This is a genomic window from Gillisia sp. CAL575 (assembly GCF_000403785.1).
Taxonomy (GTDB): Bacteria; Bacteroidota; Bacteroidia; order Flavobacteriales; family Flavobacteriaceae; genus Gillisia.
Genome location: NZ_APHJ01000054.1, coordinates 1 through 57671 on the forward strand (window position 1 = coordinate 1; position 57671 = coordinate 57671).

The window sequence follows — 57671 nt, forward strand, 5'->3', positions numbered from 1 at the left end:
AGAATTTCATTTGGAGAAGCAAAGCAAGATGTGTCATTGTCATGACAATCTTGCTTTGCGCCCGGAGGTTGCAAAGATTCTAAAAGACCGTTTACTTGAACTTTTTATTTTAAATTAGAATATTTATCTGTTTAAATATCCAAACAATTCATAGTATTAGTTCGGTAGATATGGGGCTTGATTTCGTAATTGATCAAAATTAAAATCACGATCCTAGTTTTTCTTTCAATAGCATCATATCTTCACTCAACTTATTTTCTAAAACCCTTGCATAAATCTGGGTGGTAGATAATTTGGTATGTCCTAAAAGCTTAGAGACCGTTTCTATAGGTACCCCGTTGGATAAGGTAACTGTGGTCGCAAAAGTGTGCCTGGCAGAATGAAAGGTAATTGTTTTTTTTATTTTCAATTGCAGCATCACCTCTTTTAGATATTTGTTGACCTTTTGATTGGAAAATACCGGGAATAAAAATTCGTCTTTAATACTATCGGCATATTGATCTATAATATTTTGGGCCTGAGGCAAAAGTGGCACTTTTACCGTTTCGTCTGTTTTCTCCCGTTTGGTATAGATCCAATTGCTCCCATCGATTCCTTTAATAATCTGATGAATGGTCAATTCTTTTAGATCTATATAAGAAAGCCCTGTATAACAGGAGAAGATGAAAACATCTTTTACTTTTTGTAAGCTGCTACTGGTAAATGCAGTGCTCTCTACTATTTGAAGTTCCCGTTTGCTTAGATATTGCCGCTCGTTTTTCTCGAACCTGAATTTAAAATTATCAAAAGGGTTTTTTGCCAGCCATTCCAGCTTAATTGAAAGGTTCAACATCTTTTTAAAACGTTCCAAATGTTTCATCGTGCCATTGTTGCCACAAGTCTTGCGAGAAACCTTAGCAGAATATAGGCGTAGGAATTGTTCAAAGTCGGTTACAAACCGATAGTTGATCTGTTTAAGGCTAATATCATTGCAGCTCATTTTCTGCTTTAAAAACTCATTTAAATAGGTTTCGGTGGTACGATAATTTTTCATAGTGCCGGGTTTCAACACGTTTTTCATGTGGGAATTGTGATAGCTCATTAATTCCAACAAGGTTTTTTGGTGTTCATCGTTCCCATAGAATAGGGCTTTGATGCTTTGGGCAGAAACCACTTTATTCTCTGAGGAAAGTTGCTTGTGACAATCCAAGAATTTAGCATAGATCTGGTCTAAATACTGGTTTAAACTTCTTGAATTTGGAGTAGTTCCCTTAGCACGTCCTTTTGAGACGTCCCAATGATTCACCGATATTGATCTTTTTAGACTTATTTCTGAGCGTTTTCCATCTACGGTAACTCGTGCATAAATAAATAATTTCTTTGTCTCGTTATGGTGTTTACGAACGAAAAATAATACGGAAAAGGTAGTGTAATTAGGCATTTCAAGCGTCTTAAGTGAAACAATCAGTTTGTAAAGACGAAAGTCAAATCAGTTAAATGCTTTATGAAGTTACGTAAATATCTGTAATAAAATGATTCACCGAATGATTCACCAGACTTATGTATTTAAATGATATTGTTTGATATCATTAAAAACAAAAAACACTGATAATCAAGAGATTAACAGTGTTTTGGTGGGTTTTAATACCCATTTGGTCGGGGTGGCAGGATTCGAACCTGCGGCCTCCTGCTCCCAAAGCAGGCGCGATAACCGGGCTACGCTACACCCCGAATAATTCGTTTAGAATTAATCGATTTTTGCGGAGAGTATGAGATTCGAACTCATGCGACAATTGCTCGTCGACAGTTTAGCAAACTGCTCCATTAACCACTCTGGCAACTCTCCGTTAAATTGTAAGAACTTATCGCAACTATTTTGCGGTTGCAAATCTAACTTTTACCTACTAACAATCCAAACCTTTTATCCCTTTTTTCAACATAAAAATTCTAAGAATTAATTAAACGGGTCTGACTCAGAAAATTAACGCTAAAAATAATTTTAAACTTTAGTTGGAAGCCTCTTCTAATTCTATTAATTTGGATAGATTTTTAATTATTTGATCGTGTTTTCTAACAAAAGGATTAGCCTCATCCCAAACATAACCTGCTAAAACAGCACAAATCTGTTTTTTAATTTCTAGGTTAGGAGTGGGGTGAAAAATGATCTTTTGAAGATTTCCGGAGTACCACTCTTTTACGTAAGTAGAGAACACATGAACACCTTGTTTAATATAATTCACATACTCGATTTCCCAATTTACTTTAGTGCCATTTCTTTCTTTTATAATTAGTTTGGCAGCTAACAAGCCAGAGGCCGTAGCAAAAGATACTCCTGAGGAAAAAACAGGGTCTAAAAATTCGGCACTGTTGCCAGTAAGTACAAAACCATCTCCATAAAGTTGAATGACATTTCTACTTATGTTATCCACCTTTATTGGCTTAAATAGATATTCGTAAGCTTCAAATCGGTGTTTATAAAACTTCAATTTTCCTATCATTTCCTTCATAGCGACTTCAGGATCTTTCGAATAATTTTCGAACCATTTGGTTGGAGCTACAAAGCCTAAACTAGAATTTCCGTTAGAAAAAGGAAAATACCAAAACCATACTTGGGTTTCTAAAACTTCAAAAGTTATAAGTTCTCCTTCTTTTCCTTTAGGACGATCGGGTTCTTCTATATGAGTGAAAATTGAGGAATGGGCAGCAATTTGTGGGGGAGCTTCTAATTGTAATTGCTTGGCTAAAACTCGTCCAAAACCACTAGAATCTATAATAAAATCTGCTTGGATCTCCGTAAGTTCTCCGTTAGAGTTTCTCACAATAGTTTTAGAACTACTTCCTTTAAACTCAACATGTATCACTTCGGAATCAAACAGGATTTTAACCCCTTTTCGTTGTACCTCTTCAGCTAAACAGTTATCAAAATCGGCTCGAGGCACTTGCCATGTCCAATCCCAACCATTGCCATATTTTTCAGAGAAATCAAATTCTCCTATTTTCTCATCTTTAATAAAACGCGCTCCAAATTTCTTTTGAAACCCAGCAACTTTAACAGCTTCTAATAACCCGGCTTCTTCTAGATTATCCATGCATTGAGGAATTAAACTCTCCCCAATCTGAAACCTAGGAAAAACAGATTTTTCCACCACCAAAACCTTTATTCCTTGATTATGAAGATAAGAGGCGGAGACCATTCCTGAAGGGCCCGCGCCAATAATAAGAATTTCTGAAATTTCCTTTTTCATTCCATTTCATTTACGTTGTAAATATAGTACATTTGTTAAGAGAATTAACAGTTCCTGCAAAGGATACACTACTAATAATCCCGGATTTCTATCGTATGCTCCAAATTACAACTGCTCTTGATTTCAGAAATTTCTATGAAGTTCTTTTTAAAGATTCAAAAATAACTTTGGACCATTCAGTTATCGAGAGAATGTCCTTAAGTTTTAAATTTTTAGAAGAATTTTCTAAAAATAAAATAATTTATGGTGTGAATACTGGATTTGGGCCGATGGCTCAGTACAAGATAAAAGATAAAGACAGGCAACAATTACAATACAATCTTATAAGAAGTCATGCTTCAGGTATGGGGAAACCTATGGAGCCTTTATATGTAAAATCTTTGATGTTAGCTAGATTAAATACCTTGGCATTAGGGAAATCTGGAGTGCATAGTTCTGTAGTAGAAACCATGCAGCTGCTTATAAATAAAGATATTACCCCTTTGATCTTTGAACACGGTGGAGTAGGAGCATCGGGAGATCTAGTACAGTTGGCACATTTGGCATTAGTGCTTATTGGGGAAGGTGAAGTTTATTACAAAGGTGAGAAAAGAAAAACAGCAGAAGTTTTTTCCGAAGAAAACCTTAAGCCAATTAAAATTGAACAAAGGGAAGGCTTAGCCCTAATGAACGGAACTTCGGCAATGACGGGGATTGGGATTGTTAATGTAATTTACGCTAAGCGTTTACTAAACTGGTCTATCTTCTGTTCATCAGCAATCAATGAAATTGTCGAGGCGTATGACGATCATTTATCTTCAGAATTAAACGCGACGAAGCTCCATATCGGACAACAGGAAGTGGCTTTAAAGATGAGAGAGCATTTAAAAGATTCGTCTCTTACCCGAGATAGAAATGAACATTTGTACAGTGGAGAAAATCCTGAAAGCGAATATTTTGAAGAAAAAGTTCAGGAATATTATAGTTTACGCTGTGTGCCGCAAATTTTAGGACCCGTTTATGATACGATTGAACATACTCAGAAGATTTTGATTGAAGAGGTGAATTCTGCCAATGACAATCCTATAATAGATGTAGAAAGAAAACAGGTTTATCACGGAGGTAATTTTCACGGGGATTATGTCTCGCTGGAAATGGACAAACTTAAATTGGTTGTGACCAAAATGACCATGTTAGCAGAGCGGCAATTAAATTATCTTTTGAATGACAGACTTAATAATATTTTACCACCTTTTGTAAATTTAGGAGTTCTAGGGTTAAATTTCGGAATGCAAGGCGCACAATTTAGTGCGGTTTCTACTACAGCAGAGAACCAGATGCTTTCTAATTCAATGTACGTACACAGTATTCCAAATAATAACGATAATCAGGATATTGTAAGTATGGGAACCAATGCTGCTAATGTAACTAAAACAGTTATTGATAATGCTTTTGAAGTACTAAGTGTCGAGTTGTTAACTATAGTTCAAGCATTGAGACATCTTGACATTAAAGAACGTTTATCTACAGCAACTCATGAAAAATTTGAAATTTTGAATAAATTAGTTCCAGAGATCAAAGAGGATTTGCCACTTTATAAAACTCAGGAAATGATCAAGGAGTTTATTAAAACTCAGGATGCTTATTTATAAATTTGCTGATTCTCATTTAAGTGCCATAAACTGAAAAGAAACTTCATTCTGAACTAGTTTCAGAATCTCATTATACTTTTAATGAATACAATAAACTGAGACCCTGAATATTCCGACCATTCGGTACAGGGTGACGAAATGCTACTATGATAAAAAACTGATATACTTTATAAATTTTCAAGAAGGATCTTTAAAACATACTTTCAAAATGAAATTAAAATATGCTTTAGTAACTGGAGGATCACGAGGGATAGGGAAAGCAATTGCTCTAAAACTGGCTGAAGATCTAGGTTATAATATTTTACTGAATTATAATTCTAATGAAAATGCTGCCTTAGAAACTCAAGAACTTATTGTTGCGAAGCAAGTTCGCTGTGAACTTTTAAAATTTGATGTTTCCAGTTCTGAAAAGGTTTCTCAAATATTGGAAGAATGGGTGAATAAAAATCCTGAAAGCTCTATTGAAGTGCTTATAAACAATGCAGGAATTGCAAAGGACGGTCTATTTATCTGGACGAAACCTGAAGATTGGCAATCTGTTATAAATACTTCTCTTAACGGATTTTATAATTGTTCTCAGGCCGTTTTAAAAAATATGCTGACTCAACGTTATGGTAGGATTATTAATATAGTTTCACTTTCAGGACTAAAAGGAAATCCTGGTCAAGTAAACTATTCTGCGGCAAAAGGAGCGGTAATCGCAGCAACAAAAGCTTTAGCTCAAGAAATAGGAAAGCGAAAAGTGACTGTAAATGCTGTTGCTCCGGGTTTTATAAACTCTGATATGACAGCAGATATTGATGAAGCCAATCTTAAAAAAATGATTCCATTAAATAGGTTTGGAGAAACAGAGGAAGTTGCAAATCTTGTTTCTTTTCTGGCTTCAGAAAAATCATCTTACATCACAGGAGAGGTAATTAATATAAATGGCGGTTTGTATTCTTAAACTATTATGGCAGAATGGAAAGGGCAATCTAGAGGAACCGTTTTAGGATTTAAGATCTATGTGTTTATAATAAAGAACTTAGGACTTTATGCATCCTATTTTGTGCTTCTATTCGTGGCTGCTTATTTTATTGTTTTTTCTTTTAGCTCTACTAAAAGTACTTACTATCTGTTCCGAAAAAGATTAAACTATTCTGCATTAAGTTCAATATTTCAGATATATAAAAGTTATTTCACATTTGGAAGGATCCAATTGGATAGGATCGCAATAGGTGCTGGGTTAAAGAAAAAATATAGTTTCGAATTTGATGGCATCCACCACATTAATGATCTTCTCGCGAAAAAGAAAGGTGGAATTCTGCTAACTGCACATATAGGAAATTTTAATTTAGCGCAGCATTTCTTTAGTGATAAGCACGACTCTGCTGTTGTAAATCTAATAATGACAGACTTAGAACATGAGGAGATCAAGAATTATTTGGAATCTGTAACCGGGAAAGCCAGCATTAAAACGATTATTTTAAAGGACGATCTTTCACATATTTTTGTAATGAATGAAGCATTGAAGAATAATGAACTTTTAGTATTTGCAGCAGATAGGTATTATAAAGATGCTAAAACATATACTGAAGAATTACTCGGAAAACCGACCAAATTCCCACAGGGTCCATTTAAACTTGCAGTGCGTAACCAAATACCTGTGTTGTTTGTTCATATAATGAGAGAAAAAGATTTTCATTATCATTTTTATGCGAGACCTTTTGAAGGAATTTCTGCCTCTCCAAAAGAATTATTAAAAGCCTATCTTGGAGACTTGGAAGGGATGGTGAGAAAATATCCGCATCAGTGGTATAATTATTATGATTATTGGAATGATTTCAACCCCTCATAGAGGGTTTATTTATTTAACCTGATGGTTATTATAAGACGTTAAATATTACTCATTTTTCCTCGTAGACTTGGTATCGAGGTTATTGATTTTAAAATTTATGGAGCAAAACTTACTAATAGAACCTATTCTAGATCCACAAAGAATTATTCAACTTATTCCGCAGAAACCACCTTTTGTGATGGTAGACTCATTATTTGAGTATACGGCACTTACAGGAAAAACCGGATTTGTAATTACAGAAGATAATATTTTGGTGGAAGAAGGATTCTTTTCTGAAGCAGGTCTTATAGAGCATATGGCGCAAAGCATGTCTTTACATCGTGGGTATCAAGGTTTTTTATCTGGCTTAGATAAGCCAAAAACTGGATTTATAGGTGCTATAAAAACTATTGAGATAAAATCTTTGCCTAAAGCATCGACCAAGCTTGTTACCAATGTTGAAATATTGAAAGAAATAATGGGGGTAACACTTGTAGTTGCTGAAACGGTAGATGAAAACGGAGAAGTTGTAGCAACTTCAGAAATGAAAACGGTAACGGTAGAATAAATGTCATCAAAAGCCCTTAAATCCCGAATTCATCTCAAGGTAAGATTTAGTGAATGTGATCCTTTACAGATCGTTTGGCATGGAAATTATTTAAAGTATTTTGAAGAGGGACGTGAAAATTTCTGCATTCAGCATGGGATTTCTTATTTAGACATGAAAAATCGTGGTTATGCAACTCCTATTGTAAAATCTAATTGCGAGCATAAATTGCCTTTGGAATATGGCGATACTTTTGAGGTGGAAACAAGCTTCCAGCCAGTAGATGCTGCCAAACTTATTTTTAGTTATAAGATCTTCAAACAAGATAAAATGATTTGTATTGGAGAAACAACCCAAGTTTTTATAAATGAAAGCAGAGAACTTGTATTGATTAATCCACCGTTTTTCTTAGATTGGAAAAAGAAAATGGGCTTGATCTAAATGATGGATATTTTATTACAGGAAGATTCAATTATCTCTCCACTTGGTTTTTCTACTTCAGAAAATATAAAAGCAATTAAGGCAGGAAATTCTGGACTTCAATTCCATGAAAATTCTAGGATTCAAAATGGAGGTTGTTATGCTGGAATTCTCGATGCTTCATTATTAGCCGATAAATTTTCTGATATAGGCGATGCTAAAAAATTCACTAAACTAGAGCAAATGATGTTACTTGCAACTCAGAGTGTTCTAAATAGTAATCAATTAAATCTTTCTGAAACAGCACTTATCATTTCTAGCACTAAAGGAAATATAGATCTATTGGATAATTCACAAAATTTCTCTAAGAATAGGGCAAGCTTAAATTATTTGGCCAGGGTTATTCAAGAATTCTTTGGATTTAAGCATAAACCAATTATTGTTTCTAATGCCTGTATTTCCGGAGGACTTGCAGTTGCAATTGCTAAAAGATTTATACAAGTTGGGAAATTTAATGATGCCATAGTTGTTGCCGGTGACCTTGTTTCTGACTTTGTAACCTCTGGTTTTCAATCTTTTCAATCGTTAAGTGCTACTCCTTGTAAACCCTTTTCAAAAAATAGAGATGGTATTAGTTTAGGTGAAGCAGCAGCTGCAATTTTAGTGAGTAACAAGGAAAGAAAAGGAAACAATATAAGTTTAGTTGGAGATGCAACTTCAAATGATGCTAATCATATTTCTGGACCTTCTAGGACTGGTGAAGGTTTGTATAAAAGTATTCAGCGTGCATTGCAGGAATCGAAACTATCAGCTTCAGAGATAGATTATTTGTGTGCTCATGGAACTGCGACGATATTTAATGATGAAATGGAAGCTGTTGCATTTAATAGAGCAGAATTAGTTCATGTGCCTATAAATAGTTTCAAAGGTTTTTACGGGCATACTTTGGGAGCTTCAGCTTTAATAGAGAATATTCTTACAAAACATTCTTTGCTTAATAATGAGTTATACCCTTCGCTTAATTTCGAAGGATTGGGAGTTTCAAAACCAATTAATATTATTCAGAAATTCGAAAAGAAAGAATTGAAAACTGCTTTAAAAACAGCATCTGGTTTTGGAGGCTGTAATTTAGCTATGATATTAAAAAAGAGTTTTAATGGATATAGCTAGAAAACATTTTATCACAAATTCAATTAGGATTAAAAATGGAAAGATCTTTTTAAATAAAGAGACTATTCTCTCTTTGGATCCAAAAATTGATTTCTCTCAATTTTTAAAAGACGCTTATAAACAATTAGCGCTGAAGTATCCAAAATATCATAAGATGGATTCCCTTTGTAAACTTGGCGTATTAGGTTCTACAATATTATTAAGAGATCAAGATTTTACAGAAAATACTGCTTTAGTATTTTCTAATGCCTCATCCAGTCATGATATAGATATAAAACACAAGCAATCTATGGAAAGCATAGTTTCTCCTGCTGTTTTTGTATATACCTTGCCAAATATAGTACTCGGGGAAATAAGTATTAAACATAAACTTCAAAGCGAGAATGTGTTTTTTATTGAAGACCAATTTAATGCCGATCTGTTAGTAGATTATTCTGAAACATTACTGAAATCAGGAAAAGCTTCTAGTGTGGTTTGTGGGTGGATAGAACTAAAAAATGACCAATATGATGTACTTTTGTGCTTGGTTTCAAATAATGGAGAGATCCCGTTTACTAGGGAGAAATTAGAAGAATTATACAGATTTGATAATGAGTGATTTACGCACAGAGCTTAAGCAAAGTATTATTGTACAACTTAACCTAGAAGAACTAACTATAGAAGATATAGATAATAATGATTCACTTTTTGGGGACGGATTGGGATTAGATTCTATAGATGCCTTGGAATTAATTGTGTTATTAGAGAAAGATTACGGAATTAAATTAACCGATCCCAATCAAGGGAAAGAAATTTTTATTTCCATTAATAAAATGGCAGAATATATAGAATCTCACCGAACTAAGTAGTCCATGAACAGAGGAGTTGCCATTACAGGAATGGGAATTATTTCAGCCTTAGGCAACGGAGTAGAGGCAAATTTTAATGCCTTAATTGCATCTCAAGATGGGATTACTTTTCCTGAGATACTTAAAACTAAATACACTCATTTTCCAGTAGGAGAAGTAAAGACTTCTAATCTCGATCTTGAAACAGAACTTCAATTATCAGATGAACATTCCTGTACTCGTGCTGCACTTCTAGGAATAATTGCTGCAAAAGAAGCTATAAAGTCTTCTGGTGTAACCGCAAAGGAGTTGCTTACTACGGGTTTTATTTCTGGTTCTAGCGTTGGTGGAATAGATGCTACAGAAAAATACTATTTAGAATATGATAAGTCTACTGCACATCATCAATTTATCCCTGCGCAACATCCTGGATTTACTACAAATAAGATTGCAGAACACCTTAATATAAAAGGATTTACCACAACTATTAGTACAGCTTGTTCTTCTGGAGCTAATGCCATTATGCTTGGGGCAAGACTCATTAAAGCAGGGGAACTAGATCGCGTAATTGTAGGCGGAACAGATTGCCTAACAAAATTCACCTTAAACGGATTCAATTCTTTAAAGATCCTTTCTGAAGAAAAATGCAAAGCTTTTGATGATTCCAGAAATGGACTGAATTTAGGGGAAGGTGCTGCTTATTTAGTTCTTGAAGCGGAACACTTAGCAAAGAATAAACAAATATTAGGGCGTGTATTGGGTTACGGAAATGCAAATGATGCTTATCACCAAACTGCTTCTTCTGAAACAGGAGTTGGCGCCTATAAAGCCATGCGAGATGCGCTTGAAATTGCTGGAATTGCTGCTGAAAAGATAAATTATATCAATGCACATGGAACTGCCACCAGAAATAATGACCTTTCAGAGAGTAATGCCTTAAAACAGATTTTTAGTTCTGAAGTTCCAGACTTTAGTTCTACCAAAGCATATACAGGACACAGTTTAGCTGCGGCAGGAGCTTTAGAAGCTGTGTTTAGTATTCTTTCCCTTCAGAATAATTTGATTTTTCCAAATTTGAATTTCTCTAAACCAATGCAGGAATCAGGATTACTCCCAATAACCGAATTGAAGAATAAATCTGTTAATTATGTATTGTCTAATTCTTTCGGGTTTGGAGGGAACTGCACTTCACTAATCTTCAGTAAAAATGAGTAGAACTATTTACATTACTGGGATTGGAGCGATTTCTGCTCAAACTGAAGAAAGTGTTTTTTCAGAAAAGTCAGTTGTATATACTTCGAATATATTTCAGGCTATTTCGCCAAATTTTAAGGAATATATACCAGCTATGGCATTAAGAAGAATGTCCAAGGCAATTAAAATGGGGCTTACTGCGGTAAAAATGGCTTTGCAGGATGCAAACGTAGAGCTTCCAGATGCTATTATTACAGGTACAGGTGAAGGCTGTAAGCAGGATACAGAGAAATTTTTGGGAAGCATGCTTTCTCAAGAAGAGGATTTATTAACTCCCACTTCATTTATCCAATCTACCCATAATACGGTAGGAGGGCAGATCGCATTGAATTTGGGTTGTTCCGGATATAATGTTACGTATTCTCAAGAAAGAGCTTCTCTGGAATCTGCTTTAATAGATTCCGTATTATTACTAAATGAAAAACCTTCTTTAAATTCAGTTTTGGTGGGAGGTGTAGATGAAGTATCTAATAAGATCACTTCTTTTGGCTATTTGAATGGATTTTTAAAGCAAGAGGAAATAGAGAATTTAAGTTTGTTCTCTCATAAATCTGAAGGAACTATCACTTCTGAAGGTGCTTTTTTCTTCAATTTGACCACTGAAAATAAGAAGGACTCGTATGCTCAATTAAAAGCCGTATCTAGTTTTAATGCCGAATCACCTATTGAAGTTTCAGAAAAGATCACTGAATTTTTATCCAGAAATAGTTTGCGACCTAAAGATTTAGATATTGTGTTTCTTGGAAAAAATGGAGATTTAGATCAAGACAAGGTTTATGATGAGCTGCAATACACGATATTTCCCAAAACTTGCCAGCTTGCTTACAAGCATCTGTCGGGAGAATTTAATACAGTAACCGGTTTTGCGATTTGGTTGAGTTGTCTAATTTTTAGAAGGCAGCAAATTCCAGATATTTTAAAATTGAATGCAGTACCATCTTCAAACCCAAAAAACATACTTTTATATAACTTGGCTTCAAATACTAGTCATAGTGTAATATTGTTGCAAAAACCTTGAGTTATAAACCATTTAATATCGTAGTGATTCTCTTATTCTTTATTGGAGTACTCTTGGTGTTTTTTAAAATAATCTCTATTTGGCTATTGTTTATCGTAGTTCTAGCATATCTATTCTTTTTATTACTGATTTCTACAAATGTTCAATGGAACTTTTTTGTGAAGGCTTATAACAACAATCTCGCAGCAACCAATAGGGATATTGCTCTTACGTTTGATGATGGTCCGGTGGAGAATACTTTAGCAATATTAGCATTACTAAAGAAGTACGATGTAAAAGCTAGTTTCTTTTGTATTGGTAAGAATATTCAAGAGAATCCAGGGATTTTTAAAAAAATACTTCTAGATGGGCATTTAGTAGGAAATCATACATTCTCTCATACTCGAAAAATGGGTTTTTTAAGGACTCAGCAAGTTATTGAAGAAATTAATAGGTGTAATAAGATAGCATTCGAGGTAGGAGGAGTCAACTTAAAAACCTTTAGACCGCCCTTTGGAATTATTAACCCAAAGGTGGAAAGAGCATTGAAAAGTACAGGACATCAGGTTGTTGGATGGAATGTTCGGTCTTATGATGCCATTCTGAATTCAAAGAATTTTATATTAAATAGGATCATTAAAAACCTAAAGCCCGGAGATGTAATTTTATTGCACGATAACAATCTCCAAACGGTAGAAATCTTGGAACAATTGTTGTTATTTTTGCAAAACAACAATTATAGATCCGTTAGGGTAGATAATTTATTTCAATTACATGCGTATTCTTAAACTAGCTGTTTTCTTTATTTCGGTTGCAACATTTGCGCAAACTCCTTTGACGGAAGCGGAAACTATTAAGTTCAAAGAAATTGTTTCTAAGCGTTCAGATGCCTTGGAAAGTTTGTCTAGTGATTTCCTCCAGACTAAGTATATAAAAATGATGAAAGGCGCCGCTATTAGTAATGGGAGGTTATATTACCAGGCTCCAGATATACTTAAATGGGAATATAGCCACCCCTACAATTATAAGATCTTATTTAAAGACAGTAAACTTATTATTGATGATGATGGTTATAAAACCGTAACCGATCTCAAATCTAATAAGCTTTTCGAAAAGCTAGTTACATTAATCTCTGGTAGTATAAATGGAAAATTACTAGAGGATAAAAAGAATTATGACGTTTCTTATTTTAAAACTACCAATCTTATTTCGGCTGTAATTGTTCCAAAAGACGCTAGCATAAGAGAAATGTTTAACCAAATAGTTTTGCTATTTGATAGGAACTTTGTGGTGATTACTGTGAGACTTATAGAAGCTTCTGGAGATTATACTGAGATCGATTTTAAAAACATCAGATTCAATCAGCCTATACATCCTAAAGTTTTCCAGAATTAAAAATTAGCAAGTCTTAGTATCAAATTCAATTTTCTATCTATTTTAGCTTTTCTAAATAGATAGTATATGCTTTTAAAAGATTTTTATTCAGTATTAAGTTCAACAGAACTAGAAGGGGAATTTATAACTGAAGTAAGTATAAATAAGAATCACGATTTATATAGAGGACATTTTCCTGATAGACCTGTAACTCCGGGAGTTATCTTAATGCAACTTTTCAAAGAGGAAGCAGAGCGAAGATCTAATAGAAAATTGCAATTAGTAACAGCTACTAATGTTAAGTTCATGGCTGTAGTAGACCCGAATGTGTGTGAAAAGCTACTATTGCAATCTTCTATCGTTTCTGAAAATGGAATTTTAAAGCTTAAAGGAATCGCTAAACAGAATGATACTATCTCCTTAAAGATCAGTGCTACTTACAAGCCTATATCTTAACATAATTAAATTCATCACGGTCAAACTGTTCCATTAATAAACAATACTTTTGTTTTTTTAAATTTCAACTGTTTGAGCACTTCACCAATATATCAATCCAGATTTGATGCTTTGCAGTGTTGCGTAGTGATACCAACCTATAATAACGAGAAGTCGCTAGCTTCAGTTATACAGGATGTTTTGGTTTACACTAATAATATAATTATTGTTAATGATGGTTCTGTAGATAAAACCATCAATATTTTAAGTCAATTTTCTCACCTAACTATTTTTAATAATCCTGTAAATCAAGGAAAGGGAACTGCACTTAAAAAAGGCTTTGAGTTAGCTATAGAATCGGGTTATAAATATGCCATTACCATAGATTCAGATGGGCAACATTATGCAGATGATCTTGATGTTTTTCTTACTGAGTTAGAGAGGAAAGGGGAAAATGATAGAGAATTATTGTTAGTTGGAGATCGCAACATGGGTCAAGATGGAATTCCTATGAAAAGTTCTACAGGGAATAAATTTTCTAATTTTTGGTATATGGTAGTTACCGGGAATCAATTACATGATACTCAAAGTGGCTATAGACTTTATCCCTTAGAAATAGTAAATAATATTCCTCTTTATACCAGAAAGTTCGAGTTTGAAATTGAAGTAATTGTAAAAGCCGTGTGGCGAAAAGTAGAGGTGAAGAATATTCCTATAAAAGTTCTATATCAAAAGGGAGAAGATCGGGTTTCTCATTTTAGGCCGTTTGCCGATATTGTTAGAATCGTGCTCTTATATATGTGGTTTGTATTGGTGAGTTTCCTATATATTCACCCTAGAAATAAATACCAAGATTTTAAGGATAAAGGCTTTAAGAAATTCTGGAAGGAAGATATTTTAAAAAGCCAAGAATCTGCTCATAAAAAAGCAGCAGCTATTGCATTAGGAGTATTTGTGGGGATCTCTCCATTTTGGGGATTACATACTTTGTTGGTTTTTGTACTTGCAGCTAGTTTTAAATTAAATAAGGTAATAGCTTTTCTTTTTTCCAACATCAGTATTCCACCGCTTATACCTATAATTATTTATTCGAGTTATCAGGTAGGTTCTATGCTCACAGGAAACGGATATAATTGGGGGTTGAGTTTGTCTGAATTTGATTCTTCTACAGAAATATTCTATGGTTTATGGCAATATATTGTAGGGAGTATGGCCTTGGCAGCATTCAGCTCTTTAATACTGTGGATTGTCTTTTATTTCTTATTTTCGATGACTAATCCAAAACAGGTTATCAAGCCATAAATGTTCAACTTTAACAAGTATTTAAAGCAACATAAATTTCTCGCGATATTTTCAGCAATTCTGATCGTATCCTTGTTGACTTTTCTGGCTTCTAAGATCAATTTAGAAGAAGATATCACCAGCCTTATTCCTGAAGGTGCGCAGCAGGATGTGCTTAAAAAGGTGTTAGATCAAACCGAATTTTCAGATAAAATTATCATTACTATTTCCTCTACTTCTGAAAAAAGTTCTCCAGAGGAACTTACTAAATATGCGCAACGCCTTATAGATACTATACATTCGGATCTTCCTGAATATGTTAAGAATATTCAGGGAAAAGTGCCAGAAGAAGGGATCTTGGAGATCTATGATTTTGTATATGATAATTTGCCCTTATTTCTAAATAATTCAGATTATGAGGCAATAAATAATCGACTGCAATTAGATACTATTCAGCAACGATTAAAAAATGATTATAAAAGTATTATTTCTCCCACGGGACTAGTAACTAAGGATTTTATATTTAAAGATCCACTTTCTTTCACGAATCTAGGTTTAAAAAAACTAGAAGAGTTGCAGGTTGGTGACGATTTTAAATTATATAATAGTTTCTTGTTGACTAAAGATGAAAAGCATTTATTATTATTTCTATCTCCAACTTTTCCAGCTTCAGAAACAGATATGAATACTGTTTTTATTGAAAAATTAAAAGAGATCCAAAACTCTTTGAATGCTGAATATTCATCGGTAAATGCAGAGTTTTTTGGAGGTGTTTTATATTCTGTAGCCAATGCAAATCAGATTAAAAGAGACATTAAATTAACTCTTGGTTTTGCCAGTGGTGTTCTATTATTGCTTTTAATTTTTTATTACAGAAGGTTTTATATTCCTCTTATATTATTTGTTCCCAGCATCATAGGGGCAATAACAGCTATTGCAGTTTTATATGTGTTTAAAGGAAGTATATCGGCTATTTCAGTAGGAATTGGAGCTATTTTGTTAGGGATCAGTTTAGATTATGCCTTGCATATTCTCACGCACTATAAGAATAATAATGACCTTAATCAATTATATAAAGATGTTACCGGGCCTATTTTAATGAGTAGTAGTACTACCGCAGTTGCATTTTTATGTTTATTGTTCGTAAAAAGTGAAGCTTTAAATGATCTTGGGATATTTGCCGCAGTAAGTGTTTTGGTAGCTTCTATAATTGCACTTATACTTATTCCCATTTTGTATAAGGTTCCAAAAGGAAAGGTAAATATTAAAGATACATTTATAGATAAGATTGCAGGAATTGCTTACCATAAAAAATCATTTCTGGTAATAGCGGTTTTAGGTTTGTTTGTTTTTAGTCTATTTTATTTTACTAAAGTTCAATTTAATAATGATCTTTCAGCAATTAATTTTGAACCTATTGAGATTAAACAAGCTGAAGAGCAAGTTCAGGCTATTGCTGGGAATGCGGCAAAATCTATTTATTTGGTTACCTATGGAAATACTACAGATGAAGCTCTTGAAACCAATAATGAACTTTATGAGAAATTAAATATCCTTAAAGATTCTGGAGATATTGAAGGTTTTAGCAGTATTGGGGGAGTGGTGCTTTCTACAAATACGCAGTTGGATAAGATTAATAAATGGAAAGATTTCTGGACTCCAGAACGGCAAGAATTCTTAAAATCGACTTTAATTACTGAATCTTCAGAATTCGGATTTAGACCAGAAAGTTTTGAAAGCCTTTATGATCAAATTTCCAAAGATTTTGACCCTATTTATCTTGAGGATTATAGAAAGACTAAAACTTTGTATCTGGACGATTTTTTATCTTCCAAACAAGATCTGGCTACCGTGACTACTTCTATAAATTTAGATCCAGAAACTTCAGAAGAAATATTAACAACTTTAAAGGAAACTAAAAATGTAGTAATAATAGATAGAAAACAGTTAAACCAAAGCTTTTTAGGCAATTTAAAGAGTGATTTTAATCAACTTATTAGCTATTCAATCATTGCTGTTTTTCTAATTCTATTAATCTGTTATAGATCCTTTGTTTTGAGTTTTCTAACCTTGCTACCAATAGGAATCACTTGGGTAATCGCTTTAGGTATGATGGCATTCTTTAATATTGAATTCAATATTTTGAATATTATAATATCTACATTCATCTTTGGCTTAGGCTTAGATTACAGCATTTTTATCACTAATGCATTTTTAAAGGAATATGAATATGGGACTAGAGTGCTTAAGACATACAGAACTTCCATATTATTATCAGTAATTACAACGCTGCTTGGGATTGGAGCTTTATTCTTTGCTAAGCATCCTGCATTGAGATCAATTTCAATCGTATCTATAATTGGGGTGTTTTCGGCAGTCTCCGTTGCATTTATTTTGCAAGGTGCGATCTTCGATTTTCTGTTTATTAAACCTAGAGAAAAAGGTTTAGCTCCCTATACTGCATTAGGACTATCTATTAATTATAATAAAAATTCTACTAAAGATAAATTGTATTTCAAAAAGGAAATCATTGCTAATTATAGATATAAAAAGATATTTAGATCAGTGAAAAGGGATTTTGAAAACAATAAAGAACGCTATCTTAAAGTCGCTGAATTTTTTGACAATGAAAATATTCTTCAATTTTATTCAGATTACGGACTACTTGCAATATATCTGTATTATAAGAATCCTAATAAGTTAGTGACTGGCTTCGAATTAGATCCTGAAAAGCTTCAAATCGCAAATAATTGTTACGCCGCACAATCTGAAAAGTTAAACTTTAAGGATGAATTATCACAGAATTTTTCTGAATTCAAGTCGATCGTGATTTCCAAATCTTCCAGTAAATTGTTTGAAAAAGAGATCCATCAATTAGTGGCTAAACAAGTTAATAAAGTGATTGTTTTAGATACAGATTACCCATATCAATGGATCGTAGATTCAAATTTTGAGATTCTTTATCGCCAGAATGGAGTGATCTTGTTGAAAAAAATGGTTTAAAAGCCTACAAATGAAACTGAATATTATTCGCATAGGGGCTTTTCTTTTCATTATACATCTACAATTCTCTTGTGGGATTAATAGAAATATGCAGAACAGGCCTGATATTTCTGAGATTAAAAATATAGATACTTTACGAATAAAACATAATGACAGTCTTTATACAATTGGAAAGAACAGCCTGTTAAAAAATAAATATGGTATCTGGGAATTATATGTAGAAGGTGATGCACTGGAAAGAGGGATTATAAATGGCTCCCTTACGCGCGAGCTAATACACAAGCAGGAGACTGCCTTTATGACTAAGTTAGAATCTTTAGTTCCTTCTGCGGGTTACCAGAATTTTTTATCGAAAATGATCGGATGGTTTAATAGGAAGATCTATCTACACATTCCAGAGGAATATAAGCAAGAAATTTATGGGATATCCAGGTATGCATTACCACAATATAATTCTTTTGCTCCCGCCTATGTGCGTATGCTATATTTACATGGAGCGCACGATATTGGTCATGCGTTACAAGATTTCATGTTAGTTGGCTGTACTTCATTTGCTGCATGGGATACTAATACTGAAGATGGAAATTTGTTATTAGGTAGAAATTTCGATTTTTATGCTGGAGATAAATTTGCTGAAGAAAAAATAGTAGCATTTGTAAATCCAGATGCCGGTCATAAATTTATGATGTACACCTGGGGTGGAATGATTGGAGTGGTTAGCGGAATGAATGAAAAAGGTTTGACAGTCACTATAAACGCTGGAAAATCTAAAATTCCACTTATTGCAAAAACACCAATCTCTCTTGTAGCCAGAGAGATCTTGCAGTATGCAGAAAATACTGAGGAGGCCATTGCCATAGCTCGAAAAAGAGAAGTTTTTGTGTCTGAATCTATTATGATTGGAAGCGCTGAAGAAAATAAAGCAATTTTAATTGAAATTTCTCCGAATAATTTTGGGGTTTATGAAGTTACAAATTCAGATCAGCTTATTTGTAGTAATCATTTTCAAAGTGAAGCTTTTGAAGAGGATAGAAGAAATTCTGAAGCAATTTTAGAAAGTCATACACAATATAGATATGATAGAATGAAGGAATTGCTAGCTAGTAATAATTCTTTGAATCCGGAAAAAGCTGTAGCGATATTGAGAAATAAGGAAGGTCTGGAAGGTGTAGATTTAGGTTTGGGAAATGAAAAAGCGATTAATCAGCTCCTTGCGCATCATGGAATTATTTTTAAACCTGAAGAAAGAAAAGTATGGGTAAGCGCAAACCCTTATCAGTTGGGAGCTTTTGTAGCTTACGATCTTGATATTGCTTTCGAAATCTTTAAAGAAGGTTCTAATCTGAAAAGTGTGATGAATGCAGCAGTAACCATTCCTGCAGATAATTTTATATATTCTGAAGAGTTTAGAGATTATGAAGAATTCAGGATCCTGTATAGCGAACTTCATGAATTAGTTTCAAATGATAAAAACATTAAGACTGAAGCTCTTGATAGATTAATTCAGCTAAATCCAAATTATTGGAAAGGATTTGCCTTGGCTGGAGATTATTATTTTCATCAAAAAAATTATAAAAAAGCAATTATATATTTTAAACAAGCTAAAAGCAGGGAAGTTACTAGCTTAACGGACCTAAGATATCTTGAAAAAATGATAGCTAAAAGCACCCGTAAATTATAAAATATGACACCCATTCAAACTGAGCCTATAGAGAAAATTGCAAGAATTCAATGGTTAGAATTACAAAAGCAGTTATTATATCTTCAAAAGAACTCTAAATTCTACAAGCAACTTTTTAAAGTGCACAATGTAGATGTTAGCGAAATTAAAACAGAAGCCGATCTCAAACGTATTCCAATAACAACTAAAGAAGATCTTCAGCAATATAATGAGGATTTCTTGTGTGTTCCACATGAAGATGTCATAGATCACGTTACTACTTCTGGTACCTTAGGGAATCCTGTAAATTTTTTATTAAATGAAGCAGATCTGGAAAGGTTAGCAATTAATGAAATGCAGTCTTTTAAAATTGCTGGTATTTTAAAAGGAGATAAGGTTCAAATTACTACGACCTTAGATAGGAGGTTCATTGCTGGCATGGCTTACTTCTTAGGTTTAAGAAAGCTTGGTGCAGGAATTATTAGAACCGGAAGTGGATTACCACATTTACAATGGGATTCTATAGAGCGCTTTAAACCGAATTATTTGGTTGCAGTTCCCTCATTTTTACTGAAAATGATAGAATACGCTGTTTTGAATGGAATAGATTATAAGAATTCCTCTGTCAAAGCGGCTATTTGTATAGGTGAACCTCTAAGAGATCAGAATTTTGAATTGAATGCTTTGGGCAAAAAGATCACTGAGCTATGGGAAATAGATTTATTTTCTACCTATGCTTCTACAGAAATGGCTACAGCCTTCACAGAATGTGAACATCATACGGGAAATCATATTCAACCTGAATTAGTTTATACAGAGGTTTTAGATGAAACTGGAAATCCTGTGAAAATGGGAGAAATTGGGGAGCTAGTGGTTACCACATTACAAGTGCAAACTATGCCGCTCTTGCGTTTTGCCACAGGAGATCTGGTGAGTTATACAAATGAACTATGTAAATGTGGTAGAAATACATTGCGATTAAGTCCTGTTTTGGGCAGAAAGAAGCAACATATTAAATATAAAGGTACTAGTTTATACCCGCAGCATATTATAGATGTAATTGTAGAATTTAATACTATTTCTAATTTTGTGGTCATTGTACAAAAAGATGAAACTGAAATGGATCTATTGCTTGTTAAAATTTCTAATTCATTATCTGACTTGGAGCAAGAGCAGTTAAATCAGCATTTTCAAACACGCTTGCATGTGATTCCTAAAATTGAAATGGTGAGTAATTCTGAAATAAATAGTTTAAAAAACCCGTTAGGAAGTAGGAAGCCTATATCATTTCTAGATTTGAGAGAATAGGCTTTGTCATCCTGAACTTGTCGAAGGATCTCTTTTTAGGTTGAATTATTCTTGATTGAGATTCTTCACTTCACTACGTTGAGCTCAGAATGACAAACCGTACCATACGTCATCCTGAATTTATTTCAGGATCTTTAGGTGAGTGACTATTAACAAAATAGAAGCTGAATAAAGTTCAGCTTGACTAAGGTGTACCATCCCGACAATAGGAGGGATGTCTTTTTAAGTTGAATTTTTCTTAATTGAGATTCTTCGCTTCATTGCGTTGCTCCCAGAAGATAAATCGTACCATTACATCATCCTGAATTTATTTCAGGATCTTTTGGTGAGTGACTATTAAACAAAATAGAAGCTGAATAAAGTTCAGCTTGACTAAGGTGTACCATCCCGACAATAGGAGGGATGTCTTTTTAAGTTGAATTTTTCTTAATTGAGATTCTTCGCTTCGTTGCGTTGCGCTCAGAAGGACAAATCGTCCCATTACATCATATTGAATTTATTTCAGGATCTTTATGTAATGATTATGAAATAAAATAGAAGCTGAATCTAGTTCAGCTTGACGAGGGTTTGTCATCCTGAGCTTGGCGAAGGATCTCAGATATAGTTCACACTTTTCTACAAACCACAACAATCTTATCATTGTTTAAGTCTGTTGTAAAAAAAAGATAATCATTTCCACCATCTTCAATTTTTAGCTCTTTTCTAATTTCGTTTACAGACTTCGGGAAATTTCTATTGGTAATATTCGCCTTTTTAAGTTTGAGAGATCTTTTTAAAGCTTTCATATTATATGGAATAATCTCAATGATTTTGAAACTTCTCCCTGGGAAGGGCTGTAATTCTTCAGAAGTAAACAAATGAGAATTAGCATGGAGTTTATAAGTGTTTGTTTCAGAAGATAAGGCACTAAAAAGCTTACTTTTCATAATCGCCGGATTGGGTTCATAAAGAAAATGTAACGGAAGACTATATATTGAAGGGCCAGCTCCTTCATCAAAAAGTGCTTCGAAAACCTGAGTTTCTTTATTAGAGATATTGATGGTTTTAATCTTAATCTCCTTCGACATATTTCTATTCAAGATCCATAATAATTCCTTGACCTCGTTATTTACAGATACGATATGAATTTCCACTACTTTTCTCAGTTCAGTGACTCCAGCAGAAAGATCCAGCAGTGGAGAGGACTTAATTAAGATATTATCTGATTTTTGAAATAATAGTTTTAAATTATCTGGAACATTAGGAGTGCATTGTTCTAATAGAAAAACTTTACCTCCATAGTCATCTCTACGAGCTGGATCCAAATACACCCAGTCAACTTTTTCAATTAATTCTTTTAATGCCTGTAAGCCATCTCCAATATGGGTTTTTATATTTGCTGCCCCTAAGAATTTGAAATTATGTGTTGCTAATTGGGAGAGTTCTCTATTTAACTCACAATGGATAACTTTCTTAAACTTCTTCGAAAAATAATAATCATCTATTCCAAAACCGCCAGTAAGATCGATTAGTGTATTTCCGCTAATTAGCTCGCTTTTATATTTTGCGGTAATTTCTGAAGATGTTTGTTCTAAATTTAAATTTGGAGGATAGAGAATGTCCTGATTTTCAAACCAAGTAGGTAATTTGTTTTTAGCCTTTTTTAATCCCGAAACTTGAGTTGCAATTTCTTGAATACTAACACCCGGAAAAAGTGAGCCTTTTAAAATAAGCTTAGTAAGATCTTCGTAAAGATGCTCCTGAATAAACTTTTTGACAACTGGATGTAAGAGTGCTTTGTTCAAGCTAATGGGATTTAAAGATCTCTTGTAAGTCTCTTAACGATCTTATATTCACTTAAAGATTCCTTTGCGATCACCTTTAAGGCTGTGTAAAAAGGAATTGCGACTACCATTCCAATAATTCCGAATAAAAGCCCTGAAATAAGGATTATAAGAAATATTTCTAAGGGATGAGATCTTACACTGGCCCCAAAAATTAATGGCTGACTTATTAAATTATCTATTAATTGAGAAATGGAATAACCCATCATTACAAAAATTAGTTTTGGAAGAATCACAACTTGGAAATCGGCACCAAGATTGCTTGAAATAACAAATAAAGCCATTAGAATCCCAGCGAAAATTGGGCCTAAATACGGCACTAAATTTAAAACAGCACATATAAATGCTATGGCAAGTGGATTGTTAATTTCAAATATACTTAGTAACAAAAAATAGAGAATAAACAACACAAATACCTGCATAGTAAGACCTACAAAATATCTAGAAAGCAATATTTTGATCTTATTGAACACTCTTTGAAATTTATCTTCTTCTCCTTTATTAGCAAAAACCAGAATACTATTTAACATCAACTTACTATCTTTTAGTAAGAAAAAAGAAATGAACATAATGGAAAATACTGCTATCATGGTAGCTCCTAAAATTCCAAAAACACTATTTAAAAATTTTGGAATAAGATTTACATCAAAACTCTGAGCAAGCTCACTTTGCTTTAAGCTTTCCATTAAGTTAATGTCCTTAACACCCAGATAATCATTTATCTGATCGTTCATTAAATTAATGTCTTTCTTAAATGCCTCTATGTCTATCTGTCCTAAATGATGACTTTGCTCAATGACAATAGGAACAAATACTAGGATTATACCAACGAATATTGCAAGGACAAAAAGGAGCACGATAATAACTGCTGCCAAATTTGGCACTTTAAGTCTTGATCTTAAAAAGATAACGATGGGTCTTCCTATCAAAGAAATTACCCCCGCAATAGCTATATAAACTAGAACAGATTGGATTTTAAATAGAAAGAATAAAAGAAGAAAGATTCCGAATAGAATCCCTAAAGCTCTTAATATCCCGTAAGAAAATGTTTTTGCGTTCACAGGGTAAAGATATTATTTCTGACGAAAGTAAAGAAAGGTTTTTGAAAATTCATACAAAGCTATTCCTGTAGCTTGAGAAACGTTCATACTACTGTTGTTTCCAAACATAGGAATATGAACTTTGTCTCGAACAATACCTAAAATCTTCTCACTAATCCCATGTCTTTCATTACCCACTATAAGTAAAATTTTAGAATCATTTTTTAGCACATAGGAATCCAAAGGTTTACTATCTGATGTAATTTCCAGAGCTACAGGTTCATAACCCTTGGATTTATAATTTTCAATAGTTTCAATAGTATTTTCGGTATGACTAAAATCTACTCTTTCAAAGGTTCCACGTGCCGTTCTTCGCAGTCTGTTACTTTTTAAATTGATTGGTGTTCCTGAAAAAATAATTTGTTCAATATTAAATGCATCAGCAAGTCTAAATAAGCTTCCTATATTGGCTTCACCCATTAAATTATCTGTAAGAATAATAATAGGAAATTTATTGTCAGATTCAGAATGTCGGGAATGGTCTAGTTGTAAACTCAATTTTCAAAAACATATTTAATAATATTTGCTCCCATTTGTAGAGCTTTCAACCTCACTTCTGGCGGATCCTTATGTACAGCAGGATCTTCCCAGCCATCACCAAGATCACTTTCAAAAGTAAATAGCAAGATAAGTCTTTCGTTTTCAAATAAACCTAAGGCTTGTGGCCCTAAACCATCATGTTCATGAATTTTAGGTAATCCGTTTGGAAAATTAAAAGCACTGCTAAAAATAGGATGAGAAGCTGGTAACTCCAGTAGGTCCTTATTAGGAAAGACCTTTTTTAATTCGGCTCTTATATATTTATTCATCCCATAATTATCATCTATGTGTAGAAATCCGCCTCCTAATAAATAAGATCTCAAATTTTTAGCCTCATCATTACTAAAAAACACATTTCCATGACCCGTCATGTGGATGAACGGATACTGAAAGATATCACTGCTTCCAGGTGTTACAGTTTCGACTTTATTTTTAAACGCAGTATTAATATTTTGATTGCAAAATTCTAAAAGATTAGGTAGTGCGGTTGGGTTTGCATACCAATCTCCACCTCCTTGATATTTCAATAAAGCAATTTCCTGAGAAGTCATAGTGATTCCGAGGAACGAAAAAAGAATTATAACAACAATTTTTTTCATTTAGAAATTATTCTTCGTTGAATAATGCGACGGTATGGCAAGCTACGATCGCAGCGGTTTCAGTTCTTAATCTTGTGTTCCCTAAACTTACGGGTTTCCACTCATGTTGTTTTGCCAGAACTATTTCCTCTGAAGAAAAATCTCCCTCAGGACCAATTAAAACAATAGACCTTTCGCCAAATTCCAAACAATTTTGCAATGATTTTTTATCTAACTCATCTTCACAATGAGCTATAAATTTGCTACCCTCTGGAGTATCAGTTACAAACTCAGAGAATCTTACTGGTTGATTAAGTTTAGGTAAAGTGAAATGCAAAGATTGTTTCATAGCGCTTTGTAAGACTCTTTCAAAACGATCTAATTTAACCACTTTACGTTCGCTATGATCACATATAATTGGTGTGATTTCCATGACTCCAATTTCAGTTGCTTTTTCCAAGAACCACTCGTAGCGGTCGTTCATTTTTGTTGGAGCAACAGCCAGATGTAAGTAGTACTTAGGTTTTTCTTCTATTTTAACCTCAATAACTTTTGCGATACACTGTTGTGCCGTGATTAGAGTTAATTCAGAAATAAATAAAAAACCTTTCCCATTAGTAACATGCAAAAGATCACCTTCCTTTTTGCGTAATACCTTCACTATATGTTTACTTTCCTCTCGAGGAAATATGATTTGTTGAGCCTGTTCTGATATATCTGGATGATAAAATAACTGCATCTTCTTAAATTTTATATCGTGGTTGAGCGGTTACAGAAAGGTCTGTAAATTCTTTTGCTAAGTACTTATAATAGCCAACAATTCCAATCATCGCTGCATTATCTGTAGTATATTCAAATTTTGGAACATAGGTTTTCCAGCCGTATTTGCCTTCTGCTTCATTTAAGGCTTTTCTAATACCGCTATTGGCAGAAACTCCGCCTCCAATCGCAATTTGATTAATTCCTGTTTCTTTTACGGCTTTTTTAAGCTTGTCCATTAAGATATTTACAATGGTATATTGAATAGAGGCGCAGATATCATTTCTATTTTCTGCAATAAAATTTGGATTTTCCTTTACCTGTTTCTGAATAAAGTAAAGAATAGCAGTTTTTAATCCGCTGAAGCTAAAATCTAATCCACCTACTTTTGGTTTAGTAAATTTATACGATTTTGGATCTCCAAGCTGTGCATATTTATCTATAAGAGGTCCACCAGGATAGGGTAGTCCCATAATTTTAGCACTTTTATCATAAGCTTCACCCACCGCATCATCTATCGTTTGCCCAATAACTTCCATTTCAAAATGACTGGAAACTTTTACAATTTGGGTATGGCCACCACTAATGGTGAGAGCAAGAAACGGAAACTCAGGGGTTTTAAAATTTTGCTCCTTAATAAAATGTGCTAAAATATGCGCTTGCATATGGTTCACTTCTATTAAAGGAATGTTAAGTCCTAAGGCTAAGGATTTCGCAAAAGAAGTTCCTACAAGAAGAGAACCCATTAAACCAGGTCCTTTAGTAAATGCAATTGCAGATATGTCTTTTTTGTCGATATTTGCCTCAGCAATTGCTTGATGAATAACAGGAACAATATTTTGTTGATGGGCTCTAGACGCGAGTTCTGGAACAACACCCCCAAATTTTTGATGCACCTCTTGGGTAGCAACAATATTGGATAACAAAGTATCGTTTTTTAGTATAGCGGCGGCTGTATCATCGCAAGATGATTCTATAGCCAGAATGTATATATTTTGGGAAGCCATTAAGAAAAGGTAGGCATATTAATTGTTAATATTGTTTACAAAGTTAAAACATAAAAGCATATCAAAAAATTCTTGAAAATACTAATTAGAACAGTAGTAGCGCTACTGTTGTTTTTCGTTTTTTTATTGATTTTATTTTCTATTCCTGCCGTGCAAACTTCGGTGGCAAAAAAGATAACAAATTCTTTACAAGAACGTTCAGATATTGATGTGTCTGTAGGTAGAGTTAGCCTGTCATATTTTGGAAAAGTTAAACTAAACGAAGTTCTTGTAAAAGATCATCACGAAAACACCTTACTTGATATACAGGAATTTAGCACTTCTATACTTGGAATTTCTAATCTAATAGCCAATAATCCAAACCTAGGAAGTTCTACAGCAGAAGGCTTTATTTTTAAGATGAAACGCTATAAAGGAGAAGACTCAGATAACCTTAGTATTCTTCTGGATAAATTAAAAACTGAGCCCACTGGAGAACCAAAACAATTCACTTTAAAGGTTCGGGATATCTTTATTTCTAATGGGTATTACAGCTATGTAGATGAAAATATTACTTATCCAGAAGTGATTATTCTGGATAAGCTAGAGCTGCAAGCAGAATATCTGGATGTGGTAGATCAAAATTTTAAGGTGCGAATAAATTCTTTACAGGCTGAAGAAGGACGTGGAATAGATATTCGGGACCTAAAAACGGATTTTTCGTATTCGCCTACTAATATGAATTTAGAATCTTTTCTGCTAATAACACCGTATTCTAAACTAGATGGATCAATTGAGATGAACTATATCCTAGAGGATTTCTCAGATTTTCTAAACAAAGTTCAGCTCAAAGCTTCATTTAACGACTCAAACATTTCTACGAACGATCTGGTTAATTTTTATGCAGCCTTCGGAAGCAATCAAAACATACAAATAACAACAGACCTAGAGGGAACATTGAATGATTTTGATCTAAAAAACTTAGATCTTAAGGGGATGGACAGAAGCCGGATTGACGGATTTATAAATCTAAAAGGAGCATTTTCAGAAGGGATGAATGATTTTGTGCTGACTGGAGATTTTAACGAGTTGGCTTCAAATTACTATGATCTAGTTAATTTTTTACCTTCAATTTTAAAAGATAAATTGCCATTAACGCTTCGTGAATTTGGAAATTTAAGTCTGAAAGGAAAAACGGTGGTCACAAAAAATTCCTTAGAGGCAAATGTTCTTATAAATACTCAGTTAGGTAGTGCTAAGGCAGATTTTGTAATGAATAATATAAGTAACAATCAAGATGTTAATTATAAAGGAAATCTGGTTTTCAATCAATTCAATATCGGTAGGCTATTAGATAATAAAGATCTGGGCAAGACAAGTTTAAATCTGAATATAAATGGGAGCGGATTTACTCAGGAATCTTTAAACACTCAAATTCGAGGTAAAATTTCAAGATTAAACTTTAAAAATTATACCTATTCAGATATCAGTATCCTTGGTAATGTTAGAAACTCTGTGTTTAATGGAAATTTCAACTCTAATGACCCTAATTTTAAGTTAGAATTCAATGGTCTAGTAGACATTTCAGAGAAAGTTAACGTGTATGATTTTCAGGCATCGATAGCCTATGCAGATCTTCATGAGCTAAATTTAATTACTCGCGATAGCATTTCAATATTAAAGGGAGATATTCTAATAAACATGCAGGGTAACACCTTGGATAATGTTGCGGGAAAAGTCTTATTATTAAATACTTCTTATCAAAACCAAACCGATCTATATTATTTTGATGATCTAGAGGTAAATTCCACTTTTGATGCTGAAGGGGTTAGAACCATCGCCGTAAATTCTCCAGATGTAATTAACGGTCAGGTCGTTGGAAAATTTAAAGTTTCTGAAGTTGGCGCTTTAATAATGAATTCTATAGGAAGTATTTACACTAACTATAGACCAAATGTAATTACAACAGATCAATATTTAGAATTTGATTTTGATATCTATAACAAGATTGTAGAAGTATTCTTTCCAGAAGTGGCACTTGCGCCAAATACCTTTATTCGAGGAAGAATAGAATCTGATGAATCTGAATTTAAACTCACTTTTAAATCACCTAAGATCGAAGCTTTTGGGAATATGATGAAGGATATTAATATTCAAGTAGACAACAATAATCCTATTTATAATACTTATGTAGAAGCAGATAGTGTTTCAACCCAATACTATAATTTTTCAGAATTTAGCCTTATTAACGTAACCCTTCGAGATACATTATTTATACGTTCAGAATTTCAAGGAGGTAGGAATAACAAGGATGTTTTCAATCTTAACTTTTATCATACCATTAATGAACAGAATAAATCTGTAGTGGGAATTCAAAAATCTGATGTGAAATTTAAAGAGAACATTTGGTTCTTAAACGAAAATAATAATAGAAGCAACAAGATTGTTTTCGACAATAAATTTAATGATGTTGTTATAGATTCATTGGTTTTAAGCCATGAGCAAGAATTTATCAGATTAAATGGAAATTTAAAAGATAGCACCTATAAAGATTTCAAAATAGCCTTCGAAAATGTAGATGTAGGTAAGATAACACCAGATATTGATAGCTTGGATATTGCTGGTACGCTAAATGGAAAGCTGAATTTACTCCAAGAAAAGGGCACGTATTATCCAAACACATCATTAACTATTCAGGATCTTGCAGTTAACGATAACCCATTGGGTAATTTAAAGCTCGATGTAGATGGTAAAGGGGATCTTACTTTTTATAATATAGATGCCACTTTAACTAATAAAGGATTTGAATCTTTGAATGCTCAAGGAGGTATTAATGTAGGGAATAGTCCAACAATAGATTTGGATGTGAACCTTCGAAAGTTCAATCTCGCCGCATTTAGTGCACTAGGAAGAGATGCGATAGATAATATTAGAGGGCTTGCATCTGGAGATGCAAAGGTGAGTGGTAATTATAAAAATCCAGATATCACAGGGAAATTATCTTTGGAAAAAGCTGGTCTTCGAGTGCCTTATTTAAATGTAGATCTAGATTTTAAAGAAAATGCTACAGTAAACCTCACCAAGCAGCAATTCAATTTTGATGAGATAGAAGTAGTAGATACTAAATATAAAACATCAGGAATTTTAGATGGAATTATTTCTCATAAGAACTTTAAAGAATGGTTTTTAGATCTTAGTGTAACCAGTGACAGATTACTGGTTTTAGATACAGAATCTACTGAAGACGCTTTATATTATGGAACTGCATTTATAGATGGTTTTGCGAGTATAAAAGGACCTACAGATGAGTTAGTGATAGATGTGAATGCCTCTACTGCCAAGGGTACGGTATTTAAAATCCCATTAAATGATACCGAATCTATTGGAGATAACTCGTATATCCACTTTTTAAGTCCTGAGGAAAAAGCATCACGTCTAGCCGGGATCCCAATTCAAATTCCTGAAGTAAAGGGCTTAGAATTAAATTTTGATTTGGATATTACTAATGATGCAGAAGTGGAAGTGGTAGTAGATCAAACCAGCGGAAGTACTCTTAGGGGTCGTGGAGCAGGAAACTTATTATTGGAGATCAATACCAATGGGAAGTTTAATATGTGGGGAGATTTTGTAGTTTATCAGGGAGTTTATAATTTTAAATATGCAGGTTTAGTCCAGAAGGTGTTTCAGGTGCGCTCAGGAAGTAGTATTAACTGGGATGGGAATCCAACCCAGGCACAATTAGACGTTAGTGCAGTATACGAAGTAAACGCTAACCCGGCAGTGCTATTGGAAAATCCATCAATCAACAGGAAGATCCCTGTAGAAGTAGTTATTTTATTACAAGGTCAAATTGCACAGCCAGATATTACTTTTAATGTAGAATTTCCTAATGCCAGCTCAGTGGTACGTTCAGAATTAGAATATAGAATAAGCGATAGAGCTAGCAGAGAACTGCAAGCATTATTCTTGGTTACTCAAGGATCATTTTATAGTGAATTTGCACTTGGACAAAATGCTATAACCGGGAACTTAGTAGAAAGAGCTTCTTCATTAGTAAATGATATTTTTGCTGATGAAGATGGTAAATTCCAGGTAGGTGTAAATTATGTACAAGGAGACCGTACTCCAGATCAGCAAACGGTAGATAGATTTGGATTAACCTTATCTACACAAATAACCAATAGAGTGCTTATAAATGGGCAAGTTGGAGTCCCTGTGGGAGGAGTTACTGAATCTATAATTGTAGGAGATGTAGAGATTGAGTTTTTGCTGAATGAGGATGGTAGTTTACGTGCTAAAGTTTTTAACAGAGAAAACAATATTCAGTTTATAGGAGAAGAAATCGGGTTTACCCAAGGAATTGGACTTTCCTATTCGGTAGATTTTGACACTTTTAAAGAATTAATAAGAAAGATTTTAAATAAGGAGATCGTAAAATCTGTTGAAGAAAAAGAGCAAGAAGAATCTGCTAAATCTTTAGCTCCAAAGTATATAGTTTTCCCAAAACAATAATGATCTTCTATTTTTTATAAGATTGATTCATATTAAACAGTTCATGATGCCAAACTTGTTTTAGAATTTCATCTCAACTGTTAATTAAAAAACGCTACAACCAAATCAGGGTGAGGGACCAACTGATATTTAAGGCCTAAAAAAATATCTTTGCTACTGAACTTAGAACCATAGAATGATCATTAGTAAAAACTCAAATTAAATTTCGGTTAAATAAAGCCTCATATTTTAACAGTTTCAAATTTACTTTGTAATTTTAAAATTCAAAGAAGTATTTATGAAGAACACTATCAAACGAATAGGCGTGATGACTTCTGGCGGTGATTCTCCAGGGATGAATGCTGCAATTCGGGCTGTGGCAAGATCTTGTGCCTACTACAATATACAATGTGTAGGATTCTATCGAGGATTTCAAGGAATGATTGAGGGAGACTTTGTGGAAATGGATGCGCGTAGCGTAAGAAATATCATTTCCAGAGGTGGAACTATCTTAAAGTCGGCCAGATCTAAAGAGTTTCTTACTCCAGAAGGGAGACAAAAGGCTGCTGATAGTCTTAAAAGAGCTGAAGTAGATGCAATGATTCTTATTGGTGGAGATGGAACATTTAGAGGAGGACAGATCTTCAGTAAAGAGCATAACATTCCCGTGATAGGTGTTCCGGGCACTATAGACAATGACATATTTGGAACTCATTATACCATTGGATATGATACTGCATTAAATACCGTAGTAGAAGCGATAGATAAAATTAGAGATACTGCCAGTTCTCACAATAGATTATTTTTTGTGGAAGTAATGGGAAGAGATGCAGGATTTATAGCATTGAATAGTGGAGTAGGAGCTGGTGCAGAAGAAATTTTGATCCCAGAAGAAGATCTTGGGCTGGAACGATTATTATGTTCTTTAGAGCGCAGTAGAAATTCAGGTAAAACTTCTAGCATAGTAGTGGTTTCTGAAGGAGACAAGATTGGTAAGAACGTCTTTGAATTAGCAGAATATGTAACAAAGAATCTTCCAGATTATGATTCTAAAGTTACAGTTCTTGGTCATATACAACGTGGAGGAAGTCCAAGTTGTTTTGATAGGGTTTTAGCTAGCAGATTGTGTGTGAAAGCAGTTGAATTATTGCTAGATGGGCAAAAAGATCTGATGGTAGGTTTTGTAAATAATCAAATTGAATCCTGTACCTTAGAAAGTGCTTTAAAAGAAAAGCATGCTATTAATCTAGAACTATTAAGAATTTCAGACATTTTATCAACTTAGAATATGACAATTGCGAGTATAGCTCAAAATGGGGAAAAACCAGAAATGGCCTAGTGTTTAAATAAATACAAGGAGATTCTTCGTTCAAAACATATTAAGCTTATTGCCACTGTACAACGGGAGCAAAAACGAAGAAGCCGGTTTTGAGGTAGAGAAATTATTATCTGGACCATCTGGCGAGATGCTCAAATTGTATCTAGATTGGTAAAGTAAAACTAGCAATGGTAATCTTTTTTAGAGATCCGTTAGATATACATCCACATAAACCAGACATTTTTTGCTTATGAGGATGTGTGATGCTCATAATATTCCGTTAGATACTAATCCTGCTACCGCAAGATTAGTGATGAAAGCTATTTAGAAGCGATTACACTAATTTCTACATTTACAAATTTTGGAAGATTAGCTACTTCAACTGTTTCTCTGGCTGGAGCAGTTTCTGCATTGAAATAACGAGCATAAACTTCATTTATCTGTGCAAAATTATTCATGTCACTAATAAAGATCGAAGATTTCAAGACGTTTTCGAAAGTCATTCCTGCTTCAGTAAGAATAGCTTTTAAATTCTCCATTACTAATTCAGTTTCTTCTTGAATAGAACTTGTAACTAAATTCCCGGTTTTTGGATCTATTGCAATTTGACCCGAAGTATATAGCATATCTCCATTTAAAACTGCCTGGTTATAAGGTCCAATAGGAGCAGGAGCGTTGGAAGTATTGATTATTTTTTTCATAATAAAAAGTTTTAGTTATAAGCTTTTGTCTGGCTCTAGTCGTTTATCATATTTAATATCACTTAAGATAGAAGATTTAATTCCTATAAAAAAGAACCAAGAACTACGCGAGCTAAATGGAACCCAGTTAAAACTCATTCTCCAGCTGTCCAGATCTCTTTGAAATCTTAATTGCGTATAAGTAAATCCTGCATCTTTAATATCAAAACCAGAGGAGGCTCCAACTGTCCATTTTGGTGCCAATTCTACATCTCCCGAAAACATAATGGAATGTGAAGAGATTTCATTTTGACGTGCATTATTACTATAAGTCATTGTATATGCCAACCTTAAATCCCAAGGGATTTTGTATTGGTACCATTCATTCTTCTTCTTATCTTCATCTTTTTCGAATACATCTTCTTCTTCGTCATAGAATTTTCCATCTATATCTGTAGATTTTCCAAAAAGATCATCTGGTCGACCTCCGTTTCTAAAGGTTTCATTCTCTGTTTTATCTTTATTCTCACCACCCAGTTCAAAATCTTTACTGGACAGAGAATATCCAAAGCTAACATTGGCCGAAGTCATTCTAAATAAACTCCCTCCATTATTAATATTAAGCTTATCTACTCTATTGTTATTATTATCTAAGGCATAAATATCCAAATTCGTACCTATATTAATATCTAGCTTATCTTGAATAATCGGGATACTTCCACGTACACTTATTGGAGAAAGACTCAAAGAATCTGCAGCTAAATTATAAGCAGTGCTTACGCTGAAATTGTTAAGCAATTTTATCTTTTTAGCTTCAGTAGCTGTACTATCCCTGTCTCGAACCTTGGCCTCTAGAGTATTACTAACAGACATTCCAATAGAACTAGAATATAATCTTCCCGGGGAACCAAATAAAGAGCCTTCAAACCTGGTATAATCTACAATTTGATTTCTCGTAGGATCTAATTCATCTTCAATTTCATATTGATCGTAATATTGATCGAAACCTGGATTTATATTATAACTAATAGATGGTCTCATTACATGGCGAATGGCTTGGATTTTTTTATCGTCCCCAAAATTCATCATTCCATAAATAGTAGTTCCCATACTGGTGCTAAAATTATATGTTCTAAAGGAATCAAAACCATTTATGGTGTCTATTACTTCTTCATCATTTTCCTGATCGTACGATCTATCAAATGTTTTAAACACCCAATTTTCTTCATAATTGGCATTGGCACTAACACTTAAATAGTTAAGTAATTTAAAGTTTGTAGAGATTGGAATGCTGTGCTGCGCCCCATAGGTTGCATCTTTAAACATTTCTGGTTTAAGGAATAAAGAATCGAATGTCTGTATTCTATTCTCTCCTCTAAAATTATACTGAAAATTAATATTTTCTATAATTCCTTTTTTTGAACCTAGTTTTGGAGCTAATGGGTAAATTCTTGAAACACTTCCTTGGACTGTAGGCAAGGTCATGTTTATTGCTCCTGTATTGCTGTTTTGAGTATGGGTAGCTGCTACACTCAAATTTACCTGAGGTTCTCCCTGAAAAGTCTTAGAATAAGATACAGATGAACTCAAGGTGTTATTTAAAAAATTCGCAGTGTTGGTCTGATTCACCGATTCTTGATAGTAATTACTACTACCCAAGTTAACAGAAGCAGAAAACCTTGAACTAGGACTGGACTTAGAATCTTGAGAATGACTCCACCTTAAATTATAAACAGAACTTTGCGAAAAATCTGGGAAGCCACGTTCACTATTTAAAAGATTCTCATATCTAAAACTCAGATTCCCTCTAAATTTATAACGTAAAGCATAACTAGACTCCAGCCTTACGCCATAACTCCCGTTGGTGTAATAATCACCTAGAGCCAATAGATCTACATAATCACTTATCGCAAAGTAATATCCTCCATTTTGTAAACTATATCCGCGATTATTGCTTTGTCCAAAAGAAGGAATGATAAAACCCGATGTTTCTTCCTCAGTTAAAGGAAAATAACCAAAAGGTAAACCAAGTGGAGTAGGTACATCTGCTATGTACATATTTACCAATCCAGTAACAATTTTCTTTTTGGGTACAAACTTTATTTTCCTAGCAAAAAAATAATAATCTGGATCTTCTTCATTTTCAGAAGTAGTGAATTTTACATTTTGCATGTAATAAACAGAATCATTTTCTCTTTTAGTTACCTCACCATTAACCTTAAACGCACCTTCTTCAGTTTTAGAATTATAGACAAGCGCTTTCTTAGATTTAAAATTGAACCGAATAGAGTCTGGCCTTACTGTGTTTTGAGCTTGTGTGAAGATGGGAGTTTGTGAATAATTACCGAGAGAATCTGGGATTCCAAAAGCGTAAACTTCGTTTTTTTCGTTGTCTAAAATTATAAGTCCCGCGGTAATTACCATCTCTCCATAGGTGATCTGAGCTTGATCATACAAATACATCCTGTTCTCACTTGGGCTTAATCGCATATAATCTTCAGCCTTATAAGCCACAACATCGGTTAATAAAGAAGGTTTTTTCTTTAGAGTGTCAGATTGTATAGATGTAGTAACTAATTTCGTAGTAGCAGCAGAAAGAGAATCAGAAACAGTGAACGTGCTGTCCCTCTGCGCGCTAACACGAATTTCTTTTTCTGATTTTATTTCTTGTCCTTGAGATAAAACTGGGAATAGCAGTATTAAAACAATTGTAAAAAGAATATAAAGTGAGTTTGTCTGCAATACTATAAGTGCTATTTTTGTAAAGAATGGCTTGCTTTTTGAATAGTCAAAATTACATATATTTTTTTAGGTTCCTTTTGGGAAATTAAAAAAATCAATCATAAAATAATTGCTCTAACCGAATCGTTAACCTATATATGAAAACTAACAGTCTTAAAGTTTTAGTCTTATTACTAACAGGTATCCTGATATCTGCTTCTACACCCAACAAAAACTACACCGAAAAATCTAAGTTCGTTGTAGTGTTAGATGCCGGACATGGTGGAAAAGATCCCGGGAATAGGGGGGGTGGATTTAAAGAAAAAGATATAGCACTTAGTATTATCCTAAAAATAGGAGCCGAGCTGGAAAAAGATAAGAACATAAAAGTGGTCTATACAAGAGATTCAGATGTTTTTATACCATTAGAGCAAAGAGGGAAAATTGCAAATGATGCAAAGGCAGATCTATTTATTTCTGTGCATTGTAATGCCCATAACTCCCAAGCAGCAGGAACAGAAACTTTTGTTCTAGGAATCCATCGAAATTCAACAAATTTTGAAGTTGCTAAAAGAGAGAATTCTGTAATATTTCTTGAGGAAAATTATGAAGTGACCTATGATGGTTTTGATCCTAATTCTCCTGAGTCTTCTATTGGTATGACTATCATGCAGGAAGAATACCTTGATCAAAGTATCTTATTAGCAGATTTTGTTCAGAAAAAATTCACGCACGATTTAAAACGTACGGATAGGGGCGTGAAACAAGCAGGGTTTATTGTTCTTCATCAAACCTACATGCCTAGTGTATTAATAGAAACGGGATTCTTGACTAATAAAGAAGAAGGTCCATACTTAAACAGTTCTTTCGGTCAAAATAAAATGGCTGATGCTATTGTAGACGCAATTAAGGATTATAGCCACAGCATTAATCTCGGGGTATTAGATAATTTGGAAAAGAATGCACCAGTAGAGGTAGTTACTAAAGAAAACAAAATAGAGGAGTTTAAGGATAACTATGAAGGCATAACCTTTAAAGTACAACTTGCTGCAAGCTCTAAAAAGTTAGAGCCTAAATCAACAAACTTTAAAGGTCTTACCCCTGTTTTTCGAGAAAAAGAAGGGAAATTATATAAGTATTACTTTGGAGCAACTTCTAGTTATTCCCAGATCCAAAGTTTGCATTCACAAGCCAAAACCAAGGGTTATAGTACAAGTTATTTAGTTGCTTTTAAGGATGGGGATAAAATTACAGTTAACGACGCGTTAAAATCACAGGCCAAATAGCGGGACTTTACTATATTTATTTCTAAATTTGCACGTATCTAAAAAAAATACTTTTGAAATATACTAAAGAGGTTAAGACTGGTATCCTGGCAATTGTTGCCATTGTAATATTGATTTTTGGTTATAGTTTTCTTAAAGGTAAAAATCTCTTAGATTCCAGCCGCAAATTTCACGCAGTATATGCAGATGTAGAGGGTCTTTCCCCATCATCGGCAGTTACTATTAATGGTTTAAAAGTAGGCCAAGTAAATAGAATCGATTTTTTAGATGGTACGGGAATACTTCTAGTGACATTTAGTGTAGACAGCGATTTTGAATTTTCAGGAAATAGTTTAGCTCAAATTTATGGTGGTGGTTTAATAGGCGGAAAATCTCTTGCTATTGTTCCAGATTATGAGTCTAAAATAATGGCTAAATCTGGTGATACGCTACCTAGTGATATTGAAGAAGGTATCATGGAGCTTGTAAATGAAAGACTTACACCTTTGCAAGTAAAAGTAGAGCGAGTTATTGTTAGTGCAGATTCTTTACTTACAGCATTTAATCAGGTTCTTAATCCTGAAACCAGAAACAATTTATCTTCCACTTTTAATGATCTGGCTGAAACGGTACGCTCATTTAAAAGTACAGCTACTTCATTAAACGGGATAGTTGCAGGTAATTCTGAAAAGCTTGATAGAACATTTACAAATTTAGATGAGATGTCTGGTAATTTTAATAAGTTTTCTGATACCTTAGCACAGGTAGATCTCAATGGAATGACTAAGAACCTTGAAGCAGTAATTGCAGATTTCGAGCAATTATCGAGCAACTTGAACGATGGGAAAGGAACTGCCGGCAAGCTTCTTAATGATGATAAAGTGTATAATAATTTAGACCGTGCTACTAAGCAGTTGGAAGAATTATTACAAGATCTTAAATTGAATCCAAAAAGATATGTACATTTCTCATTATTCGGTAAAAAGCCCGGATCTTATCAAGCTCCAAAAGATTCTCTAAAATAGAATAACATATGCAACTTATTGCTCAGATTGCTTTTTTTATTGTCCTAGTGGCCGGTATTGGTTTTTTCGTATTCAATATTCGCCGTGTAATTCGCAACATTAAATTAGGTAGAAAAGTAGATAGATCAGATAATCCAGGAGAGCGCTTTGCTAAAATGGCAAAGGTTGCAATGGGTCAATCTAAAATGGTTAAAAGACCTTTTGCTGGATTTCTACATATAATAGTTTATCTTGGATTTATAATAATTAACATAGAAGTATTAGAAATAATTATAGATGGTGTTTTTGGAACGCATAGAATACTTTCGTTTCTTGGATCTGGCTATAATTTCCTAATCGCCACTTTTGAAATTTTGGCCTTACTTGTATTGTTGGGAGTAATCATTTTCTGGTTAAGAAGAAATGTGACCAATATCTATCGCTTTTTAGGCAGTGAACTGAAGGGTTGGCCTAAGAATGACGCTAATTACATTTTATATTTCGAAATGGTTCTTATGATCCTGTTCTTAACAATGAATGGTGCAGATTACCAGTTACAACTTAATGGAGCAGATCATTATGCTCAGAATGCTGGTATTGCAGGTTCTTTTCCTATAAGTCAGTTTTTGTTGCCTTGGTTTGAAGGCTTTAGTAATGCAACCCTAATTATTATAGAAAGAACTGCCTGGTGGTTACACATAGTTGGAATTTTGATCTTTTTGAACTATTTATACTATTCAAAACACTTACATATACTTTTAGCATTTCCGAATGTATACTTATCTAAATTGACCCCTCTTGGGAAATTTGATAATTTAGAAGCAGTAACTAATGAAGTCAAATTAATGATGGATCCAGATGCAGATCCTTATGCGATCCCTGCTGAAGGATCTGAAGATGATGTTCCTGAAAAATTTGGAGCTTCAGATGTAATGGACCTTAATCAGGTGCAGCTTTTAAATGCCTATACCTGTACCGAATGTGGACGTTGTACTTCAGAATGTCCAGCTAACCAAACTGGTAAAAAACTATCTCCACGTAAGATTATGATGGATACCAGAGATAGATTGGAAGAAGTTGGAAACATTATCAATGAAAAAGGAAGCTTTAAAGATGATGGAAAGCAATTGCTAGATAATTATATCTTAAGAGAAGAGCTTTGGGCTTGTACTACATGTAATGCTTGTGTAGAAGCTTGTCCTATAGGAATAGACCCTTTATCCATCATATTAGATATGAGACGTTATTTGGTGATGGAACAAAGTGCAGCTCCATCAGATCTTGCAAATGCAATGACCAATATAGAGAATAATGGAGCACCGTGGCCATACAATCAAATGGATAGATTAAATTGGGCTAAAGAAAATTAGATTGAATTTATACTTCAATTGAATTTATTTAAGTTACTATAAATTAGGTTCTTATAATATACAATGAACCTTAGAATTATTAAAAATATTTAGAATGGCAGAAGTAATCAAAGTATCTACAATGGCAGAATATATGGCTGAAGGAAAAAAACCTGAGGTTTTATTCTGGGTAGGTTGTTCTGGAAGTTTTGATGATAGAGCTAAAAAAATCACTAAGGCTTTTGTGAAGTTATTACATGAAGCTAAAGTAGATTTTGCTGTTCTTGGAACAGAAGAAAGTTGTACTGGAGATCCTGCAAAAAGAGCTGGTAATGAGTTTCTTTTTCAGATGCAAGCTGTAACAAATATTGAAGTTCTTAATGGTTACGAGATTAAAAAAGTGGTAACTGCGTGTCCTCATTGTTTTAATACTATTAAAAATGAATATCCTGCCTTAGGCGGGAATTATGAGGTGATGCATCATACTACCTTTTTAAAATCACTTTTAGAAGAAGGAAGATTAAAAGTTGAGGGTGGAAAATTCAAAGGAAAACGAATTACTTTTCATGATCCTTGCTATTTAGGTCGTGCTAACAACGTGTATGAAGCTCCAAGAGACCTGCTAAGGAAATTAGAAGTGGAATTGGTAGAAATGCGTAAGTGTAAATCTAACGGTCTTTGTTGTGGTGCCGGTGGTGGACAAATGTTTAAGGAGCCAGAACCGGGAAATAAAGACGTAAATATAGAGCGTACTGAGCAGGCAATGGAAGTTAAGCCAGACATTATTGCAGCAGGCTGCCCATTTTGTAATACGATGATGACAGATGGAGTTAAAGGTAAGAATCAGGAAGGCAAGATTGAGGTTATGGATGTTGCGGAAATGATTGCAAATGCTAAAGATTTATAAAATTTCAACTTTAAATATTATTCGCAAATATTTAACAATTAATATGCCGTTAACTTCAACATTTTAGTGGTACTATATTTGAAGCCATCCCTTTAAAAAAGTAGCTTTGTAAAAATATAACTCCACAAAATATGCTAGTACCTTTTACTGAATTACCAGATTCCTCTAGAGTTTGGATATATCAATCAAATAGATCTTTTACTGATCAAGAACTGGAAGAGATCACTTCAAAATTAGAATCTTTTATTACACAATGGACCGCGCATGGAGCAAATCTTAAAGCTTCATATGATATAAAATATAAACGTTTTATCACACTGGCTTTGGATCAGGAACTAAATGCGGCTACAGGTTGTTCTATAGATAGTTCTGTAAAGTTTATACAGGATTTAGAAAAGAAGTATAATGTAGACCTTTTAGATAAAATGAATGTTAGTTATAAGCAAGGAGAATTTGTCGCTTATAAAACCTTAACTGACTTTAGAAAAATGGCTAAAGAAAAAGCGGTTAGTAAAAACACCATTGTATTCAATAATTTAGTGAATAATAAAGGGGAGTATTTATCAGATTGGGAGGTGCCTGCTTCAGATAGCTGGCATAACCGTTTTTTAAACTAAATACTGAATGAAAATACCCCAATTTTATTTAAGTTTATTCATTCTGCTTTTTAGCCTTAATTGTTTTTCTCAGAATAGTAATCCTCTTATTGCAAAAGATTTTAAGGAACAAAAAATCTGGGTGGATAGTATCTACGAGAATATGAGTCTGCAAGAAAAAGTAGGACAGTTATTTATGGTTGATGTGTTTTCCAGCCAAAGCGGAAAAAACATAGAGAAAGTTCGTGAACTTATAAGCGAGTATCATATTGGAGGAATTATATTTTCTAAAGGAGGGCCGCAACGTCAGGCAAAATTAAATAACGAATTTCAAGAGATATCTAAAACGCCATTGCTTATTGGAATGGATGCCGAATGGGGTCTCGCAATGCGCTTAGATTCTACCTTTGCACTTCCATGGAATATGACCTTAGGTGCTATTCAAGACCTTAAACTAATTGAAAAAGCGGGGGCTGCTATTTCCCGCAATTCCAAAAGATTAGGAGTGCATATTAATTTTGCTCCCGTGGTAGATATTAATACAAATCCATTAAACCCAATCATTGGAAATCGTTCCTTTGGGGAAGAAAAAATAAATGTCACTTTAAAGTCGGTATCTTTTATGAGAGGAATGCATAAAGAGGGAATTCTCTCTAGTGCAAAACATTTTCCAGGACATGGAGACACCAAAAGAGATTCACACAAAACCTTGCCTACAATATCTTTTTCTAAAAACAGGCTAGATAGTATAGAATTATACCCATTTAAAAAGCTTATAGAAGAAGGAGTTTCTAGCATTATGGTTGCGCACCTCAATGTTCCTGGCTTAGAAACGCAAGAAACAATTCCATCTTCATTGTCTAATGCCATAGTAAATGATCTTCTAAAGAAAGAACTAAAATTTAATGGACTTATTTTTACAGATGCCCTTAATATGAAAGGGGCATCAAATTATAAGAACCCTGGTGAAATAGATCTTGCAGCATTTATGGCAGGAAATGATATTTTACTGATCTCTGAAGATGTACCTAAAGCTGCAGATAAGATCATAGAGGCTTATAATGATGGAACCATTTCAGAAGTGAGAATGGCACATTCTGTAAGAAAAATCTTATTTGCTAAATACAAAGCGGGATTGCAGAATTATAAAGCCATAGATACTACTAATCTAGTATCAGAACTTAATACAATAGAGGATCTTGCTCTATATGATGAACTTATAGAGAATGCGATCACGGTTATTAAGAATGATGTGGGGATTCTTCCAATAAAAGACCTAGAAAGCAAAAAGATTGCTTATGTAAGTTTAGGTGACGATGAAGGGACTGCTTTTTATCATCAGTTATCCAGATATGCAAAAGTAGATTGGGTGAAGGCCAATAAGTTGGAGGAGTTGCTGGGTAAATTAAAGAATTATAATCAGGTGATTATTGGGTATCATAAGTCCAATGCCTCCCCGTGGGCGAGATATGCATTTACTGCTGAAGAGTTAAGTTGGATTCATGAAATATCCAGAAATAATATCACCATATTAGACATTTTTACTAAGCCTTATGCGCTTATGGATCTTAATTCTAGTAGTAATATTGAGGGAATTGTAATGAGCTATCAAAACTCTGAAGCTGCTCAAAGGAAATCTGCAGAAATCATATTTGGTGCCTTGGGAGCAAAAGGGAGATTGCCGGTAAGCATAAGTGAAGAATTCCCTGCAGGAACAGGATATTATACTAAAAGCTTAAACAGATTGTCTTATGGATATCCGGAATCGGTTGGGATGAACTCTTATAAACTTCAAAAAATAGACTCCTTGATTAATGTAGCTATTTCAGAAGAAATGACTCCCGGTTTACAGTTGATAATAGCCAGAAAAGGGAAAGTGATCTACGAAAGAAATGCAGGTTTTCATACTTATGAGAAAACTATAAAGGTTACAGATTCTTCAGTATATGATTTAGCTTCATTAACTAAAATACTTGCTTCTTTACCATTTATTATTGAATTAGAAGGTCAGGGAGTACTCAAGTTCAATTCAAAATTGGGGGATCTAATGCCATTTTTTAAAGGCTCTAATAAAGCTAATATTAAATTGCAAGATATGCTAATGCATTATGCCCGATTAAAACCATGGATCCCTTTTTATATATCAACTTTAGATAAAGAATCAAAGGGTAGGTCTGTTAAATATTATCGGGATGAACCTATGGATATTTATAATACACAGATCGCAAAAAATATGTTTATAAGGGATGATCTTCGGGATTCTATTATGGGAACTATAAGGGATAGTAAGTTGGAATCTAAACTTGCTTACAAATACAGTGATCTACCTTTTTACATAATGAAATATTATATTGAAGATTATTATAATTCCTCTCTAAGCTATTTAGTAAAGGAGCATTTTTATAAGTCTTTAGGAGCAAACACAATAACTTATTTACCTTTAAACGAGATTGATACAAGTAGAATTGTTCCAACAGAATATGACAAACTTTGGAGAAAACAAGAAGTTCTAGGATATGTCCATGATCAAGGTGCAGCAATGCAAGGTGGGATTGGAGGCCATGCCGGTTTGTTTAGCAATGCTACAGATGTTGCAAAAATGATGCAGTTATATTTAAATGGCGGCACATTCGGGGGAAAGGAATATTTTAAACAAGAAACTCTAGATAAGTTTAATACTTGTTATTATTGTGATCAGAACGTAAGGAGAGGTGTTGGTTTCGACAAACCTCAATTAGGCACTGCAGGTCCTACTTGTGGTTGTGTTTCTTTATCTAGTTTTGGCCATACAGGATTTACTGGTACTTTAGCTTGGGCAGATCCAGAGGAAGAAATAGTCTACGTATTTTTATCTAATAGAACCTATCCAGATGTAAATAACCGGAAACTGATTAGGGAGAATATTCGAGAAAAGATACAGAGTATTATATATGAATCTATAGAGTAGCATATTATGAAAATAGGTATAGTTTGTTATCCCACCTTTGGCGGGAGTGGAGTAGTGGCAACAGAATTAGGTATGGAACTCTCTAAAAGAGGCCACGAAATTCATTTTATCACCTATAAACAGCCAGTACGTTTGGAGCAACTTACTGGAAATATTAAATTTCATGAGGTTAATGTACCAGAGTATCCGCTTTTTCATTTTCAACCATACGAATTAGCTTTAAGTAGTAAATTGGTTACGATGGTAAAACTTCATAAAATTGAGGTTTTACATGTTCACTATGCAATCCCACATGCTTATGCGGGCTATATGGCGAAAAAAATGTTAGAAGAAGATGGGATTTATATTCCAATGGTAACCACTTTGCATGGCACAGATATTACCTTAGTTGGAAATCATCCTTTTTACAAACCAGCTGTAACATTTAGTATAAATAATAGTGATATTGTTACTTCTGTATCTCAATCCTTAAAAGAGGATACTTTGAAATTTTTCAAAATCAAAAAAGATATCGAAGTAGTTCCAAATTTTATTGATGTTGCCAAATTTAGAATTGGATTTACAGATTGCCAGCGTACTTTAATGGCAGATGATGAGGAAAAGATCATCTCTCATGTGAGTAATTTTAGACCAGTAAAAAGGATCATGGATATCATCAAGATCTTTAATATTGTACAAAAAACTGTGAAATCTAAACTGATTATGGTTGGTGAAGGTCCAGAAAGAGAAAAAGCTGAGTTTTTAGTACAAGAATTAGGATTACAGGATAAAGTCGTATTTCTTGGTCAGAGTAATGAAATAGATAAGATCTTATGTTTTTCAGATCTATTCTTATTGCCTTCAGAAAAAGAGAGTTTTGGATTAGCAGCCTTGGAAGCTATGGTAAACGGGGTTCCGGTTATTTCCTCTAATAGCGGTGGACTTCCAGAGGTTAATAAACAAGGATTTTCTGGATATTTAAGTGACGTTGGGAATGTAGAAGAAATGGCTGCAAATGCTATTAAGATATTAGAGAATGAGAGTAATCTGGAAAAATTTAAGCTAAATGCTAGAGAACAAGCTAAGGCTTTCGATATTCATAAGATAGTGCCTATCTATGAGAAATTATATGAGAGGGCTATAATGGAATTAAAAAAGGCTGAATAGAGTTTTAAATCCTTCAGCCTTAATTATATAAGATTGTTTTAGTCTAGAATTGGTATCTAAGTCCTAATGCAACATCTGGTGAGAAATTATCAAAATCATCATTATCATTAATGAATCCTATTTCAGGTCTAAAATCTAGAGAGATCAATAAAGGGATATCAAAATTATATTCAATACCTATATTTCCTGCAAGAAATAAGAAAGTTTCATCGTAATACTTGTAATTTTTATTGTTGTAATAACGTTCATCCTTTGCACTAATATTACCTACACCACCACCAGCGCCAGCATACCAGTTGAAACCACCTTCAATATTCCATACCCATTGGTATAAAGCAGCAAGTTTAACAGAATTATATCTGGAATTATCATTTCTCCATCCTAGATCAAATTCCAATCTGTTATTATCTCCACCTACAGCTCTTTGGTAAGAAACTTCAGCACCATATCCATTACCTCCACCAAGACGCAATCCTAATGCGTTTTCAGAGATTGTTTGTGCATTGGTAGTAACTGTTGCTCCAAATGCGAATATTGCTAATAAAATTAATTTTTTCATGTTTGATTTATTTTAGTTTGTTGAGCAAATTTAAACGTTAAAATCACAATGAAATTGCATCAATAGCCAATGTATTGTTAATAATCATTAATAGGTTGTTAAGCAATTGTTCTATTAATTTGTAAATTTAGAGCAGCTATGAAAGAGAAATTATTAAAATTAGAAAAGACTCTTAACGGAGAACTTTTGGTTGACGACCTACATAAAAGTATATATGCCACTGATGCATCAGTATATAGAGAAATACCATTGGCAGTTTGTTATCCCAAAAACAAAGACGATATTAAGTTGCTTATTGATTTTGCAACTCAAAATCATATAGGATTAATACCAAGGACCGCGGGAACTTCTTTGGCAGGTCAATGTGTGGGGAGTGGAATTATTGTAGATGTTTCTAAATATTTCACAAAAATCCTAAAAATTGATCCTAGTAAAAGAACAGTTGTGGTGGAACCTGGAGTTATTAGAGACGACCTGAATAGAACTGTCGAGGAATTCGGCTTATTCTTTGGGCCAAATACATCTACTTCTAATAGATGTATGATTGGCGGAATGGTTGGTAATAATTCTAGTGGAACTACTTCTATAAAATACGGAACCACCCGTGATAAAACACTAAGCCTAAAAACAATTTTAAGTGATGGGAGTGAGGCTGAATTTAAGGCTATTTCAGGAAATGATTTTGAATTTTATAGGAATGGAAAGTCTTTAGAAGCTGAAATTTATACAAAGCTTTACGAGTTGCTTTCCCCTGCTGAAGTTCAGAAAGAAATAACTAATGAATTTCCAATTGAAACCATACATAGGAGAAATACGGGATATGCTTTAGATAGTTTAATTGATACCGAAGTATTTTCTAAGAATAGTAAAGCATTAAATCTATGTGAGTTACTTTCGGGAAGTGAAGGTACTTTGGCATTTACTACAGAAATCATTTTGCAGCTGGATGTTCTCCCTCCAAAGTTTACAGCAATGGTTGCTGCACATTTTTCTAGTATAGAAGATTGTATGTTAGCGGTCCAACCTGCCATGGAAAGTGATTTGTACACTTGTGAAATGATGGACAAGGTAATTCTGGATTGTACCATTCAGAATTTAAAATATAAGGAGAATAGGTTTTTTATAAAAGGAGATCCAAAGGCAATTCTTATGTTGGAATTAAGGTCTGAGAGCCAGGAAGATTTAAATAACCAGATTCATGTCCTTTTAAATAGAATTGAACAAACTGATCTTGCCTACGCTTCCCCCGTTCTTCTGGACGAACAAATAGATAAAGCCTTAGAATTACGTAAAGCTGGACTGGGCTTACTTGGGAATATAATTGGAGATAAAAAAGCAGTTGCATGTATAGAAGATACTGCAGTTGCACTCCCAGATCTCGCAAATTATATAGCTGAATTTACCGAGATCATGAATAAGTATAAACAGGATGCTGTTTATTATGCACATGCCGGAGCAGGAGAAATACATTTAAGACCAATCTTGGATCTTAAGAAAAAAGATGATGTAAAACTTTTTAGAAAGATAACAGAAGATGTTGCTGTATTGGTAAAAAAATATAGAGGTTCCATGAGCGGAGAACATGGGGATGGAAGGGTACGAGGAGAATTTATTGAGATGATGATAGGTTCTAGAAATTATAAACTTCTTGAGGAAGTAAAAGCCATTTTCGATCCGTATAATATTTTTAACCCAGGTAAGATCACAGATACCGCACCAATGGACACTTCCTTGCGCTATGAAATTGATAGAAATGAACCTGAAATAGAAACATTAATGAATTTTTCTGATTCCCAAGGAATTTTAAGATTGGCAGAAAAATGTAACGGAAGTGGAGATTGTAGAAAATCTGTAGAGGCAGGGGGAACGATGTGTCCTAGTTATCGTGCAACCAAAAATGAAAAAGATACCACTAGAGCAAGAGCCAATGCATTGCGGGAATTTCTAACCAATTCAGAAAAACCAAATAAGTTTGCACATGAAGAATTAAAAGAGGTTTTTGATCTTTGTATTAGTTGTAAAGGTTGTAAGAGTGAATGCCCATCTAATGTAGATGTGGCTGCTCTAAAAGCCGAGTTTCAATATCAGTATCAAAAGTCGAACGGGAAATCCTTAAGAAGCAAGGCATTTGCAAATAATGCTAAAATGAATCATCTGGCATCTAAAGCAACAGGAATCTCTAATTTTTTCTTCTCTAATTCGTTTACAGCTGGTATTGCTAAAAATATTATGGGAGTTGCTTCAGAAAGGACGTTGCCACAACTTGCTAAACAAACAGTATGGGATTACTATTCTAAAAACAATACCGAAATTTCAAATCCTATTAAAACTGTTTATTTATTCAATGATGAATTTACCAATTATCTGGATGCGCAGATTGGGATTGATGCATTGCAATTATTACATAAGCTAAATTATCAAGTAATAATTCTAAAAAACCCAGAAAGTGGACGAAGTTACATCTCTAAGGGTTTTCTTGAAGAAGCTAAGGAAGTTGCTAATAAAAACATTGAGCTCTTTTCAGGCTTAATCTCAGATGAAACACCATTAATAGGAATAGAACCTTCAGCCATATTGAGCTTTAGAGACGAATATTTGCGACTGGCTAACAAATTAGAGGATGCAGAAAAATTATCTAAAAACTGCTTTCTGATAGAAGAGTTTTTAAAGAAGGAAATCGCTCTAGGAAATATAAATTCCAATTCATTTACTTCAGAAAGTAAAGAGATTAAAATTCATACACATTGCCATCAAAAAGCTTTATCCAACTCTGCTGTTACTTTTGATATTCTCAATTTTCCAACCAACTTTAATGTGAGAATAATCAGTTCTGGTTGTTGTGGTATGGCAGGCTCTTTCGGCTACGAAAAGGAACATTATGATATTAGTATGAACATTGGAGAACAGAGCTTATTTCCTGCAATAAGAAAGTGTCCTTCGGAAACTATTATTTCTGCAAACGGCACTAGTTGTAGGCATCAAATATTTGATGGAACCAAAAGACAAGCTCAACATCCTGTAAGTATATTAAAAAATGCTTTAAAATAATCTTAACTTTTATTTCAATTTCAACTTGAATTTTTAACGAATATTTCAGGAAGTTATTTTTTCTTCTCACTTATTTTTACAAATTAATACTTACGTATTGGAGATTGTAAAATGGCTTAAATGGAGAATAGTGTTTCAAAAATTAAGATTGATAAACTTCAGCAGGAATTAAAAGCTGCAAAAGAAGAAATTGAAAATTTAAATAGAAGTAATCATCATTATCAAGAATTAATATTTTCTTCTACTGGATTAATATGTATTTTAATAGGCCCTAATTTAGTTATAGATACTGCAAATGACGCTATTTTAAACGTTTGGGGAAAAGATAAAAGCATCATAGGAAAACCCTTACTACAGGGTGTCCCAGAATTAAAAGGTCAAGGTTTTGATACATTATTGCTGAATGTTTATACAACAGGTAAATCTTTTACCGCTGCTGCGGTTCCTGCAAATCACGAAGTAGATGGGAAATTAATTAAAGGATACTTCGATTTTATTTACCAAGCGCAAAGGGATCTTGATGGAGCAATAATAGGAGTTGCCGTAATCGCTAGTGATGTTACTAAAACTGCTATATTAAATTTAGAAGTAAAGAAAAGCATCCATCGATTTGAGGAACTTATATATTCTTCCCCAGGTTTAATTGCAATCCTCACGGGGGATAATTTTATTATAGAGATAGCCAACGATGCAATGATTGAAGTTTGGGGAAAAGGTCCAGATGTAATTGGCAAATCTTTATTCGAAATCCTTCCCGAGATTGTAGGTCAAGGAATGAAGGATAAGTTTGAAGAAGTTTATAACTCTGGAATTCCTTTAGCAGCTCAAGAATTCCAAATTTTTCATTTAGTTAATAATAAAGAAGTAAAGGGATATTTCGATTTTATTTATCAACCCCAAAAAGATTTGAATGGAAATATTATTGGAGTTGCGGTAATCGCTAATGAGGTTACAAAAACGGCTGTGCTAAATCAGAAAATAAAAGAAAGTGAATTAAAATTTAGACAATTAGCAAATCTTATTCCAGACAAAATTTCGAATGCAGATGAAAATTTAAAGACATTTTATTATAACAAAAGTTGGTTAGATTTTAGTGGATTAAGTCTAGATTATTTACTTAAAAATGGATGGGCAGAATTAATCCATCCCGATGATATTCCATCTATTTTAACGAATACTGAAAGAGCTCTAAAAACCAAGGAAAATTTTGAAATGGAACTTAGATGTCGCGATAAGGAAGGGAATTATATTTGGCACTTGGCTAGAGCAAGTGCGATTAGAAATGAATTAGGCGAGTTCCAATCTTGGGTAACTGCAACTACAGAAATACACAAAATTAAAGAAGAAGAATTACGAAAAGAAAATTTTTTAAAAATGGTTAGTCATGAACTTAAAACACCTGTTACTTCCATTAAAGGATATGTACAATTGTTATTAAGCATGATTAAATTATATCCTGATCTTCAAAACACAAAAATCCCTTTAGAATCCTCATTATCCAGAATAGACAATCAAGTAACGAGGTTAATAAGACTAATTTCAGAGTTATTAGATTTATCAAAAGTTAAAGATGAACAACTAATTTTAATGAAATCTAAGTTTAATCTGAATAGTTTAATTGACGAAGCAGTAAAGGATATTAAAATTTTTAGTCCAGAATCAAATATTAAAGTTGAGCATACTTTTTTTGCCGAAGTGGAAGCAGATAGAGATAGGATTGAGCAAGTTGTTATAAACTTAGTCACCAATGCTATTAAATATTCTCCCGACAATAAAAATATAGAAGTTAAAACTTGGGAAGATAAAGATGGAAAGATAGCTGTAGGAATAAAAGATTATGGCTTAGGTATAGAACAAAAAGAAATTCAGAAAATTTTTAAAAGATTTTATAGAATAAGTGATAAAAATGAAGAAACTTTTTCTGGATTTGGAATTGGTTTGTTTTTGGTGAACGAAATTATAGAGCGTCATAACGGGTCTATAAATGTTATAAGTAAAAAAGGAGAAGGCTCAGAATTTATTTTTAAGCTGAATAAAATATAGAATATTAGAATAAAATATTATGACGAAAAATAAAAATATTTTAGTAGTCGATGATGATGCTATGATTGGAGAAATGTTAAAAGCAGTTTTGGAATTTAAGGGTTATAATGTAATAGTCTCAGGAAGTCCAGAAGAGACCGAAAAAAACATCTTAAATAATAAAATAGATCTAGTTTTATTAGATAAATTAATTTCTGGAGTAGATGGGACAGAGGTTTGTTCTAGAATTAGAAAGAATAAGGAAACCGCAAAGGTAAAAGTATTGATGATTACTGCAATGCATAATGCTGGTCCTGTATGTTTTGAAGCAGGTGCCGATGCATTTATGACTAAACCTTTTGATATGGATATTCTTTATGAAAATGTAGAAAAAATATTAAGTGCTTAAAATTAATATCTCAAAATCGTTCTTATAGTTGCAGATGGAAAATTAGTTCTTCGTATTTCTTCTTCGATTAATTTTATGAGTTGTGCTTATCCTGTATAAATTTTAATCACGACTTTATTGAGTTGTGGTTTTATTTCAAATATATAGAATTGTAATCATTAGATTTTGAACAGGACTTAAATAAATTACTAGTTGTATCCAATAAATTACAAAAATCTGAAGTGAATATTATTTTAAAAAACATAGATCTTTTAATATTAGATAAAAGGATCTCTGGAGTAGATGGGCTTTTAATATGTAAAAAGTCAGTAATATCGAACATACTTCAAAAGTAAAAATAATTATGACAACTACACTTATGTAATGCCAAGGCAGTGTTCATGGAAGCTGGCGCAAATTCATTTTTTGACCAAGCCATTCGATATAGATAAATTATATGAAGATGTGTTTGGTGTTATGAATTCCTAATATCAAGAAATGCAAATTTTGATTTTTATATAATTGAATTTTAATATTAACTTAGATTTTTAAATCTGTAGTTAAAAAATTACATTTGTTAAAAATCGGTCTATGGCGGGGAACTCCTTTGGGAAACTATTCAAACTAACTACATTCGGAGAATCACATGGACCTGCTATTGGTGGAATTATAGATGGCTGTCCTGCTGGGATTACTTTAGATCTAGATAAAATTCAGGAGGATCTCAATAAAAGAAAGCCTGGCCAATCTGCAATTGTAACTCAACGCAAAGAACCAGACACTGTTGTTTTTCTCTCTGGGATCTTTGAGGGTGTAACAACCGGTACGCCTATTGGGTTTACTATTGAAAATGCCAATCAAAAATCTAATGACTATTCTCATATAAAAGATGCGTTTAGACCTTCTCACGCAGATTATACATATTCAGAAAAATATGGAATACGAGATTATAGAGGTGGAGGACGTTCTTCGGCTAGGGAAACTGCATGCAGAGTTGTTGGAGGTGCAGTTGCTAAGCAACTTATAAAAGATATTGAAATAGTGGCATTTACCGCTTCAGTAGGTGAATTGAAATTAGATAAGGAAACAGATGAATTAGATTTCAGTTTAATTGAATCCAATCCCGTGCGTTGTCCAGATCCTGAGACAGCTGCTAACATGGAAACCTATATAAAAGAGATTAGATCTCAAGGAGATACTGTAGGTGGTACCGTAAAATGCATTATTAAAAATGTACCTATTGGTTTGGGAGAACCGGTTTTCGATAAATTACATGCTAGTTTAGGGCAAGCAATGCTTTCTATTAATGCTGTAAAAGGATTTGAATTTGGTAGCGGATTTGAAGGTACCAAATTAAAAGGTAGTGAGCATAATGATCTTTTTAATCAGGATGGTTCTACAAAAACAAATCTAAGCGGCGGCATTCAAGGAGGTATATCTAACGGTATGGATATTTATTTTAATGTAGCATTTAAGCCTGTAGCTACTATTATGCAAAAACAAGAAACTATAAATTCTAAAGGGGAATTTGTTGAAATGCAGGGAAAAGGAAGACATGATCCTTGTGTAGTTCCAAGAGCAATTCCTATAGTGGAAGCAATGGCAGCATTAGTGCTAGCAGATTTTTGGTTGCAAAATAAAGTATCAAAAATATAAAGCAGTAATCTCGTGGAAAATTCACGAGGTATTTTCCGATGTTTCGGGCCAAAATATTTTTAAAAGTCCGGGGCAAGTCTCGGGGAATTATATCCTCCATGGGGAATTAAAGCAAGAAATACAATGAAAAAATTAGCATTGCACTGGCAAATTTTATTAGGAATGCTCTTTGGGGTACTTTTCGCATTAGTATTAACCAATTTTAGTTGGGGCCCAGATTTTGTGGAAGACTGGATCAAGCCTTTTGGAAACATATTTATAAATTCCCTAAAATTAATTGCAGTTCCATTAATTCTAGCATCTTTAATTAAAGGGATCTCAGATCTAAAGGATATTTCCAAATTATCCCAGATGGGAACCAGAACTATTGTAACCTATATTATAACTACCGTTATTGCTGTTTCTATTGGACTGGGACTTGTAAATCTTATAAAACCAGGAAGTGCCATAAGTGAGGAAACCAGAACAGATCTTATTACCAGTTATGAAACTGATGCTTCCGTAAGAATTGCAGATGCTCAAAAGCAAAAAGATGCTGGACCTTTACAAGCTTTAGAAGACATTGTTCCTAGTAATATTTTTGGTGCAGCTAGCGATAATGGTAATATGCTACAGGTTATTTTCTTTGCTATTTTCTTCGGAATTGGTTTGATCCTGATTCCCGAAGAAGTAGGAAAACCTGTAAAAGACTTTTTCGATGGTTTTAATGAAGTCATCTTAAAAATGATCGATCTTATTATGCTTGCTGCTCCTTATGGTGTATTTGCTTTGCTGGCTGCCTTAGTTGTAGAATCACCAAGCGCCGATCTTTTCGCGGCATTGGCTATGTATGCCTTGACTGTATTAATAGGTCTAGCCTTGATGATTGGATTCTATATTCTTATTGTCTGGATCTTCACTAAAAATAAACCAGGTTTTTTCTTAAACGGAATTGCTCCAGCTCAATTATTAGCTTTTTCAACAAGTTCCAGTGCTGCAACCTTGCCTGTGACAATGGAAAGGGTAGAAGAGCATCTTGGAGTACATAAAGAAGTTACAAGTTTTGTACTGCCAATTGGTGCTACCATAAATATGGATGGTACCAGTCTTTATCAAGCAGTGGCTGCAGTATTTATTGCACAAGCCTTTGGAATAGATCTTAGTATTGGAGCTCAATTAGGAATTATAGTAACGGCTACCTTAGCTTCTATTGGATCGGCAGCTGTTCCTGGTGCAGGAATGGTAATGTTGGTAATTGTACTTGCTCAAGCAGGAATTCCAGAAGCTGGTTTAGCCCTAATCTTTGCTATAGATAGACCTTTAGATATGTGTAGAACAACTGTGAATGTTACGGGAGATGCTGCTGTGTCTATGTTAGTTGCAAAATCTGTAGATAAATTAGGTCCTCCTAATGTTAAGGATTGGGATGATAATTATAAGAAATCTGGAGATAAGGAAATGGCTTAATAAAAAAGGCTATTAAAAAGTACCGTATATTCTAAAGAGATTGTGTTTTAGTTTATTCCTTTACTCTTCACCCTGAATTCATTTCAGGGTCTCAAAACATTATTGACTTATAGAGTTATAAGATTCTGAAACAAGTTCAGAATGATGAAGTTTTTTAATTAATAATACTTTAAATAAACACTTTCTTATTTTAATCTAGAAACTTCGCTTTCAACTCCGGTGTAGGGATCATACAAGATTCTTTCTTGCCAAACCAATTATATCTATTAGCTGCCACTATATTATATACTCCATCCCTAATAAAATCTGGAAGAAATGAGAAATAACTCAATAGTGAATAGCCACCAGAAAGTTCTTTAGCTATTTTTAACGCGGCAGTAGATTTTTCATAATAAGCAACTCCAGGCTCAATCAAGATAATACTATCCAATACTTCTGGATCTATATTTCTTTCTGAAACCATTTTTCTACCTAAATCGCTCTGTAGAGACGCGAACCTAAAAACATCTTTTTTATCATGTTCAATAACAAAATTGATAGCATTATTGCAAAGATTGCAAACGCCATCAAATAGGATGATCTTCTTATTTTCTGGTAATACAGCTTCCATTTTATTTTTTATTTTTCGCCGGTTGTACTAGTTCTAACTGGTTTAGATCCACATTAGTTGTAAACATGCCATAATTTACAATGGCTTTTCCTTTTTCAATTTTGTCTATAGATCCAACTGCACGACCATCTTCCATGCGAACTCTGTCTCCAATTTTTAAGGATACTTTCGGTTTATTTGCCTCTTTTTTCTGCTGAATCGCTTCAGTTTTCTTTTCTTCTTTTTTGCGTTCCCTTATAACTTCAACCGTTTTCTCGGCTTCTTGTATTACTTTTTTCTCCTTAATTTTTTTAACCTTAATTTCCTTAGGAGTTGCTTTTACACGTTTTGAATTTTCTATCTCCACAATCTTCATAAATTCACCAATAAGATCTTTTTTCTTTTTATTGCTGAAATATTTTTCGCTTAAATCATTGATCTTCTGACCAAGATAAATTAAGCGCTGATTGCTATCATACAATTCCTGATAGCTTTCTAATTTTTGCTGAATCTTTGTATTGGTTTCTTCCAACTTATCTTTTTGCTGAGATGCCTTCAATTCCTTACTTTTTAAGGAGTCGGTAGTTTTTTGAAGCTTACTGCGTTCTCGTTGAAGATCTGCAATACTCTTATCAAACCTAATCTTTCCACGTTCTACTTTCTTTTTAGAACGATTTATAAGGCTATACGGAATCCCGTTTTTCTGAGCCACTTCAAAAGTAAAAGAACTTCCTGCTTCACCAAGATGTAATTTAAAAAGAGGTTCTAATGTTCTAGAATCAAACATCATATTGGCATTGCTCATATATGGCAATTCATTTGCCAACATCTTTAAATTGGTATAGTGAGTTGTTAAGATCCCAAAAGATTCACGTTCATAGAATACTTCCAAAAAGGTTTCAGCTAAAGCACCACCTAATTCTGGGTCACTTCCAGTTCCAAATTCATCTATAAGAAATAAGGTTTTCTCATCACATTTTTTCAGAAAATAATTCATGTTCTTTAGGCGATAACTATATGTACTTAAATGATTCTCAATAGATTGATTATCCCCTATATCTGTCAATATTTTATCGAAAAGACAAACCCGACTATATTCATGCACCGGAATTAAAATTCCGCTTTGTAACATGATTTGAAGCAAACCAACCGTCTTAAGAGTGATACTTTTACCTCCAGCATTAGGGCCAGAAATAACTATAATTCGTTCTTCTTTGGAAAGTTCAATGTTCTGAGGATGTGTCTTTTCACCAGATTTAAGATTATTCCTGTAAAGTAATGGATGATAGGCATCCTTAATGAAAAGTTCTCGCTCCTTCGTGATCTTTGGTAATAAACCATTGATGAGTCGTGCATATTTCGCTTTTGCGGCAATTACGTCAATCTCGCTAAGAAGTTCCTGATATTCCTTTAATAGCTCTGTGTAGGGCACTAAGAACAAAGTAAGTTCCTTTAAAATCCTGTCTATTTCTTCTTTTTCCTCATATTCCAGATTATTTAATTCTCTGGTATGATTTAACGTAGCTTCCGGTTGAATATATACAATACTTCCAGTTTTAGAGTTACCTAAAATTCCCCCTTTCACTTTCTTACGGTGCATTGCAGAAACTGCCAATACTCTAATATTATCTACAACACTTTCTTTTATTTCATCTAAATAGCCATAGCCACTATATTTGGAAAGCGCATTGGTAAAACTCGAATTTATCTGGCCCTTTACCAAATTCATCGCTCTACGAGTGTTTAGTAATAGAGGTGAAGCATTATCTTTTACATCCCCGAACCTATCAATTACTTCATCTATTCTTTCAATTAGAACTTTGGTATATTCTACCTCTTCTGTAGTTCTATATAAACTTGGGTAAAGTTCTTTGAATTTATTAAAAAATCGGAGTTGATCATTTACAGCTTGAGAAAGGCTTGAGATCTTCCTAAAACCGCCAATTTCTAGAACTGCATTTTCTATTCCTAAGAGTTTTAATTCTCTGTGTACAGCATCAAAACCATGATTTGGTATTTTACTGTCTTGCATATAAGAACTCACATATTCGTTAGTCTGATTAAGACCAAATATAGTATCATCATAAGAATTAAACGGAACAATTTCCAAAGCCTTTTCTATTCCCATTGAAGTGGTACACAACTCACTTATTTGTATTCTAACAGTAGGAAACTCTAGATCTTGGAGACTTTTCGATGCGATTTTTATCATAGTAATTTTTCCCTAATTTTGGGTTTTACAAATTTACTTAAATTATAATGAAGCTCACTATCCATAACAGTTGGAAAAAGATACTAAATGATGAATTTAGTAAACCTTATTTCCATGATATAATAGATTTTGTCTCTGCAGAATATAAAAATAATACCTGTTACCCAGAACAGGATCATATTTTTGAAGCCTTTAACAAAACAACTTTAGATAATGTAAAGGTGGTAATAATAGGGCAGGACCCATATCATGGAATTGGGCAAGCAAACGGACTGTGTTTTTCAGTAAATGATGGAATTGCAAATCCGCCATCATTAAAAAATATTTTTAAGGCGTTGGAATCTGATCTTGGGGAATCTGTTGACACACAAAATGGGAATCTTGAAAAATGGGCAAAACAAGGAGTATTATTATTGAACTCGGTATTAACTGTTAGAGGTGGCGATGCAGGATCTCATCAAAACAAAGGATGGGAAAAATTTACAGATGCTGTTATAAAAATTCTTTCTGAAGAAAAGGAACACCTTGTTTTTCTACTATGGGGCGGTTATGCAAAAAAGAAAGGAAGAAAGATAGACATTTCAAAACATTTGG

General features: G+C 33.6%; 45 protein-coding genes and 2 tRNA genes (1 of these 47 running past the window's edge). 32 read left to right on the forward strand and 15 right to left on the reverse strand.

The window, feature by feature from the left end:
• Positions 1 to 205: 205 nt before the first annotated feature.
• The 4 genes from I130_RS14740 to I130_RS14755 form a co-directional block, all read right to left on the reverse strand.
• A complete protein-coding gene (locus I130_RS14740; protein ID WP_034925006.1) occupies positions 206 to 1420 on the reverse strand; it encodes a site-specific integrase in 1215 nt (404 codons plus the stop codon).
• A 212-nt stretch (positions 1421 to 1632) separates the two neighbouring features.
• Positions 1633 to 1710, reverse strand: a tRNA-Pro gene (locus I130_RS14745).
• A 30-nt stretch (positions 1711 to 1740) separates the two neighbouring features.
• Positions 1741 to 1825 (reverse strand) — tRNA-Ser (locus I130_RS14750).
• 160 nt (positions 1826 to 1985) lie between these two features.
• A complete protein-coding gene (locus I130_RS14755; protein ID WP_034925010.1) occupies positions 1986 to 3224 on the reverse strand; it encodes an NAD(P)/FAD-dependent oxidoreductase in 1239 nt (412 codons plus the stop codon).
• A gap of 95 nt (positions 3225 to 3319) precedes the next feature.
• Here I130_RS14755 and hutH point away from each other — a divergent pair, with 95 nt between their 5' ends.
• The 17 genes from hutH (at position 3320) to I130_RS14840 (ending at position 20947) form a co-directional block, all read left to right on the forward strand.
• Complete coding sequence (hutH, locus tag I130_RS14760; RefSeq protein WP_034925684.1) at positions 3320 to 4855, forward strand: histidine ammonia-lyase; 1536 nt, start codon at positions 3320 to 3322, stop codon at positions 4853 to 4855.
• Positions 4856 to 5063: 208 nt separating this feature from the next.
• On the forward strand, positions 5064 to 5801 hold the full coding sequence (fabG, locus tag I130_RS14765) for a 3-oxoacyl-ACP reductase FabG (RefSeq protein ID WP_034925013.1): 738 nt from the start codon (positions 5064 to 5066) through the stop codon (positions 5799 to 5801).
• A 6-nt stretch (positions 5802 to 5807) separates the two neighbouring features.
• Positions 5808 to 6692: a lysophospholipid acyltransferase family protein gene (locus I130_RS14770; protein ID WP_034925016.1), complete on the forward strand. Its 885-nt coding sequence runs from the start codon at positions 5808 to 5810 to the stop codon at positions 6690 to 6692.
• A 97-nt stretch (positions 6693 to 6789) separates the two neighbouring features.
• The gene (locus tag I130_RS14775; protein ID WP_034925019.1) at positions 6790 to 7239 is read left to right on the forward strand and encodes a hypothetical protein; all 450 of its coding nucleotides are present in this window, start codon (positions 6790 to 6792) and stop codon (positions 7237 to 7239) included.
• A complete protein-coding gene (locus I130_RS14780; protein ID WP_034925023.1) occupies positions 7240 to 7659 on the forward strand; it encodes an acyl-CoA thioesterase in 420 nt (139 codons plus the stop codon).
• Complete coding sequence (locus I130_RS14785; RefSeq protein ID WP_034925026.1) at positions 7660 to 8808, forward strand: beta-ketoacyl synthase N-terminal-like domain-containing protein; 1149 nt, start codon at positions 7660 to 7662, stop codon at positions 8806 to 8808. It begins immediately after the preceding gene.
• Positions 8795 to 9406 carry a hypothetical protein gene (locus I130_RS14790; RefSeq protein WP_034925030.1) on the forward strand — a complete coding sequence of 204 codons (612 nt, stop codon included), beginning with the start codon at positions 8795 to 8797 and terminating at the stop codon, positions 9404 to 9406. Before I130_RS14785 ends, I130_RS14790 begins: the two co-directional genes overlap by 14 nt.
• A complete protein-coding gene (locus tag I130_RS14795) occupies positions 9399 to 9656 on the forward strand; it encodes a phosphopantetheine-binding protein (RefSeq protein WP_034925032.1) in 258 nt (85 codons plus the stop codon). The genes I130_RS14790 and I130_RS14795 overlap by 8 nt, the downstream gene beginning before the upstream one ends.
• A gap of 3 nt (positions 9657 to 9659) precedes the next feature.
• Complete coding sequence (locus I130_RS14800; protein WP_034925035.1) at positions 9660 to 10850, forward strand: beta-ketoacyl-[acyl-carrier-protein] synthase family protein; 1191 nt, start codon at positions 9660 to 9662, stop codon at positions 10848 to 10850.
• A complete protein-coding gene (locus I130_RS14805; RefSeq protein WP_034925038.1) occupies positions 10843 to 11907 on the forward strand; it encodes a beta-ketoacyl synthase chain length factor in 1065 nt (354 codons plus the stop codon). Before I130_RS14800 ends, I130_RS14805 begins: the two co-directional genes overlap by 8 nt.
• Positions 11904 to 12674, forward strand: a complete 771-nt coding sequence (locus tag I130_RS14810) for a polysaccharide deacetylase family protein (RefSeq protein WP_034925041.1) — start codon at positions 11904 to 11906, stop codon at positions 12672 to 12674. The genes I130_RS14805 and I130_RS14810 overlap by 4 nt, the downstream gene beginning before the upstream one ends.
• Entirely contained in the window at positions 12661 to 13281 is a 621-nt protein-coding gene (locus tag I130_RS14815) for a LolA family protein (RefSeq protein WP_034925044.1), read from the forward strand. The genes I130_RS14810 and I130_RS14815 overlap by 14 nt, the downstream gene beginning before the upstream one ends.
• A gap of 66 nt (positions 13282 to 13347) precedes the next feature.
• Positions 13348 to 13716: a hydroxymyristoyl-ACP dehydratase gene (locus I130_RS14820; RefSeq protein ID WP_034925047.1), complete on the forward strand. Its 369-nt coding sequence runs from the start codon at positions 13348 to 13350 to the stop codon at positions 13714 to 13716.
• Positions 13717 to 13788: 72 nt separating this feature from the next.
• The gene (locus I130_RS14825; RefSeq protein WP_051119736.1) at positions 13789 to 14997 is read left to right on the forward strand and encodes a DUF2062 domain-containing protein; all 1209 of its coding nucleotides are present in this window, start codon (positions 13789 to 13791) and stop codon (positions 14995 to 14997) included.
• Complete coding sequence (locus I130_RS14830) at positions 14998 to 17979, forward strand: MMPL family transporter (protein WP_034925050.1); 2982 nt, start codon at positions 14998 to 15000, stop codon at positions 17977 to 17979. It begins immediately after the preceding gene.
• Positions 17980 to 17989: 10 nt separating this feature from the next.
• Positions 17990 to 19660 (forward strand): acyl-CoA--6-aminopenicillanic acid acyl-transferase, encoded by a 1671-nt coding sequence (locus I130_RS14835; protein ID WP_034925051.1) that lies wholly within the window; start codon positions 17990 to 17992, stop codon positions 19658 to 19660.
• A 3-nt stretch (positions 19661 to 19663) separates the two neighbouring features.
• A complete protein-coding gene (locus I130_RS14840) occupies positions 19664 to 20947 on the forward strand; it encodes a phenylacetate--CoA ligase family protein (protein ID WP_034925053.1) in 1284 nt (427 codons plus the stop codon).
• A gap of 605 nt (positions 20948 to 21552) precedes the next feature.
• Here the strand turns inward: I130_RS14840 and I130_RS14845 are convergent.
• The 6 genes from I130_RS14845 to tsaD are packed head-to-tail and all read right to left on the reverse strand — an operon-like array spanning position 21553 to position 26754.
• Complete coding sequence (locus I130_RS14845) at positions 21553 to 22731, reverse strand: class I SAM-dependent methyltransferase (RefSeq protein WP_034925054.1); 1179 nt, start codon at positions 22729 to 22731, stop codon at positions 21553 to 21555.
• Between the two features lie 11 nt (positions 22732 to 22742).
• A complete protein-coding gene (locus tag I130_RS14850) occupies positions 22743 to 23831 on the reverse strand; it encodes an AI-2E family transporter (protein WP_034925056.1) in 1089 nt (362 codons plus the stop codon).
• 12 nt (positions 23832 to 23843) lie between these two features.
• A complete protein-coding gene (locus I130_RS14855) occupies positions 23844 to 24368 on the reverse strand; it encodes a TrmH family RNA methyltransferase (RefSeq protein ID WP_034925057.1) in 525 nt (174 codons plus the stop codon).
• Positions 24365 to 25009, reverse strand: a complete 645-nt coding sequence (locus I130_RS14860) for a DUF4159 domain-containing protein (protein ID WP_034925059.1) — start codon at positions 25007 to 25009, stop codon at positions 24365 to 24367. The genes I130_RS14855 and I130_RS14860 overlap by 4 nt, the downstream gene beginning before the upstream one ends.
• 7 nt (positions 25010 to 25016) lie before the next feature.
• Positions 25017 to 25727, reverse strand: coding sequence for a 16S rRNA (uracil(1498)-N(3))-methyltransferase (locus I130_RS14865; protein WP_034925061.1), 711 nt, complete (start codon positions 25725 to 25727; stop codon positions 25017 to 25019).
• Between the two features lie 4 nt (positions 25728 to 25731).
• Complete coding sequence (gene tsaD, locus I130_RS14870) at positions 25732 to 26754, reverse strand: tRNA (adenosine(37)-N6)-threonylcarbamoyltransferase complex transferase subunit TsaD (protein ID WP_034925062.1); 1023 nt, start codon at positions 26752 to 26754, stop codon at positions 25732 to 25734.
• Positions 26755 to 26826: 72 nt separating this feature from the next.
• On the opposite strand from tsaD, the gene I130_RS14875 reads away from it, so the two are divergent.
• The gene (locus I130_RS14875; RefSeq protein WP_232224184.1) at positions 26827 to 31245 is read left to right on the forward strand and encodes a translocation/assembly module TamB domain-containing protein; all 4419 of its coding nucleotides are present in this window, start codon (positions 26827 to 26829) and stop codon (positions 31243 to 31245) included.
• Between the two features lie 277 nt (positions 31246 to 31522).
• Positions 31523 to 32509, forward strand: a complete 987-nt coding sequence (pfkA, locus tag I130_RS14880) for a 6-phosphofructokinase (RefSeq protein WP_034925064.1) — start codon at positions 31523 to 31525, stop codon at positions 32507 to 32509.
• 353 nt (positions 32510 to 32862) lie between these two features.
• On the opposite strand, the gene I130_RS14885 is transcribed toward pfkA, so the two are convergent.
• Together I130_RS14885 and I130_RS14890 are read right to left on the reverse strand one after the other, a co-directional pair.
• On the reverse strand, positions 32863 to 33243 hold the full coding sequence (locus I130_RS14885; protein ID WP_034925066.1) for a RidA family protein: 381 nt from the start codon (positions 33241 to 33243) through the stop codon (positions 32863 to 32865).
• Positions 33244 to 33258: 15 nt separating this feature from the next.
• Positions 33259 to 35964 (reverse strand): putative LPS assembly protein LptD, encoded by a 2706-nt coding sequence (locus I130_RS14890; RefSeq protein ID WP_034925067.1) that lies wholly within the window; start codon positions 35962 to 35964, stop codon positions 33259 to 33261.
• Positions 35965 to 36101: 137 nt separating this feature from the next.
• Here I130_RS14890 and I130_RS14895 point away from each other — a divergent pair, with 137 nt between their 5' ends.
• From I130_RS14895 to bshA, 7 genes are all read left to right on the forward strand, one after another.
• Positions 36102 to 37229, forward strand: coding sequence for an N-acetylmuramoyl-L-alanine amidase (locus I130_RS14895; protein ID WP_034925069.1), 1128 nt, complete (start codon positions 36102 to 36104; stop codon positions 37227 to 37229).
• A gap of 53 nt (positions 37230 to 37282) precedes the next feature.
• A complete protein-coding gene (locus tag I130_RS14900; protein ID WP_034925070.1) occupies positions 37283 to 38233 on the forward strand; it encodes an MlaD family protein in 951 nt (316 codons plus the stop codon).
• A gap of 8 nt (positions 38234 to 38241) precedes the next feature.
• Positions 38242 to 39582: a (Fe-S)-binding protein gene (locus I130_RS14905; RefSeq protein WP_034925072.1), complete on the forward strand. Its 1341-nt coding sequence runs from the start codon at positions 38242 to 38244 to the stop codon at positions 39580 to 39582.
• A gap of 94 nt (positions 39583 to 39676) precedes the next feature.
• A complete protein-coding gene (locus I130_RS14910) occupies positions 39677 to 40468 on the forward strand; it encodes a (Fe-S)-binding protein (protein ID WP_034925074.1) in 792 nt (263 codons plus the stop codon).
• A 131-nt stretch (positions 40469 to 40599) separates the two neighbouring features.
• Positions 40600 to 41085: a hypothetical protein gene (locus I130_RS14915; protein ID WP_034925076.1), complete on the forward strand. Its 486-nt coding sequence runs from the start codon at positions 40600 to 40602 to the stop codon at positions 41083 to 41085.
• A 7-nt stretch (positions 41086 to 41092) separates the two neighbouring features.
• Positions 41093 to 44011, forward strand: a complete 2919-nt coding sequence (locus tag I130_RS14920) for a glycoside hydrolase family 3 N-terminal domain-containing protein (protein WP_034925078.1) — start codon at positions 41093 to 41095, stop codon at positions 44009 to 44011.
• A gap of 6 nt (positions 44012 to 44017) precedes the next feature.
• Positions 44018 to 45157 carry an N-acetyl-alpha-D-glucosaminyl L-malate synthase BshA gene (gene bshA, locus I130_RS14925; protein ID WP_034925080.1) on the forward strand — a complete coding sequence of 380 codons (1140 nt, stop codon included), beginning with the start codon at positions 44018 to 44020 and terminating at the stop codon, positions 45155 to 45157.
• A 43-nt stretch (positions 45158 to 45200) separates the two neighbouring features.
• Here the strand turns inward: bshA and I130_RS14930 are convergent, their stop codons facing one another.
• On the reverse strand, positions 45201 to 45716 hold the full coding sequence (locus I130_RS14930) for a hypothetical protein (protein ID WP_034925082.1): 516 nt from the start codon (positions 45714 to 45716) through the stop codon (positions 45201 to 45203).
• Positions 45717 to 45854: 138 nt separating this feature from the next.
• On the opposite strand from I130_RS14930, the gene I130_RS14935 reads away from it, so the two are divergent.
• The 5 genes from I130_RS14935 (at position 45855) to I130_RS14955 (ending at position 54276) form a co-directional block, all read left to right on the forward strand.
• A complete protein-coding gene (locus tag I130_RS14935; RefSeq protein WP_034925083.1) occupies positions 45855 to 48764 on the forward strand; it encodes an FAD-binding and (Fe-S)-binding domain-containing protein in 2910 nt (969 codons plus the stop codon).
• Between the two features lie 120 nt (positions 48765 to 48884).
• Complete coding sequence (locus tag I130_RS14940) at positions 48885 to 50807, forward strand: ATP-binding protein (protein ID WP_051119737.1); 1923 nt, start codon at positions 48885 to 48887, stop codon at positions 50805 to 50807.
• Between the two features lie 19 nt (positions 50808 to 50826).
• On the forward strand, positions 50827 to 51195 hold the full coding sequence (locus I130_RS14945; RefSeq protein ID WP_034925085.1) for a PleD family two-component system response regulator: 369 nt from the start codon (positions 50827 to 50829) through the stop codon (positions 51193 to 51195).
• Between the two features lie 570 nt (positions 51196 to 51765).
• On the forward strand, positions 51766 to 52830 hold the full coding sequence (aroC, locus tag I130_RS14950; RefSeq protein WP_034925087.1) for a chorismate synthase: 1065 nt from the start codon (positions 51766 to 51768) through the stop codon (positions 52828 to 52830).
• Positions 52831 to 52953: 123 nt separating this feature from the next.
• On the forward strand, positions 52954 to 54276 hold the full coding sequence (locus I130_RS14955) for a dicarboxylate/amino acid:cation symporter (protein WP_034925089.1): 1323 nt from the start codon (positions 52954 to 52956) through the stop codon (positions 54274 to 54276).
• A 190-nt stretch (positions 54277 to 54466) separates the two neighbouring features.
• Here I130_RS14955 and I130_RS14960 read toward each other — a convergent pair whose 3' ends face one another.
• Positions 54467 to 54886: a thiol-disulfide oxidoreductase DCC family protein gene (locus tag I130_RS14960; RefSeq protein ID WP_034925091.1), complete on the reverse strand. Its 420-nt coding sequence runs from the start codon at positions 54884 to 54886 to the stop codon at positions 54467 to 54469.
• A gap of 1 nt (position 54887) precedes the next feature.
• Positions 54888 to 57077 carry an endonuclease MutS2 gene (locus tag I130_RS14965; RefSeq protein WP_034925093.1) on the reverse strand — a complete coding sequence of 730 codons (2190 nt, stop codon included), beginning with the start codon at positions 57075 to 57077 and terminating at the stop codon, positions 54888 to 54890.
• A gap of 47 nt (positions 57078 to 57124) precedes the next feature.
• Between I130_RS14965 and I130_RS14970 the strand changes: the two genes are divergently transcribed.
• Positions 57125 to 57671 carry the 5' portion of a uracil-DNA glycosylase gene (locus tag I130_RS14970; protein ID WP_034925095.1) on the forward strand. The gene runs 122 nt beyond the window's last position, so the window shows 547 of its 669 coding nt (coding positions 1-547); its start codon is at positions 57125 to 57127; its stop codon lies off the right edge, out of view.

Coding starts and splice junctions, on each gene's coding strand:
- I130_RS14945 (WP_034925085.1), top strand. CDS start 50,827: ATGACGAAAAATAAAAATATTTTAGTAGTCGATGATGATGCTATGATT.
- I130_RS14820 (WP_034925047.1), top strand. CDS start 13,348: ATGCTTTTAAAAGATTTTTATTCAGTATTAAGTTCAACAGAACTAGAA.
- I130_RS14885 (WP_034925066.1), bottom strand. CDS start 33,243: ATGAAAAAAATAATCAATACTTCCAACGCTCCTGCTCCTATTGGACCT.
- I130_RS14840 (WP_034925053.1), top strand. CDS start 19,664: ATGACACCCATTCAAACTGAGCCTATAGAGAAAATTGCAAGAATTCAA.
- I130_RS14775 (WP_034925019.1), top strand. CDS start 6,790: ATGGAGCAAAACTTACTAATAGAACCTATTCTAGATCCACAAAGAATT.
- I130_RS14965 (WP_034925093.1), bottom strand. CDS start 57,077: ATGATAAAAATCGCATCGAAAAGTCTCCAAGATCTAGAGTTTCCTACT.
- I130_RS14795 (WP_034925032.1), top strand. CDS start 9,399: ATGAGTGATTTACGCACAGAGCTTAAGCAAAGTATTATTGTACAACTT.
- I130_RS14910 (WP_034925074.1), top strand. CDS start 39,677: ATGGCAGAAGTAATCAAAGTATCTACAATGGCAGAATATATGGCTGAA.
- tsaD (WP_034925062.1), bottom strand. CDS start 26,754: ATGGCTTCCCAAAATATATACATTCTGGCTATAGAATCATCTTGCGAT.
- I130_RS14860 (WP_034925059.1), bottom strand. CDS start 25,009: ATGAAAAAAATTGTTGTTATAATTCTTTTTTCGTTCCTCGGAATCACT.
- I130_RS14905 (WP_034925072.1), top strand. CDS start 38,242: ATGCAACTTATTGCTCAGATTGCTTTTTTTATTGTCCTAGTGGCCGGT.
- I130_RS14895 (WP_034925069.1), top strand. CDS start 36,102: ATGAAAACTAACAGTCTTAAAGTTTTAGTCTTATTACTAACAGGTATC.
- pfkA (WP_034925064.1), top strand. CDS start 31,523: ATGAAGAACACTATCAAACGAATAGGCGTGATGACTTCTGGCGGTGAT.
- I130_RS14790 (WP_034925030.1), top strand. CDS start 8,795: ATGGATATAGCTAGAAAACATTTTATCACAAATTCAATTAGGATTAAA.
- I130_RS14930 (WP_034925082.1), bottom strand. CDS start 45,716: ATGAAAAAATTAATTTTATTAGCAATATTCGCATTTGGAGCAACAGTT.
- I130_RS14755 (WP_034925010.1), bottom strand. CDS start 3,224: ATGAAAAAGGAAATTTCAGAAATTCTTATTATTGGCGCGGGCCCTTCA.
- aroC (WP_034925087.1), top strand. CDS start 51,766: ATGGCGGGGAACTCCTTTGGGAAACTATTCAAACTAACTACATTCGGA.
- I130_RS14915 (WP_034925076.1), top strand. CDS start 40,600: ATGCTAGTACCTTTTACTGAATTACCAGATTCCTCTAGAGTTTGGATA.
- bshA (WP_034925080.1), top strand. CDS start 44,018: ATGAAAATAGGTATAGTTTGTTATCCCACCTTTGGCGGGAGTGGAGTA.
- I130_RS14780 (WP_034925023.1), top strand. CDS start 7,240: ATGTCATCAAAAGCCCTTAAATCCCGAATTCATCTCAAGGTAAGATTT.
- I130_RS14740 (WP_034925006.1), bottom strand. CDS start 1,420: ATGCCTAATTACACTACCTTTTCCGTATTATTTTTCGTTCGTAAACAC.
- I130_RS14800 (WP_034925035.1), top strand. CDS start 9,660: ATGAACAGAGGAGTTGCCATTACAGGAATGGGAATTATTTCAGCCTTA.
- I130_RS14830 (WP_034925050.1), top strand. CDS start 14,998: ATGTTCAACTTTAACAAGTATTTAAAGCAACATAAATTTCTCGCGATA.
- I130_RS14835 (WP_034925051.1), top strand. CDS start 17,990: ATGAAACTGAATATTATTCGCATAGGGGCTTTTCTTTTCATTATACAT.
- I130_RS14805 (WP_034925038.1), top strand. CDS start 10,843: ATGAGTAGAACTATTTACATTACTGGGATTGGAGCGATTTCTGCTCAA.
- I130_RS14955 (WP_034925089.1), top strand. CDS start 52,954: ATGAAAAAATTAGCATTGCACTGGCAAATTTTATTAGGAATGCTCTTT.
- I130_RS14935 (WP_034925083.1), top strand. CDS start 45,855: ATGAAAGAGAAATTATTAAAATTAGAAAAGACTCTTAACGGAGAACTT.
- fabG (WP_034925013.1), top strand. CDS start 5,064: ATGAAATTAAAATATGCTTTAGTAACTGGAGGATCACGAGGGATAGGG.
- I130_RS14865 (WP_034925061.1), bottom strand. CDS start 25,727: ATGCAGTTATTTTATCATCCAGATATATCAGAACAGGCTCAACAAATC.
- hutH (WP_034925684.1), top strand. CDS start 3,320: ATGCTCCAAATTACAACTGCTCTTGATTTCAGAAATTTCTATGAAGTT.
- I130_RS14960 (WP_034925091.1), bottom strand. CDS start 54,886: ATGGAAGCTGTATTACCAGAAAATAAGAAGATCATCCTATTTGATGGC.
- I130_RS14815 (WP_034925044.1), top strand. CDS start 12,661: ATGCGTATTCTTAAACTAGCTGTTTTCTTTATTTCGGTTGCAACATTT.
- I130_RS14920 (WP_034925078.1), top strand. CDS start 41,093: ATGAAAATACCCCAATTTTATTTAAGTTTATTCATTCTGCTTTTTAGC.
- I130_RS14940 (WP_051119737.1), top strand. CDS start 48,885: ATGGAGAATAGTGTTTCAAAAATTAAGATTGATAAACTTCAGCAGGAA.
- I130_RS14785 (WP_034925026.1), top strand. CDS start 7,660: ATGATGGATATTTTATTACAGGAAGATTCAATTATCTCTCCACTTGGT.
- I130_RS14770 (WP_034925016.1), top strand. CDS start 5,808: ATGGCAGAATGGAAAGGGCAATCTAGAGGAACCGTTTTAGGATTTAAG.